The sequence below is a fragment of the Algoriphagus persicinus genome (assembly GCF_035156415.1).
GTDB classification, from domain to species: domain Bacteria; phylum Bacteroidota; class Bacteroidia; order Cytophagales; family Cyclobacteriaceae; genus Algoriphagus; species Algoriphagus persicinus.
In genome coordinates this window covers 1-57,671 of the sequence record NZ_JAYEEY010000011.1, presented here as the reverse complement: position 1 = coordinate 57,671, position 57,671 = coordinate 1, and the positions used below count along the sequence as shown (strand labels likewise).

The following is a 57,671-nucleotide window of genomic DNA, read 5'->3' as shown; positions in this document are numbered from 1 at the left end:
CGAAGATGTTGATTTAGCGATAGATCGCACTTTCCTAGGTTTCGAGGGAGATCTTTCTAAAAAGCAAAGAACTAATCTCAGAAAACAAGCCGGTATTTATACGACTGGGCCATTTTGTGAAGAACTAAAAGCAAGGTTCATCGCAAAAGGTTTTCATGATGTCAGCTTTGAAGTGGTTCCTGCCGAGGATAGCGATCAAGACCCCAGAATTATTCTTATTCACTATCCAAATCTTATTGAAACACCTGATTACGTTTTGCCAAGAGTGCAAATTGAGGTTGGTTGTCGATCTTTACGAGAGCCATACACTGTTAAAAAGTTTGGGTCAATTGTCGATGAAATATATGAGGGGGGTGAATTTACCTCACCATTGATTGCTATTCCTACTGTAAATCCCGAAAGAACTTTCTTAGAAAAATTATTCTTGCTTCATGAGGAATTTCACCGACCTATGGGAAAAATGCGGGTGGATCGCTTAAGTCGCCATTTATACGATGTGCATCAATTGGCAAATTCTGAAGTAGCAGAGAAAGCAATCAATGACAAAGATCTCTATGAAACTATAGTGAACCATAGATTTACTTTTTCAAAAGTGGGCGGGGTAGATTATAATAGTCTTAATCCAAAAACACTGAACTCAACGCCAATACCAGAGGTGATAGAAGCATGGAAAGCGGATTATCAAAAAATGCGTGAACAAATGATTTATGAGGAAAAGCCGCCAACCTTTGATGAACTGCTCGCGAGTATTGAGAAACTGAAAGCTAGGCTCTCAAAGCTAGAATGGTCGTTTTCGTTGGAGTTTCCTAAGGGTTAAATTCATGTAGATGAAATGGCTGTTTCATTAATCCGTTCTGGCTTAATTGCCAATGCATTTCCATGCCCTATTCCGGTTTTGTCCAAATTGTATGCACAAAGGTCGAACTGCCTGTCTGCTTCAAAAAATTGGGGCTTCAAGCAGAATTTTCTAAAAACGAGGTTTCCTACGGACTACCTCCCAGTTTTTAAATTCTAATTTTTTTCCGCTTTCCAAACTGTCCTAAATGACCTGCATAAATTTTAACTAAAACCAAAATAGTATGGCATTCTCAAAAAAGTACATCGGTAAAGGAAAGCAAGTTGAAAACATGGACATCGTGGAAGTAAGCCTAAACATGGCTGAGCTTCAAAACCACACCTTCGAATATGAAGGTGAAACTTACATCAAATTCAACGTAGCGAAGCTGAAAGAACCAGACCAGTTCGGGAAAACTCACACAGTTTATGTTTCTGTCAAAGAGCCTGAATCAGAGGAATCTTAATAAAAATAGCCCTTCGGGGCTTTTTAGTTTTAGCTTTCATAATTCTTTGAAGATTTATTCGAAATAACCGGCTCTCCTAACCATTTCTTCTTTTAAATCTGAGTATTTATTATCAATAAGGGCCTTAGGGATCGGAGTTTTGGAAAAATATCCAGACGCTAGAAACTGTCCTGGAGTTATTCTTTTCCAGAATGGCTTAACTAAGTCTATATTTAAAGTATGTCTAATACAATAAAGTTCTAAGTATCCTGGCCTAAAGTCTGGATCAAACTCCCAGTCAGATTCTAATATATAATCTTCCTCAAGAAATCCTTTTAAGGTACTAATACAAAAGCCGACGCAAGTCATTCTCTGACCAACATCCTTATTTCCAAAATATACTCCTTCTTCGTCGAAATAATCGCCTGAATAGAAAAAGCCATATGAAGGAGGTGCCTGTTTGGCGATTGCCCTGCAGTGTGAGATAAAAGCAGGGACTTCCCCTGCCTGAATTATATTAGTGATCTTATGGTAAAAGTCGTATGAAAGAGGAGAAAGATCAATAGCACTACCTGTAAAATGAAATTGGAAGAGGTTATTGTTGAATTTAATGATAATAGCAGCATGGTGAATTGGATTATCTATTAAATACCCTAAGGCTACAAAAGAATGATCCTTTTCCGAATTATCAAGAGATTTTACCACTTCAAACATTATCCTTTATTAAATCTATTGTTGTACAGGTTTAATAAACTTTTCCTTTCATTGGAAATGGAAGGCTCATCTTTAAGTGATTTTGAGATGATTAATACCGTTTTTAACTCACTTTGATGGAATTTTTCAGAAGTAAAACCTAAAATAATTAGTTTGAGGAATTTTAACAGAATGTTTTTGTTTCCTGAGTTTTTTAGAGAATGATTATGTATGTAATCAAGTTTTGTAATTAAATCAACGTCTTGGTTATAGTCTTTTAGAAAAGGGCGAATGATTTTAATTTCCTCTTCATCTAAAATTGCTCGATGAGTGTAGGTTTCATCTTGATCAATCCTAGATGGTGATTTTGTTTCGACTAGGCTTTTAACATTTTTATATAAGGATTCTCTAATTTCAATTGCTTGGTCACGTTCACAAAAGATTGTAATTTTTTCAATACCTCCATGATCTAAATGATAATTAGGATTGTTGCCTCCAATTTGATTTAACAGACCACTTTTTATTTCTAATTTAAATTCAAACTTATTTCTGGATCTTTTGGATTTTATTTCAGATTTTGTGATAACCTCTTTGAGGTCAATAGGTTGGTTAAGGTTGGAGTATAGTCCGAACTTGAAGTCTAAGCTATCATTTTTGAAGTAAGACTGCATTTTTCTTAAGTTATTAACTGTCACTCGGTCATGACTTCCGTTTTTGACTGTCGATTGTAAACTATGGTAAAAAGTGTGGATTGAGTTTGTCGATGATTCCACTTCCAAGAGAGCACTTCCTTTCTTCAACCTGTAAATGAGCTTACTTTCATCTACTTCTTCTTCAATTACAGCTTTAAGAAAGCCAACAACGGCCAAAAAAGAAGATAAAGCTTCGCCTGAGAGGTTGTCTAGTTCAACCAACTCACCATTTGCTTGTTCAAGAGATAACCGGAGTTTTTCCGACATTTTGCTAAAAAATTTATTAAAAGTAAAAAACGGAGGGTAATAGTCAAGCTTTAGTGCATTAAATGTCGGAATTCGTTGGCTATTTTAGACCCAAACTCAGTTACCTCCTAAATTACCTCCCCACAATCATTTCATTCTCCCCGTCATACCTATACTTCACCACCTCACCGCTAATAATCAACCCAATGACCTGTTCTATCACCTCATAAGGTGCAATAAACCATTCCCTCGGTGTATATCTTTTACCCTTTTCGTCAAAAACGTCAATGTTCAGACAGGAGGAGCCAAAGAAGTTATGGATAAGCTGCTCGAATTTCTGGGTGTTCATATTATAGCATTTCCATCCTGCGATATAATCCACCTCAGCCATTAAGTAGGTTGGCTCTTTTACTGCATTTTTGATACGATGTTCAACTGCAACTTTTGAATAGCCAATCTTATATAAGTTGTCAATGGAAGTGATTCTCGGGTCTTGATTTAATGACTTGAGCACATAGATGAAGCCTGATTCCTTATCTTCATCTGTGATCATTCCAAAGTTCTCTTGAAATGACTGATTTACTTTTTCGAAATTTTCTGTGACCACCTTTCCATTGGCATAAAGAATCTTTTCTACAGAGCGTTTGAGCATGTTGGATTGGGTGCCATTTTCAAAGATGCACCTGGTCCTTCCATCTTCTCTTACTCTGGTGCCATCCTCTCTGTAATGCTCCTTTTGAGAAATGTTTACATGCTCTAATAGGAACAAGACTCCATTGTGAACATAAAATGCCCCCTCCTTCAAATTATCCATTTTAAAGTCTATCAGACTTCGCTTGCCTTCAGCCAAATCCTTTTGTACTTCTTTGAAAAGTGGCTCATAAGTAGCAAAATCTTTGCAGGGCTTCCTTTTAGCTACAAAATCAGCACTTGCCCGTTCCTCTGGTTTTGGTGTATGCTTAAAATCAAAAAGCCCGGCATCATCCCCCAAAATATCCAAATCATCATCTAGAATATCACTAATGGATTTTATCTCTTTCTTTGGTTTCTTACTATAATGCTCGCTGGGTTCATTTACCATATTAGCGTCATTTTCCTGCAAAAGACCGTGAATATCTTCGCTAAGTAGCATTTCTACTTTGTCAGGATCTTCACGAATGCTCCTCAAACGTGAATAGAGCTGGTATTCAGACACGTTGGAAATATTAGCTTCTGGAGGCTTGCCATTTTTAGCATAAAAATCATTGACCTGATGGAATGATGCCAACAAGCGATTATCGGGAGTGCTGGTCGATGAGATCTTCTTTTTCTCCTCGATCAGATGAAATTCCTCATCGTTAAAGATTTCATCCAATGAGGAGTACTTTTTACGATGCTGCATGCTTCCTCCTCTGTTCATTGATATAAATAATCGCCTCAGCCATTCTTCTTTCCAAAGGATCACCAGAACTGATATTCGGCTTTTTGCCATACATGGCTATGAACTCCTTGATTTTAGGATACAAAAGCAAGACTTCTTCTTCACTGATTGATATTCTAGTCGCTTCTATCGTCTCCTGTATTACCTTGAGTACTTTGGTTGTGACCGACTTTGACAGTATTTCAAAAGCTTTCTGGAAAGGATTAACCTGATCGATCAAATCAATATGTAAGTCATCGATATTCACAAAAGTATTTGCCATACGGATAAAGCGCTTATCCCCAGTTTCTTTGATCTCTCCGTTTTTGATCACTGAATCTACTACCACCTGCTGACGAACTTCTTCTACTTCCTCAGCTGATAGATCTGGATATCTGACTTGGATGATCTTGGGAATTAATACTTTATTGATCACCTCAGGATCTACATTCCCAGGCATAGCCTTCAGCATTTGATCATCCTGAAGAATCACCGCCTTCAGGTCGTTAAGATCTGACTCAATGATATCCTTTACTCTTTTGGAGCTTGGCTCTTTTAAACCACGGATATTGAGCTCACCGGGCTTTGCTTTATCGTCATCGGAAAGCTTGGTTTTGAATTTCCAGTTGGGTGCCAAAACCTGCTCCATAAGCAAGGAAGCAGTAATGGCTTTCAGCATATTATTTACGGATAGCTTCACCTGATCATCCGCAGCGTCAGGCTGGGCAATGAGATTGGTAAACTGAGCATGTGTTTTATTGTTACTGTCTCTAGTGCATCGTCCAATAATCTGGATGATCTCAGTCAAAGATCCACGATAGCCCACGGTCAAAGCATGTTCGCAATACGGCCAATCAAAACCCTCCTTGGCCATGCCAAGGGCGATGATCAAATCCATGTCATCTTCGTCTTTACTTTTCCTCAAGTATTCCACGATTTTATCCCGTTCCTTGGAATTATCTTCAACCAGGTCGGCTACTTTGAGGATTTTTCCATCCCCAAAGCGTTTGATGTAAATCACACCTGTTTCAGCATCCTGCTTAATTACTTCGCCAATTGCATCCAATATAAAATCTACCTCGTTATGCTTGTCTTTGGTGGATTCGCCCGAATTGACATTGGGGATATGAAGAATCGTCTTTTTGTCTGTGTCCAAAACCTCCAATATAGCCTCAGTATATCTGCCCTGATAAAAATGATAGCCTATACCCAGAGACTTTAGGTAGTTATAGCCGTTCAGCTGCTCGTAATAGTTGTAAGTAACTTTTTCAAATTTGGCTTCATCCTCAGGGGGCAATACGGGTACACTATCACCACGGAAATAAGATCCCGTCATCGCAATGATATGCGCTGAAGACTTCTGCATGATATTCCGGAGGATGTCGCCCAGACGGTTATTGATATCAGCAGAAACATGGTGAAACTCGTCTATTGCAAGTAGGCAATTATCAAAAGCACTTTCTTCCAATTCGTCAGATGCAAATCTCAGCGTAGCATGTGTGCAGATCATTAATTGCTCATCATTAGCCATGAAATTATGGAATGCTTTCACTTTGCTCATGCTTGCATCACTTCCAGGCATGCAGAGATTGTAGGCATCGTTTGGCTCCCAGTCGGCAAAAAATCCGCTAGACTTTAAATCTGTATGCGCAAACGAACTCCCGATAGAGCGTTCCGGTACAGCAACAATCACTTTTTTGATCCCCTGGTATCGCAACTTATCCAATCCTAAAAACATCAAAGCCCTTGACTTTCCAGAAGCAGGAGGCGCTTTGAGCAATAAATACTGGGCATGTCTTGCTTCATAGGCTCGGGCTTGCATGTCACGCATTCCCATAGGATTGATTTGCGTACTCTGACCAGTTTGGTGATAGTTTACTTCTACTATATTGGGCATTTTAAAAAGGGCTAATCGTCTAAAGTTTATCTAAAACTCGTCTAAGTTTATCTAAATATATTTACTCAATCCGCTATATGTCAAATTGTTATGATTCCTGTTCGTCTAAAGTTTATCTAAATCCCGTCTAACTCGTCTAAACTAAACCATAAATTAGATAAACTTTTGATTCCTCGATGCTCTTTGTTTTTTCGCTTTCTATCACATAACAGTCACATAAAAAATCATCTGATTATCAGTGATTTATACATTTGGCTTGAGTAGCTGTCACATGACCGTCACATAAGAATCTTGATTTATTCTTTCTGTGTTTCTGTTCTATCCTCTGGTTTTTATTTTCATTTATTTTCACAGCAAAAAGAAAAAAAGTGACTTGATCGAATTCTGAGGCACTTTTCATAGAATTTATTTTCAGTTTATTTTTTTTTAGCCATTGATCTGTCGTTTTTCTTCATCTTGATTATCAAATAACCGTCAAATAAGAATCATCTGAATATCAGTGTATTATAATATTAAAGGTGTATTCTGTCAAATGACCATCAAATAAGATTTAGCTCATAAGTCTTCTCAATACTGCGGTGTTGTGGTCATATTTCGTCTAAATCCATCATCCATTCTTCTAAAGTTTATCTTTAAACATGCTTCCTTCCTCAATAAAAAGCCTCTTTAGACGCTTTAAACATCATTTTTCGCCAAAGTTTATCTAAAAGTTTATCTAAATTTTATTTTTAATCAGTTAGTTAGATAAACTTTTTATCCAAACTGGTTTTCTGTTTGTCCCTTTATTTTCAATTTGATTTTCTTTCTTAGAAAGGGAGTTCATTAAATTTCTGATTTTGTTATTTTTTTGCTTCTCATCCAACACATTTGGTAGTAGGTCGAAAAGCAATTTATCGATATCTTCTTTCTCAGCTTCTCCGTATTTCTCCAGATATCCCAGAATAAGATTTTTATAATAATCATCCTTAAAGCCTTTCATCTTAATATAGTCTCCACGTTCATCAGTTGCGCTGGCGACAATAGCAGAAACATGGAGATTGGGCTTTCTTCCCTCAATCAACTTTTTGGCTCTCAACTGCTGAATTTCTTGTTTTTTGAGGGGTTTTCCTTTTGACACTTTATCCAATAACATAATTTCATGAAGTGAAAGGCCAGGCATTTGGGCAAGTTTTCGCGCATAATTCAGATCCGAAATTTTACCTGTAATTTTTACAGTGACCTTCTGGCCTGAAAAATCATAATCTGGCAATGGAAAATACTTATTCTTCTGGATGAGAAACATCTTTCGGATTCCACTGCCAATTGTGTCAATCATCTTAAGATCAACCATAGCATTGGCTAAAAACGGATTACGGTATTTGGTTTCAGGAGAATCGGAGTCGATTACCTTTTCAACTGTTCCTGGTATAAAATTGCCAGAATTGGAAAAAATCAAGATTCCATCTTCACGCTCGACTACATTTATTTTTCCTGCTATAGTATAATCTTGATGGGCTACACAATTATTCAATGCTTCTCTGATTATATAAGGATCAAATTGACTAACCTCCTGAGGGAAAATACTCCCCTCCTGTAAATACCTATAATTAAGGTTTCGGATTTTTGCATAAACTGACTGAACGGAAAGTATCAAAGGACATGTGAAATGTTGATAATCTTTTTCCAGACCGTCCTTATCCTTCAAAATCCACGAAATCGTAGCTGTGGCAGGACTGATAAAATGCTCTGACTCAGGTTTGCCCAAAAGCAAAATTGCTGTATTTGTGATTTTCCCCTGTATAGTAATCCTAGCCTTGTTCAAAAAGGTAAGTGTCTCCCAATTTAAAATCTCATCCTTAATGTGGGGATTCTTCTCAGAATATTTTTGTTTTGCGACTTCGATTGCCACTGGTGATAAATCATCTAACGTAGCCTCCTCAATAATCTGAGTACTCCAATCAAAAGAGTTTGATTGTTCTCTGATCCGATCTATTTCATCAAGGCTTAGAATCCCTAGACTCTCTCCATCTCTACCGAAATATTGTCGTTTCCAAGAAACTGGAATTCCTTTAGGTGCAGCCGGGATCTCACATAGCAATACCGTTTTACCGTCGATTTGTACCTTATGAACCTCACGGAATGTCATATTGGGAGAGGTGTGATCAGATACTTCTTTCTTGTAGTCATTGATTTTCGCCTCAGATATTTCTGTGCCTACTATCTGCTTTTTGTCGTCCACTCCTAAAATGAACCATGCATTTGGCCTATTTTTCAGGTTGGCTTCATTGCTAAGTGCAGAGAAGTACTTACCCAGCTTATCTTTATCGTATTGGGTTTTCGCCTCTTTAAATTCCAATATTTCTGTTTCAGTATCCTGAGTCAAAAATTGTCTAAGTAAACTCTCCATCAGTTCTTGATTTTCTTTCCCTTTTTCTCTTTTTCAAAAAGACTGTCCTTTATTTTCTCTTCAGCTATCATTTTCTCATAGAGCTTAAATAGGTATTCCAAGCGTTCCTCATCCGATTCAAAAGGGCGACTGCGATAGCATCGCTCGATAGCCAGGTCATTCTGTCGATGTGCTTCACGTAAGCCTTCCGGCATCTTATCAGGATCATACAACTGTGCCAGGGTTTTTTCAGAATGCCGTTCCCGTTCTTCAAGAATCCGAAATACACATTGGGTGATTTCCTGCTTACGCTGACCGGAAATGGTAGGAAAAGGGAAGGTATTATAGCATATGGTAACAGAATATAGAATATCCATTTTCATACCTCCTGCGACAGCTTTTACCCAAGTCATGTGCATTTTTGATGAAATCAGCCCAAACAGGAATGGATCCGGATCATAAATAACTTGCATAGTTTCCCCTGCAATATCTGTCGCAGGCTTAAAATCGGCTGGAAGATATTCTCTGAGTTCACTTGAATTTCTCCCGACAGCTATAAAATTGGATTTGCCTTCGTGGGTATACCTAAACCTATATGGAATATTGACTAAAGACCTAGCAACTTCTCCACCGCTTAATCTAAATTCTTTAACCTTTTGAATTCTCTCTTTTATTTCTGGAATCAATAGCGCCTCGTTTAACTGTTCTTCTTTTATCCAAATACACCATCTAGGTATATTTTTAGAAAGATCATTCCAACCATAAAATTTCCGGATAAATCTATCTGAGTTAGGATACGCTTTAATTAAATCTATCTTTTCTTGGTTTGATAAAATAAGGAAACCTCCATCTACTGATTGATTCCCGAATACTAGTGGAGAAATATTAGAAATCGCTGTTTGCCTTTTTTGAATCATCAAATTTGATCCCAAAGTCAAATAAGGGGAAATATTTGACCCCTCTTCTTTAATTCCATTTAGGTACAAAGTCTTTTTTGTGCTTTTAGCAGCATTTTTAACACCAACTATAATAACGGCAACGACAGCTTTATTTTTTGCATTGTTTGACCAATAAAAAGCAGGGTACCCGAATTTTATATCATTTCCTGCATCAAAAATATTTTGCCAAAGCAACGACACCTGTATTCCTTGGCAAATTGAATTCGTCGAAACAAATGCAAACTCAGCCCAGGTTTTTTGTATAAACTCGCTTGCTTTAACAAACCAGCATGATATATAGTCAAGACTATTTCTGCCATTTATAGTTTTTAATGCTACTGAAATATCTTCCTTTTGTGAGTCCGATTGAAACCGAGCTCCCAAGTATGGCGGATTTCCCAAAATATAAATCTCATCTCCTTCTTTCTTCGGACAGACGTCTTCCCAGTCTAAACGGCAAGCATTTCCACAAACGATCTTACCTGCTTCCTTCAGCGGTAGAGTAGGGCTAGTTTTCCCGAATTCTCGCTGAAACTCTACATTCATCTGGTGCTCAGCTAGCCAGAGTGATAGCTGAGCAATCTCATGTGCGAAATCATCGATCTCAATTCCGAAAAACTGATTAAGCTGAATTCTGGAAAACAACTCTACCTGAAAAGATGCAGCGAGGGTAAGTTGAGCCTTAGGAATAAAAGATAGCTGTTCGCTTTTCCCGTTAAATCCAGCAGCAGCTTTTTGTAATTCCTGAAGATGTTGGATAATTGCTATCTCCAGTCGTCTTAGTTCTTTATAGGCGATGATCAGGAAGTTGCCACTTCCACACGCAGGATCGAAGATTTTTATTTTGCTGAGTCTGGCAAGCAACTCTTTCAGTTTTTTAGGATTATGCTTCGATCTCTCAAATTCTGCCTTCAGCTCATCCAGAAATAGCGGTTCGATCACCTTCATGATATTGGGAACAGAGGTATAATGTGCCCCCAAACTTCCTCTTTTGTCAGGATCGATGACACCTTGGAACATGGACCCGAAAATATCCGGATTGATATCTTTCCAGTTCATCTCTCCGGCATCGATAGTCAGCTGTCTTGATTTTCTAGTGAAGACAGGGACTTGATATGGATCTTTGAACAATCCCCCATTGACATAAGGGAATGCACTTAGATAGACAGGCAAATTCTTCCGATCTTTTGAAGCTGTATTAAGCACATCAAATAAATTTTCCAGATAGGTATGGAGATCATTTCCATCTACCGCAGTATGTGAGCTGATAGCATTAGTAAACTGCCCATCCTGAAAAATATGTGTGTCTTCAGCAAAGTAGCAGAACAGGAGTCGGGTCAGAAAGACATTTAGCGCATGTGAATCATCCTCAGAGGTAACAGGATTATCTTTTTTGATTTCGTCAAAAAGCTTCGCCATCCGCTCCGCAGCTTTGACATCTGCTGGATTTTCATTGCGGTGCTGCGCCTTTTCCATTCCTGCCCAGGGCAAGAAAAAATCGAAATGCTTCGGCAATTCTTGCAATTCTATATCAAGCTTTTCACCTGTCTTTGTGTCTGCCCCCAGAAAAAGATTGTAATCGGTGACGATAACAAATCGCTGGTCATGCTTAATAGATTTGACTAGCTCCGATATAGTAAGATGTAAATCAGCGGTGTACTCTTCTTGAAAAAGGAGTTTCTTTTTCCAGGATATTTCCCCTTCTGTTTTGGATAGGTTGAGATTCCCTTTTTGTAATCGGGTGATTGAAGCCTTTGGCAGGCCATACGCCAAGAGCAGATCATAAATGAAAGTTTCTTTGGAAAAGGTCTTGATCAGATTTTGAAGGTTGGATTCAATCTGGGTGATGTTCATTTAACTTCTTTTATTTGGGGCAGTTAAGGCTGGAATAACTGTTTTTGTTGCTTGCGATTCCTAAGATAATAAGGTTTCGCCTGAATGCCACCACGAATAATATAGAGTGAACTATAAAAAGTGGTAGTGATATCCATAATCCAGTAAAAGGTTCTCAAGTCCAGCCTGCAAAGTGGGACCCCAGTCCAAAAGCAATAGGCGTGGTAAACTAGGCTCCGATAGAAGCCTCCGTCCAGGTGGCATTCATCCGTGTACAGAATCTGGTTCATGTAGCTCAATGCGCTGCGATCTCCATCTGTGGGGCGGAAGCTGATCCCGTCTAAATCCATAAAATTGCTTTTCGATTTCAGTAAAACTGATAACTTTAGGAAAAGGAAAGATGATGGATTATACATCAAGCCAAAAATGGCATATAGAAAGGAAAGGCAGAATCCTCAATTTGGAAGGGAGTATGGAATATTGACGAATAATCAAAGCTTTTACACAGACGGATAGAATGATGAAAGAAATTAATAGGATGAGTTTTATTGAAGGTGGTAATGTATGAGTGATTTTTTTAAACGTTTTCTAATAGTTATAGCTATTCCTTTAGCCCTATTGGGAATTTCACCTATGCTCTTTCCAAGAATTCTAACCTTACTTCCACAATGCTTTAAGGATATAGAATATTTAAATTTTGTTGGGAATTACTCCATTGCAGCAGGATCATTTATTGGATTCATTTTACTAACTCTTGCTTATCTTCAGCAGGAAAAAAAACATCGTCAAGAAATTGAAGAAAATGATTTGAGAAAAAAAGAAGAATTGATAGAAAGAGTAATAAATTCTTTTGAAAATGTAAAAAGTAAAATTAAATACAGAGGATTTGTTGGTGAGCCTGGCATTATAGACTTCCATAAAAATGTTAAAGATTACTTAATTAAGCATAGTGGTGATTTAAATGAAAAATCAAAAGTAGTAGAATCACTTCAAAGTGCAGTGAAAGGAAGCACTTTTACAAAAGGAGGAGGGTTAAATCTTTACAGGAGAAGTTTAGACAAAGTAATAAAAAGCTTAACTGATTTTCCTTCAGCTGATCGTATTGCATATTTTGAGGAAGTCTTACTTGATGAAGAGAAGGCATTAATTTTTTATTTGTATAATTTCTATTTCCCAAAGAATCTAGAATTTGAGAGCCTTTTAAAAAATAAATTTTTAGAATCACTTGATCCAAATTTCTTAGCTCATCCAGATCATATAAATTGGTTAAAATCATGAAAATAATTAATTTGAATATAACAATTCCTTCTTTTCTCCATTCTGGCATCAGCCGCCTCGACCGCGACATCGACGCCCTAGTGTATGAGTTGTATGGATTGACTTTGGAAGAGATTAGTATAGTGGAGGGGGTTGAGGGATGAAAGCAAAAAGTAGTGAAATTGTTTTATTGAAGGAATTTAGAAATACGGAAAAGGAAATCCAAGATAACCTAAAAGAGATTCTTGCTGTAAGTTTAGAATCCATTATACCCTCCTTATCCACTTTTTTACTTGGTCAGCCTTTGTTTATACCTCCAATTACTGCAATATTAAATCCATTTATAAAAGGGTATGCTTCGAATAGGGATTTTAGAGAATTTGAAATGGTTGTTTCATTTATTGACTCAGCACACCCCAAAACCGAGGGTGAAAAGGAAAAGTTTACAAACAAAATAGAGGATGATCCTGAAATAATAAAGAAAACGATTTATTATGTTTCTCAACAGAATGACGTTTTTAAATCTAAATTAGTTGGTAATATATTTAAAGAATATATAAATAATGAAATCAATAAGGAGGAATTTATTTCAATTCTCTTAATTATCGATAAAATTGATTGGTTTGTAATTTTAAATTACTCAAACACTGTCGATACAATTTTAAAATCTGATGAGCATTTTAATTATTTTTATTCATCAGAAAAAGAAAAATCCTGGGAATGTTTAGATCTTAAATGGTCATCATTAAAAAGTGAACAATTTGGCAAAAGTAAAAATAAATTCTTGTCTGCTGGTCTATTAAATGAAGAGATTTTAATTCAGCCAATATCAAAAGTTATTGGAAATTATTCTGAAGAAGATCAGGTGAAAAGACTTAGGGGATCTTCTCAAAATGTTCAGGTGTTTTTCAATTTCACATATGAGGGTTCGCTTTTAATAAGATTTGGAGATATCAAGAACATTGATTCAAAGTATTCTTTCAGCTAATTTCCCCGTCTCGACCGCGAAATCGACGCCCTGGAGGAAAGATCAAAAAAAACATAAACCTCCGGCTCATAATAGCCTATAGTCTTCCAGATTTGAGGTTCCGGTGCCGCTTAGCGTAGACTGCATTTACACCATAATATTTTTTGGAATTTGTAATTCCATTTCCCTTAAGTTCAATACCATTCGGGTTGTCTTCCTCGTTCTGAATTCCTTTTTCCCTAGGTTGCACAAAGGGCTATTGAAAGGTGATAGAAAGACTTCTAGTTTGTGATTAATACATTTATTTACCCAACAACTTCTCCAACCTCGCCATCATCTCATCTTTCTCCTTCAACATCCGCTCATAAAGGGCGATTTTCTCTTCGTGAAGTTGAATCAATTTATCGATTGGATGAAATGTTGGATTATGGTTAATACCATTTAAAATAGAGCCATTGTCAAAAGTATTAGCAATAATATTTATTGCCTGCTCGTCATCAAAATTCTGAAAGGCTTCCACCGGAATTCGGAGAATCTCACCGACCTGACGCAGCAGTTCTTCTTCGACTTCTTCCTTTTGCTCAAGTAAGCTGATCTTCTTTTGGGACCATTCCTCTCCGAGTTCGTGGGCCAAGGCATCCTGCTTGATGCCCATCATCTCCCGGAATCGCTTGATATTTCTGCCGTGGTGGATTTTGTCGTTCATAGTCTGTAAGTACAATGGAAAAATAAGAATTTCTCCCGAAAGGGAATAAACTAAATTATTCCATTGGAAGGCATGATCCAAGGAAATATCAAATTTGCTCAGTCTTTTTTATCGGAAAAAGTTATTGATTGGGCTATAGCTAAGATGAACTCTTGAATCCCTTTATTCTCCATGCTGAGGTAGGAGGCAATTTATGGGATGGAGTCCTTTGCTATACATAGTAATTTGACATTCCCCCATCCCAGAATGATTTCTCACCCATCAACAGACTGTAGCTGAATATTTTATTCCCATTTTTCTTCTAATTTATCCCATTCAGGAATAGCCTATCCTGTTGAAAGTCATGAATTTGTCTCAACAACAAATAGCCAATGTCATGTATCATTACCTCAATACCTTTGAAGAAGAAAAAGTATGTGAAGACTTACTGGATTGTCACAGGGGATTGTATCGTTTTTTCTGCGATTATTGCGAGTTGAGCTTTTGGAAAAGTGACCTGTCAGCGATTTTCGAGCAGGTATTGCAGGATAAACCCAATTTTAAGGTTCTTAGTCCCAAATCGATTATAAACCAAGGTGGAGAATTTTTGCAGCTTATTTATATCGGATTTTACCTCTGCCAAAAGACTCAGTTTCCTCCCTGTCCAAATCCAAGCTGGAAAGATCTGATCCTTAAACATAGTAGGAAGCGGACACCTTCATTGGTAGAAAGAATCAGTTTATTACCACACTTCCTGAGTCCTAAGGAGATTCAAGATCCCTATTTATTTCTTAAGGAGTTTTACTATAGCCGACAATGTCCCGACTGGGCCAGGAGATGGAATCAACTGATTGAAGAGTCATTTAGTGGACTTACTTTTCTAGAACCCGAAGACGTAGAGGTATTTCAGGCTGATTTTAGGGATTTCCATAAGCTGATTGAGGCTACTTATTTGATCTATGTCCGTCATTTTGATGCTGAAAAACCGGACGGATATGATTCTTTTAGTTTGAGTTACCCTGTTGTGTTTTAACCAAACCGAGCATAGAATGGAAAATACTTTCAGAACGTTTCGAAAAAAATACCGCTGTCAATCACAGGGACAGGCATTTGAGGTGCTAGACGATATTTTTGGTGCTATAGCAGATCTTCCATATTGGGTCTCAAAGGTTTCGACCATTCAAAATTCAGTTTTTGATTCTCGATTTTCTTCTTACAAAATACTTCCTGATGCAGTTCATTACAATGGACAGGTATTTCTAAAGCTAATTAATGCAAGCACTTTATTGATTGATTTCCCAGCTATTGCAAAGGAGGAGCTAAAGTGGGCACACCTTATCGATGATTTGATTGAAAGCAGAAATTTAAATCAGGACAAACCTGATTCCTTCTACAGTTTACTTGAATATTTTCCAAGACATCTAAGCCCATCTCAGGTTTTGGATCCAAGCAGATTCCTAAGAAAATTTTTTAAACGGAAAAAACTGAAATCATGGATTCGTCGCTGGAATCACTTTCGTGAAACAGCTTTTTACTCCTTTTCTGTAACGGAGGGTGCTGAAGGGGAATATCATAAAGATTTCCAATACTTTCTCAAGCTCACTGAAGCCTGCTACCTGATCTACGTTCGATTCTCTCCCTCTCAAAATTCAACAAGCGATGCTACAATTTGAAACTGACCATGCTCCAGATGACTTATTCAACCTGTTTCCCAAAAATGAATTGCATGAATACCTCTGGGAAATGCTTCAGGGCTGGATGATTTTCCTTACCCAGCGGGAAAAGGATGATATGGATATTGCCACTCGGATGTATTTCTATGAGCTCTTGAGCCATCTGCTGAGCCATCAGTATCAAAAAAGGCAAAAAGAAAAAGAGCAACCAACTATCAGCAGAATGGATGCGCTTTGTTGCGCATTCATCGAACTGCTTCATCCATTGGCAGTCTATGAGCATGAAGTCGCTACCATCCACCATTGGTATTTGCTCCTGCCGCATCTCAGTCCCAATGAACATGACGAATTGGAGAAAGTGGTTGAGTTTCTGGCCTCAGCAAATGAAGGGCACCAAGTTCATTGTATCTCGGGTTCCTATCTGAAAAAAAGCCTGACTGAAGGGAATCCTTACTTATGGAAAGAAGTGTTTCCAAGTCAGGCAAAATATCTCTCTTCGAATTTTGAGGAATTGCCAACCTTAAGTCCCGAAGATCGGAAACAGATTTTCACCAAAGCTGCAGAAAGGCTTAAATCGGGGTTGGACAAAGCAAAGGAATTCCAATCACTCACTGAGCAGGCCAAACGAGAAATGGCTCCATTCCTACTTCACCAATCGGCAGAGATGGCCCTTAGGGCTATTTTGATGGCTTGGGAAAAGCTTGAAAAGAAAACCCATGAAATCAGGGTATTGCTACGTTTTGCATCCAAGTATAACCCCGAATTAGGATCAATTTTTTCTCCAGAGGAGGAAAAACTACTTAAGCTGCTGGACAAGTGTTATGCTAATTCCCGCTATCATGCTGGATTTAAAGTACCTGAAAAGCTTCTTCCCATCTTGGAGTGCAAGGTCAATTCGATAATTGATTTGGCTACCAGTGAGTATACAAAGTTGATTACGCTTGCAGGGTAAGCTTACCCAAATGCCTATCAGTCACATACCCAATACTGAACAAATACGAGGGCAATCGGGTGAATTAGAGTTTTGTAAGGCAGGAAGTGGAATAATCCCCGTTGCATAATGGTACGAAAACCGCAAAATCCGCACATTTTGTAGCGGAGAATCTAACCCTTGCTGTTCTTTTGAGCAAAATTTGTATGACATTTCAAGAACCGGAATATGATCGTTCGTTTATACGTAAAGAAGCATTTATATAAAAATATTAAAATGCATATGGTTTTAATTTCATAAGCTAAATCCACTGTTCCGCTCACTCCTTTCGTTCCTATCCTGCCCACATCCTTTCATTTATTCAGCTTCCAATTGGCATTGATCGCTCAAAAGCTTGGAGGTTTTAAGTAGTTTTTTATGCACCTAGAATTCCTCACAAAGTTAGTCCTTAGAGCTCTGGGCGACCGTGAGCTTCCGGCATAAAGCCGCTTGCTTCGCTGCGCTTTTTATTCCTTTTCCTTTCGGTCTTTGTCGCCCCAGGCCTGATGAAGCTTCATAATTCATTGTTCCACAAAAACGAAAAAGATTATGGAGACTTCCGAAAGAAAAATTGATTTGTTTGAAGTAGCTGAGATTAAGCTGAGCTATAGTACCAAAGTGAAAAACTCCTTACGTCCTAAGGTGAGTTCTTCCAGACAGGTGTATGAAGTATTTGCACAAGCTTGGGATACAGATCGGATTGAGTTTGTTGAGGATTTTAAAGTGATGCTGCTATCTAGGGCGAATAGAGTATTAGGTATAGTAACCATCAGTTCTGGAGGTACAGCTGGAACGGTAGTGGATGTAAAACTGGTCTATGCCGCTGCAATCAAGAGTAACTGCCACTCAATAATCCTGGCACATAACCATCCAAGTGGGAATCTTTTGCCATCTGAGCAGGATAAAAGATTAACCCAGCGAATTAAACAAGTAGGTAATATTCTGGATATTCCAGTACTGGATCATGTGATCATGACGGCAGAAGGGTATTATTCCTTTGCAGATGAAGGAGAGCTTTAGGGCTCTCTTTTTATTTCGTAATTGGGCTGGTTATTAGTTAGCACGTCCTATGGAAGATGCCGGAAATAATCCATCAATCTAACAGACTTGGATCAATGGGCTTTTCCTGATCTGAGACAAGATAGTTTTTTAAAATTTTTTCCATTTCCTTCCTCGGTTTGGTAATGTTGGTGTATTTGGAGACACCGTCCAGACTGAAGATACTGTCGTTTAGGTAGGCGTTAATTTGGGCTAGGCTCCGATAGAACGCTCCGTCCAGATGGCATTCAAGGGTGAACATAATCTGGTTCATGTATCCCAAGGCGCTACGATCCCCATCGGTGGAATGGAATCTGATCTCGTCCAAGAGCCAGTTGACTTGTTCTTGGGTTGAATTGATTCCATCGACCGTTAGCTGTAGATGAAGCTCTTGGCTGATTTTCTCACGAATGTTCGGCAGGTCTTTGGCTGTGATGTTTTCCAAGATCAGGGAATAATGGGTTTTTGGGTTGTAAAGCAGCCAATTTTTCATTCGGTTGACATAAAATACCGTAGCATTCCATTTTCCCAGAATTCCTGTGTTTTCCGTTTCTCCGATAGGGGTGATGTGCTTTTTGATTAATGTTTCCAGCTTTTTGCTGACATGGATAGACGTGGACATGGTAGATTGATTTGAAGCATAAAGATGGTGTTTTTAAGATTTTCCTTTTTCAGATTACTATCTATTTATTGGGGCTTTCTTAGGATCGGGCTATCCACTCCCAATCTTTTTTTTGAAAAAAGGATTTGCATTTCTATCCCTAAGCCATTTCCGCCGTTTCGCCCACTCCTTTCATTCCGATCCATTTGCACCATTTTTCAAATGACAGCTCTTTCCACTCCGATTACGAGAGGGCTTTCACTCCCCACGTCTACCGCTTTACTACACTTAGCCTTGTCCAAGATCCAGGCAAACCTAGGACTTGGAAAGTCCGATCCGTAAAGCCGTAGACCAGACCACCTTTAGGGGGGCAAGCCATTTTCAGATTTTCCTTCCGTACACAAGAGGATTTTAGTCCGTTTTGGTCGGTTGCCGATCCGTTCCATTTTTTTCCTCCGAAATGCCCTGGTATTTGAAGAGATGACACGACAAAGCAAAGGTTGAGTGCGAACCTGCAATGGTCAAAAGTGCGCTCCGCCCTGAGCTAAAAACAGGGTTTCCTACGGACTGCCACCCAGTTTTTAGCCCAGTCTTTTGCCCTATGCAGAACCGAACTCTATGGGTTGCATATCGGTCAGAACCTCAATACCAGTGGATAAAAAAAATGTCACTTCACGCCCACATATCGCCCTTCACTCCCAAAAATCTACCCCTTGTGTTCGGGGGAAATCTTGGGTCTAATGTCGGGTCGAACTTCCTAATATCCTTGGATATACTACAGGGAGAAAGGGTAACTGATCAAATGAGTGAGGTGTCATTTTTCAACACAATTAAATCTATACTACTATGAAAGCTTGGGAAAATTTCAACAAACTAGCAGAAACCGTAACTAACGAAATCATCGAAGGTATTCAAAACGAAAATCTTACATGGGAGAAAGTTTGGAATCCTAAAAACGAACCTAAAAATTATGCTTCAGATCGTCATTATTTGGGCTTCAATTCACTTTGGCTAGCTTGGGTGACTACCTCCAAAAAATTCAGTAGCCCTTATTTTCTAACCTTCAAACAAGCGAAGCAATTAGGCGGTAATGTCAAAAAGAACGAAAAGGGGACTAAGGTTGTATTCTGGAAGATTTCCAAATTTGTCAAAGGAAAGGAGAAAAACGAAGAAGGGGAGAAAGAGGATGTATTTGGAAGGAAGTTTACTCCGTTTATCTGGACGGTTTTTAATATCGATCAAATAGAAGGAATCGATTTTTCTATCAAGGAAACGGAGGAAAGAGTTTTTTCTCCAATCGAAACTTGCGAGGCCATTATTTCAGGTTACACTGATTGCCCAAATATCGTTCACCAGGGCGACGAAGCTTATTACAGCCCAATTAATGATTATATCAATATGCCCGATAAAGAAGCCTTCCAAGGAGATGAGCAATTTTATTCTGTTCTTTTTCATGAAATTATCCATAGCACAGGGCATGCAAGCAGATTGGGCAGATTTTCAGAAAGACCTGCTTTGGTTGGATACAAATCTGCAGAATATTCTAAGGAAGAATTAGTTGCGGAAATGGGAGCCAGTTTTTTAAATGCTTATGCTGGGATCAAGGAAGCCAATTTTAAAAATTCGTTGGCCTACCTCAAAGGATGGCTTAAGCCTCTAAAGGATGATCCAAAAATGCTGATCTATGCATCACAAAAAGCTCACCAAGCAGCCAATTATATTCTTGGAATCAAATCAAAAGGGGAGGAGTAATCCCCTTTTTCTATGGTTGTTGTTTATTAATAACTTAACAATACTTAGTCCAAACCGTTTGATCCAATATGCTGGAACCACTACTGATTGTTATCCTATTTCTTGGTATTGGATTTATACTTTCCTTGATCCAAGACGCACACATAAAAAGGCCCTTTCTTTCCAGAATGGGCTTTACATTGGTTAGCGTTGGTTCGTTTTGTTTTTTTCTTTTGGGATCTTTCGCGTCTTTAAAATTTCTTTTTGGATTCTAAAGCTTATCTAGGATTTCCCTGATAAGTTGTTCTTTGTCAATTTCCTTTTTTCTTTTTGACCGGAGGCTCAGAATATAAATGATCCATATTCCCCAAGCGACAGCAAAAAGAGGAAAAGGATTTTCTGCCCCTAATGCTCCGATCATCGCAATGAAGCTGATGAAAACTGTCCCTAAAAATTTTATTACTGACCACATAATCAGTTGCTTTTGATTAGAATGCAGTATACTAATTTTTGATTTTAATTCAAAGCATAAATGTGTAAAAATATAAATATGTATTTATTTAAAAACCTGTAACTACTCAGGTTGTTATTTTATTAACTCTTGGTCAGGTTTTTTCTTCGTTACCTGCCCTTGAGTTGGATCTGGCTAGGTTTAGTTCGGCGTTTTGTGAAAACAGGTTTTAACCTGAATTATCCACAATTTTTTGAGGGTAAATAAAGTATAAAAGATTGGTTTTTATTGAATTGAGCATCAATATTAGCCAAAACATTCCAACAGGACAGTGGACAAGAGGGATAAGCAGATTCAGGATTTGGTCAACATGAATCTCCGGCTGATGGAGCGGATCAATTTTTTGGAGAGCCGTGTAATGCAACTGGAGAAAGAGCTTGCCAGGTATCGGACTCCCAAGAACAGCAACAACAGTTCGATTCCCCCATCCAAAGATGAGAACCGGCCCAAAAAGACGCAAAGTCTCCGGGAGAACTCGGGCAAAAAGCCAGGCGGACAGCCCGGACATGAAGGCCATACGCTAGAGTTCAGATCAGTTCCTGATGTAATCACCGACCACATCCCGGGGTTCTGCAGTTGCTGTGGTGATGATCTTTCCATGATTGCTGCCGAGCTTTCCTCAAAGAGACAGGTCATCGATCTTCCTGTGATCCGCCCGGTGTGTACCGAACACCGGAGTTACCACAAAATTTGCCGCTGTGGCACCAAAAACAAAGCGGCTTATCCCGGTCATGTCAATGCACCTGTGCAATACGGCAGCGGGGTGGAGACTTTGGTAGGCTACCTGCACGGCAGACAGTACCTTCCCTATAACAGACTGAAAGAACTGCTTAAAGATTGCTACCACATTGATCTGAGCCAAGGGAGCATTGATAACATCATCCGCAGGTTTGCCCTCAAAGCAGCCCCGGTCTATCAGCAGTTAAAAAATGCGGTGTCAGCCAGTGCGGTAATCGGCTGCGATGAGACCGGGGCAAAAGTAAGCGGAAACAAACACTGGGTCTGGACTTACCAAACCGAAGAATACACGCTGTTGGCCATGTCCGAATCACGTGGGCTTAAAGCCATAACAAGCCACTTTGAGTCCGGGTTTGGAAAAGCGATCCTGTGTCATGATGCCTGGAGAACCTACTTCCACTATTCAGGAAATCTGCACCAGCTCTGCTGTGCACATCTTCTTAGAGAACTCAATTACGTAGTGGAAAGACACAAATCCACTTGGGCTGACCAGACCCGCTCTTTGCTCAGGGAAGCCATCACCCTGAAAAAAAAGCTGGGGAAAAACACTTCACCGGAACAGAAATTAAGCATAACAGCTTTGGAAGAGCGGATGGACAGGCTACTGGAAATCCCCCTTGACCCCAACCACAAAGAAGCAGTCACCTTACAGAAAAGACTCAAAAAATACAGGGATTCCCTTCTTACATTTTTGCATTACCATAAAGTACCCCCAGACAACAATGCCTCGGAAAGAGCTGTAAGAAACATCAAGGTAAAACAGAAAATCTCAGGGTAATTCAAGTCCAGTCAGGGAGCTGATGACTTCTGTGTAATCCGTTCCATCATTGATACCCTGATAAAGCGTTCCCAGAACGTATTGGAAAACCTCGCTCATATCGCTAGGTTAGTACCTGAGTAGTTACAAAAACCTTAATTTGTGATTAAGGTTTTTTTAATGGAGGCTTCTTGTATTCCGTCGCATGGGAAAGTGAATTACGGAGACAAAAAGATGAAAAGGGGAGATGGTTGATGAGGTATAAATGGCAAACCAATTCAATTGCTAATTGCTTCAGCAACATTTTGATCTCCTATAACTAATTCCAATACCTGGTCGTTGTCGTGTGAGCCAAGAAAAACGCTAGGAAATAAAATATAGAAAATGTCTTAACAGCAAAAAGAAAAATGATAGCATTAAGATTCGTACCATTCGTAAGCATCGTACCCCTCGTACCGTACGAAAAATGCGAGCCTTCAATTCCAAATGATTCAAATGAATTTTAATTTCAGGACCGAACTTCTCCTGATTTTTCAAGGTTCAGTTTTTAAAGTGCGTTGCTGAAATCTGAGACGTTTTTGGCTCTTAACATCAAAAAGAAAAAAATATCATTCAAAATCCAAATCGCTTATACGACTCTTAAAGCTTGTTTTTGGCTAATTATGTAAGTCTTAAATTTGAAACGATTCAAATAAATTTTAAATATTTCAGTCAAAACAAACCTGTCCCCTTTTTTGTCCCCCTTTTTATATAGGTTACTGTAAATCAGAAGTAATTTGTAGTCCTGTTCCCGCTACTAAACAATTAGTTGACCTTTTTAAGGTCAACTTTTTGTGTTTTATACCCTCTCATGTGCGTTTTGTCAATTCCAATCGATTCCATTTGATTCAATTTGTCCCCAAATCAGTCCAACTATTTGTCCTCTTTTTTTGATTTTAGAGGATGGTTAACTCCTGAATAAAGAAAGCCTTGAATCATCTTCTCTAGTACCGGAGGATTGATTCGCTTTAAATACTTTTGCTGTTTGACACTATTGATCCATTCTTTGATAAAACAATGTGGTTTTATCATTTTAAAATTTCTTTGACAAAGTCACCAAAGTTTTTCTTTTTGAAACAGATTAAAGATTGACCAAAGGCTAGCGGAAATCGGTCGTGCTTTGGATCTTCCAATTGTAGACCATGTCATTTTGAGTCCGGAGGGTTATTTTTCTTTTGTAGATGAAGGGGAGCTTTAGACAGAAAAATAAAAAGGTAAATTTAACAAAAAGGTAGTTTTTGTTTCTGTGTAAAAAACGAAGGTTTTTTACACAACGACTGCTTGTCAATTTAAAGGGTGCCGATCCTTTCGACCCTACAATGGGTACAGAAAGCTAAAAATGAACTTCTGGCACTCACTTAATGCATCCAATTTTTTGGGGAATTATTATTATTCTTCTGCATTCACTGTTACAATCACCCGCTTGTACTGGGTAAGTGCTGGTATGCCATTATCCGTTACTGCAAGTATAATATGCATTGTACCTGGCCTCCCAAATTTTTGGGGAACAACGAAGGAGGCTTTATTTTTGTCGGCATCCTCTATCTTCAGGGGATCACCGGTTCTGGCTGTTGACAAAGTGAACGTGCCAATTTCACCATAATAAAACCATTGGTAAGAAAGCTGGTTGCCATCTGGGTCGCTGGTTCCTTCAGCGTTCAGGTTAACCTTTTCTCCCGGCTTGGCCGTAATTTGCCAATCATGACTAAGTTTAGGTATAGGCGGGTGATTGGCTTCTTCATAAGGCTTGATGGTCCAGTCCATACGGGCTGCAAAATCGTTTTGAAAAGCTTTGCGCCAGCGCCAGACGGTTGCTTTGTTGCTGGTATGCCAAAAACCGTCAGCACCCATTACTTCATCCTGCGCATTGCTCCAGAGCGGACGGTTTTCGGGCTTTAAAAACCATTTTTCTGTTCTGGGCTGGTAAAACTCATAACGGCCACCCCAGCTACCCCAATCAGGATGTTCAGGGTTTCCAAGTCCGTTATTGACAAGGTATAAAAAACTAGGTGTATCGCCTTCCATTAAAAACTTTGTATGCGGATACTCTGCCCCAAGCGCCCCTTTGCTCCGAACATGCTGATCAAGCCAAGGATTGTCTACAACAGTAAAGTTGCCTCCGGCAAAACGCCCATGAAAATGGTCGCCGCTTATGCCTGTCCAGGTGGCGTTGTGGTAGCCACCGTAAGAATGAAAGCCAGGACTAGCAATGTAAAAAAGATCAGGAAATGTTTGTCTAATCCAGGGGCCGCTATCATCCTGATCAGATATGGTATACACCCGCAGCTTAGAAACAAATTTATCCACCTCTTTCGAAGAACGTGTATTTTTCACTTTCCAAAGCGCTTGCGCCAGACAGTTAGGCCCTCCCCAAACCAACACCCATAGAGGCCGCGAATCATTTTTATCAACAGTTTGAATTATTAAATCCGAACCAGGGGAATCCATTCCTTTACCCACTGCCTGCATTCCATAATCCGCACGCCCTTCCCGTACAACAGAGCGTAAGTATTCTGCTGTTGGATAACCCTGCTCATGTTTTAATAGGTTAGGCTGCACTTTAGCATAGGCATCAAGGATTTCGTGAATGCGCCAGGTAGCCAGTTTATTTTTTTGATGCACGGACGTAGTTGCCACCAGCCCTTCTATATCCCACTGATTGGAATAAGTAAGGAAACGCACCATGGATTGTGCATCATCTGGTTCATTCTCTATATCAGTAAGTACCAACACCTTTCGTCTTTCATTTTCTTCAGGTACCTGCGCAATTGCAGGTATTAGGGCTATCAAAAGAAGCAAGGCAGTAATTCTTAAAGATTTCATACAAAGTTTAGTTTCAGATTATCACGTTAAATTATTATGTAAAAAAAAGGAAGTATTAAGACAGCTAAAAAACTGCATATATCATTATACAACCTGGATGATACAAGCTGCATGTAGAAATAAGAGTTTAAAATCCATAGCTGTTTTCATATTTCGTACCTAAAAATTTATACTTGACTGGAATGCAGGTGCTAATTTTTAGCTTGTAAAGGTCCATGTTTTGTAAGTAAAGCATGGTCAGTTTAAATTTAGTTATTTGGCCTTCGACACGCCTCCTACCTTTGTCCCAGACAACCATGACAAGCGCTCTGCCCAATCTCTTAAGTAATCTTTTCGCCATCGGGCTATTGTCTTTGCACCTTGATGCCCTTCGGCATACTGCTCAGTATCCTGGCTGTCACTCCACCAATTTCTCAGTGAAACAATATCATCCTGATTCAATTCTCCCGGCCAAGGATCAGTACTGGTAAACTGACCTTTTCTTCCGCTAAGCTCTGCAATATGACTATGCACCTGATAGCTCCATTTCCCTATTGACTTCGGGACAAACCTCGCCCTGTATTTACCTTCTCCTTCGTAATATCCTTCAAACCTTTGTCCGGAAACCTCCAGCCACAAAGCTGGTTCATCACTAGCGGGTCCTCGGTCCGGCCCCTGCATTACCCACTCGATCATCCCGAACACCGGCACCTCATCGGTTAAAGTAGTTTCCCGATTAAAAATCCTTCTGGAACTGTGTTTTAGTGGGATAAAACTGCCACCCCAACTTTGGCTGCCTGGCTCCTTCGGCGTGCCCTGTAGCAGATAAGCCATTGAGGGAGTGTCTCCCATCTTAATTTCTCCGTCATAGTAATTAATAAAGTCGTCCCCCATGGCGCCTGCACCTTTTATATGATGTTCATAAAAAGTTTCATTATCAAAGCCAACCAGTGAGGCATCGTCAACAAACCATCCTCGATAAGTGGCATTTGCCTCTATCATCCAAAGGTCCGGGAAATTTTGTACCACATAATTATAAGCTTCTGCACTCCATTTTTTATTTGGCCCTCCAATCCAGTATACACGCAGCACATCTGCTATCTCCGGCGCATCGTGCAGGGCCTGGGCCAGGTCTTCTAAACCTCCCCACACCAATACCCATAGAGGCTTTTTCGCCTCTATTCTGGCACACTTAATTATCCATTCTGAGCCTTCAGTAGAAGTAGCCCAACCTTTTCCGGGCGCTCTATTCAGGGCGCCCTGCTTAACCACTTTTCGGAATTCATCTGCTGTAGGAAATAGGTTGGAATGTGCAACCAGCTTTGGATAATCTTTCTCATAGAGATCTAAAATCTTGAAAATATGCTTTGTGCGCCCATTGCCGAAAGGAGAAGATATCAATCCCTCTGTCTCAAACCTGTCAGCATACATCAGATAATGGATAAGTGACTGATAATCGTCATCATCAGTACCACCAATATCAGAGCTAATAATAACCCGTGGGCGATCACTATGGACAGTAGCAGTATCAGGCTCAACATTGGATAGCCTGGCCTTTTGTGAAACTTGTTCTGCACACGACAACAATATGCACATAGTTGTAGATGCCGTCAGGAAGAGCTTCAGAGAAAATGTTCTTTTAATCATAAACTAGAATGACAATGGGTTTCTTTATACGGGTTAACTAAATCTGATAAACATCATAGACGTGTTCCTATTATACATGTTACTGCTGTCTATATTGTATTCCATCCGCAGGTCAAAGCGGTGGTCCATGTTTTTTTGAATGTCCGTGTTTTCTTCCGAATATATCTGGCCCTCGTTGGAAGGCAATACATAGTTCCTGACCAAAGATCCCTCGCCAAAATTTCTGAGGTTTCTATATTGGTAATTTGCTCTAATCTCCACTTTTCACCCCATCCATCACTGAAGTTAATTTCCTAGGGCATTGGTGTTGTTAATTCCATCCTGGGTACTGGTTCACTGGCTGTTAGGATCAATCCAATCATCTCGATGAAAGATTTTGTTTTGACTTCCACTTCGGGTACTCTTCCTCCAATAGGGAGAGAGGCCATGACCCGAACCAGGAATAGCCTACCTGACGCTCATGTTCAATTTCCGAGTAATGGTATTTGATTATGCCGTCACGACCGGAAAAAATGGGAAGATTGGTTTCGATCTCATAAAACCGCGCCCACATTGGAGGGGCATTGGGATCATCCACAATAAAACGCTCGTATCCCCGGTGAACATCCGGATTTTCTTGTTGTACCAGTCTTTTCCCATGAATTGCAGCATCTTCAAACCATTTTACAGCACTTTCAACAGCTTCTATCACAAGTGGTGATGGATTTTCGATTTGCATTAAATACCGAGTGATATTTACACTTTCACTTCCACTTATTGAAGGGTGCTCATAACTTCGAGCTCCGGCAGGTGTGAAATTATCCTTATAATATTGAGTACACCAGGCCCTAAGAGTCCCATTCACTTTGATTTGGGTTTCAAGTATAACATCTAACCCTTTATCTAGTGCTTTTGCAATGTTAGCTTTTCGCTCGTTGTCGATAAACTTATAGGGCGGTTTTTGAACTGAAATGTCTTTTAATAGACTCATCACTCCAATCATTGCATTGTCATTAAAGGTAATATGCTCAGAATATCCCTTTCGTATTGGGTAATATTGAGGCCAGCCGCCGTTGGGATACTGGGCTTCCAATAAATAATCCACCCCCCGAAGAAAAGCCTCCCTGTAACGCTCATATTCGGTCGCATCATATGCACTGGCCAAGTACTGCATTTGGGTATAAGTAGCACCGTTGTCGATGGTGATGTTGCTGAGTGTGGTTCCCCCGGCGGCTTGTTCCTTCCGGATGCTGTCTTTATCCGCCTCACTCAGCACTTGTGCCATGTTTATATTTTTCGGCCATCCACCAGTTGGGTGCTGGTAGAGCAATACATTGTCTGCTATTCGAATCGATTCAGAGCTCCTATACCATTTCACATCTTGCTCAAGAGCTTCATTCCAGTGAATTGGGTCCACTGACTGCCCAAACGACCTGCCACCGGAGAAAAAGAAAATAATCAAAAACAGCGCAATGAACTGTGTTTTTAAATTTTTAACACTATCTATCCTCAAATGTGTAGGGTCGATAAAGAAGAAGTCCCTGAGAAGTTTGTCTTTATTTCTGAAAATATTGACTGATGTAGCGTTCATTGTTTTCTCGTTATTTATATTGTCAATGATTGGGACAAATATGAAGTTTTGTTTTGGAAGGGTCATTTACGGATGTTCCAAAAACAATAACGGAGGTTTCAACCTACTAAAAATCTACTGAAAACGGTAATTATTTTATTCGGATGTGTTTTCCATGAATTCACTTGGCGATACTTTAAAATGCTTTTTGAAAGTATTGCTGAATGAACTTGGTGTAGCAAATCCTGTTTTGTATGCTACTTCTGAAACGGTAAAATTCCCGGATTTCAATAGTTCGGAAGCTCGCTTCAGACGGATGGAATAAATCAGTTCGGAAGGAGACATGCCCACAAGGTATTTGAGTTTTCTAAACAGTTGGGTCCTGCTCATCCCAACTTCCTTTGCGAAGTCTTCCACGCCAAAATGCTCATCTTGAAGATTTTCTTCTATTATTTTGACGCAAGAAGTCAAAAGTACTTTTTCCGGGTCGGGTATGTCGACCTCAGAAGGATTCAATTGGGCCTCCCTGCTGAATCTTTCTTTCAGCAATTTCTGGTTTTTCAGAATACTATCAACTTTTGCCATTAGCACTCTGGGATAAAAGGGTTTTGTGATATAGGCATTTGCCCCCGATCCAAGGCCCTCCAGCTCATCTGAGATGGAACTTTTTGCGGTAAGCAGGAGTACAGGAATATGGCTGGTTTTGAAATTTTTCTTTAGCTCGGCGCATAAATCATATCCGTTCATTCCTGGCATGAGCACATCGCTGACGATCACGTTGGGTTGAGGGTATTCCATGGCTATTGTAAATCCTTCTTCACCATTTTTTGCGATGGATACTTTGTAGTCCAATGAAAACAGTTCCTGGAGCATGGATAATATTTCGATATCATCCTCTACGATCAGAATATGGTCTTCATATGATGATTTAATTTCCTCCTTAAATCCATTTTGGGATTCAAAGGGTTGAGCAAGGTCTGGATTGAAATCATTTGGGTAGGAAATAGGTTCCAGTAAAGAAAGAGTAACCATGAAGTGGCTACCTTTGCCTTTTTGGCTTTTTACTTTAATGGTGCCCTGATGCAGTGCGACCAGATTTTTGACCAAGTCGAGCCCTAAACCCGAACCGCTGGCAAACTCGGATCCTTGTTCGGATCGGTAAAACCGATCAAAGATGTGGTCCTTGTCGGCAGTTGATATTCCGATGCCATCATCAATGACATCAATCCTCAACTTCCCATGCAGCCCGGGATATAAGGCTTTTTCCAAACTGATTCTTACTTTGACACAACCTGATTTTGGAGTATATTTGATGGCATTGAAAATCAGGTTTTTTAGGACCTTTTCGAATATTTTTTTGTCGATCCAAAGCTCCTCCTCTATGCCTTCGGTTATTAACACATAATCAATGTTCTTTTCCGCAGCCGCAGGGTCCAAGTCATTGAATATCTCAGAACAAAGGGCAACCACGTTGGTTTTGGCTGGATTGATCTTCTGGGAACCCTCTTCTATTCGTTTGAACTGCATCAGTTCGTCAACTAGTGAAAACAAAGCATTGGCAGAGCGTTTGATGATGTTTCCGTGCTTTTTCAACTCATTAATGGTCAATGGTTGATCTCCGGAAATCTTTTCAGCAGATGGGATCATAACCGTAAGAGGAGTCCTAAGTTCATGTGAGATATTGGTGAAAAACCTCAGTTTGTGCTGAGTTAGGAGTTCAGACTGCTCTTTTTCATATTTTAATTCCTTGAGCTCACGTCTTTTATTAGATCTAAAAGATAAGACTTGGTAGGTTATGTAGCCAAAGGCTATGGCTAACAGTAAATAACCAATTTTGGCCCAGATCGTGAGCCACCAGGGTGGAAATACGGTGAAATCAATGGACGCTACATTTTCTGACCAAGTGCCTGAGGCCCCTGCTCCTTTTACCATGAAAGTGTAATTGCCCGGGTCGAGGTTGGCATACGATACCCTATGGTTATGGCCTGGCTGAACCCATTCTTCATCTACTCCCGTCAGCTTGTAGGTGTAAATGTTTTCTGCGGGTGAAGAATAATCATCAATAAAGAATTCAAAAGTCAAAGGAGTTCGAAATGGAAACTGATAATTGCTTTCCTGTACCCTTTTTCCTGAACTTAAAGGCTGAGTTATCGATTTGATGCTGACTTTTGATGGAGGCCTTTTCCCCAATCGGTCGTTGGGGTCATAGGATAGGACGCTATGGTCTCCCCCGAAAAGCAACATGCCGTTTCTGGTTTTCAATACAGTGTGTATCCCGTAAAGCCCATATTCATTTCCGAACTTTGACAGCTCTCCGTTATTTGGGGAGAACCTGTAAATATTTCTGTGTGTCACCAACCAAAGGTTGTTCAAGTTATCCTCAGTAATACTGTAGATACTTCCTTCAATCATTTCGAAAGGATACTGTTCAAAATCATTTACTCCGTTTTTGAATCTGAATAAGCCACTTTCCAAAGTACCGATCCAAATATTTCCTTTTGAATCTTCTGTGATGGATCTTATGTATTTTTCTGAAAACCGAGTTTTGTTTTTCACAACCAAATCGTTGATCCATTCAGTATGGTTATTCCTTAAATTATGCTTAAATAGGCCGTGTTCCTCGGTTCCGATCCATAAATTTTGCTTTTTATCTATATAGAGAACCGATATCGGCTCAACGAATGGATATGCTTGATTTTCGATCTTGAATGGCTTAGCAACACTCGTGATGTTCTCCAGAAAAAACACGCCTTCTGAAGTACCAGCCCAAATTCCCCCGTTCTTGTCCGACTCCACGGACCTTACCGGAGGCATGTGATTATTTGTAAATGTGCCGGTAGTCGGGCTAAATAAAGTAACGCCATGTGTAGTTCCTATCAAGATTTCCTTGTTGGAATTCACTTTAATGGATTGTATACGATTGGTACTGAGGGATAATCTTTCTTGCGGATCTTCTCTATAGTTTTTAAAGCTCCTAGTCTTAGAATTATACATTGCCAGTCCCGAGGATCTAGATCCGAAATAGATATTGCCATCTTCGTCTTCCGCTATGGTATTTATTCTGTTGTCACTAGACTGGGGCGGAGGTGTGTCAAATGGGGCAACAAGGTCGATATTTTCATTTTTACCGTCATATATATTCAATCCCTTGCTTTTCATGGCAATCCAAATGAACCCCATACGATCTTCAAAAATGGTGCGTACCTGGTCGCCCTGAAAACCGCCCTTCAATAAATCCCGAGCATCTAAAAACTCATATTCTGACCCTTTCGCTGTGTATATAAAGGCTCCCGAAGATACAGTGCCTATCCAGATTCTTCCTTGGCTGTCGGTCAACAACGTGTTAATGTTGTTTGACGGAAAGTGCTCCTTCGGATCCAGATTAGCATTAAATGATGTGAATATTTGAGTTGACGGATTAAAAAGGTAAAGTTCTCCACTGCTTAACCAGATTTGACCGTCAGGACCCTCTGTGATGGCAGAAACATTCAATGCTTGGTTTTTAGAGATTTGGCTCAAGTGTGAAAGAAAACGGTAACTTGAGTCCAATAGAAATAGTCCCTGATTGGTGCCAACATAAATGTTTCCGGATCGGGCTTGGCAGATCGCCTGTACCTCCATCTCCTCAAAGAGCCCTAGAGTAATACGTTCAAAAATCCGATTTCCACGATATATGCAGAGCCCTTTGGCAGTACCGATCAAAAGGTCTGAATTATTGGCGAGGAAAAGATTGGTTATCCTGTTGTCCGGCAGATCAGTGGCTTGGGATGATGCAAAGAACTGCTCGAAACGATTGTTTTTATAATTCGCAGGGTCAATTTTTTTTTTGTTAAGACCATGATCTGTTCCTATCCAAAGGTTATTTTGGGTATCCGCCTGAATGGACCAAATTCGATTACTGGATAGTGAGGTTGAATCTTCTATATCCTGGCTAAAAACCTCATAGTTTCGGCCGTCATAGGAAACCAGTCCTTCTCCTTCATTGCCAAACCACATCAGACCGTTTTGATCCTGAGAGATAGCCATAACAAAGCCACCGGGCAACCCGCTGTTCATGTTATGATTTTTAAACCTTAGCGTACTTGGTAAAGTATGTCTGGATGACACAGTATCCCCTACATAGAAGTTTGCCCCCTGGCTTGTTCGGGATTGGAAAATAAAACAGGGCATGATAAAAACCATGACCAATAATTGTTTTAAAACTGAATTAGTTACACTGAGCCTTCTCATTTATCGCTAATTTGTCAATAAAGATTGCAAAAAGGAATTTATAATGAGAAAGATGGCCTCAGGCGATGAATTCTACTATCTCTTAAAATGAATTTATGTGACTGAGACAAAGGTCATTGTGATGATTTTAGGTGCTTATGTCCATTAAGGTGATAAGTAAAGCCCCCTTCAATCTGGATAGAACAAGTGATGCGGTCTAAAATTTTCAAGCTGGGTTTATTTTTAAACTAATAGCCGAAGAAAATCTTTGACACAGCAAAAAGAAAAAATGGTGAATATAATTTGTATGGGTCAGGCAAAGTTTGACGAGGATACAGTCTGGCTGAATCAAAGGCAAATGGCAGCTTTGTTTGAAAAAGATTCAGACACCATTAGTTTGCATCTGAGGAATATTTACAAAGGAAAAGGAGTTGGAAGAAGGTTGGCGAATGTTTAGGTGGAAGGTGAAATTCTATAACCTGGATGCGATTATTTCGGTCGGTTATAGAGTGAATTCCAAGCGAGGGATTCAATTCCGCCTATGGGCAACTAAGCGACTTAAGGACTATCTCATACAAGGCTATTCCATCAGAAAAAAAAAACTTGTTTAAAAGCAACAGAAAATTCAGACACTTAAAGATGGGATAAGATTCCTAGGTAGAGTCATCGAGCGAAAAGCCGGGGATCAAAATCAGTTTTTCTAGCCGTTTTTCATGAATCATACCTGGGATTTAACTTTAGAAGTTACTTTGTGAACACACTGTGTGCATAAAGTGATTGATGAAGTGCAAAACATTCAGTTGGTGGTTTTGCACTTAAGAAAGATTGTCAGGCAGCAAAAAGAAAAAGGCGGGATGCTTCGATCGTACGATTCGTACGTCTCGCACACTTCGTGCCGTACGAATTGTTCGAGGTTGAAATGAGAAACGATTCATATGAATTTAAATTTCGAAAGCTGAGAAAAATGATGGTTCGATTTCTGAATTGCGCAGCTGAAATTCTAGAGATTTTTGGTGCTAAACATCAAAAAGAAAAAAATTTCATTCAAAATTCAAACCTCTCATACAGCTCATAAACTTTGATTTTATCCGAAAAATCCAAGACTGAATTAAAATCAATTCAAATAAATTTAAAATTTTTCATGCAAAATGAACCTGTCCCCCTTTTTGTCCCACTTTGGCCATAAAACCCTATAAATCAAGCGTTTTTAGTAGTCCTGTTCCCGCTACAAGAAACCCCTTATACGTAAAGTATTTGGGGTTTTCTTTTTTTTGGTAGCCATTTTATTCTCTGAAATTGGCATTTCAAATTTACCCTCAATTTTTCTATAAGATGCTCTTGTTCGCTAAAGAAGAACTTCACTTTAGTTTTGAAGATCTTAGCTTTTTGTAGGATAAATTCCAGGGATGCAGAAGTTAAAGTGTTTTAGAGGTATTTCATAGCCTTTGTATTGAGTTACAAATCCATAAAAAGATTCTTTTGTGATTACTAATGATATTTATCACCGTATACGTTTTTTAATACTCCTATTTTTAAATTCTTATTAAGACGGGATAAAATTGGATTTAACACAAAAAATTATAGCTCTCAAGAAGGAGAAGAATGCTGTCATACTCGCGCATTATTATCAACGGCCAGAAATACAAGAGTTGGCAGATTATGTGGGAGATAGCCTTGGATTGTCTCAAAAGGCTAAAGAGATTAATGCTGAGATTATCGTTTTTGCCGGAGTGCATTTTATGGCGGAAACGGCAAAAATTCTTAATCCTATCAAAAAAGTGGTTTTACCGGATTTGAATGCGGGATGTTCTTTGGCAGATTCTTGTCCTCCGGGAAAATTTGCTGATTTTATTTCCTCATATCCCGATCATACTGTAATCACATATATCAACTGTTCCGCGGAGATAAAAGCGATGAGTGATTTGGTCTGTACTTCCTCCAATGCTTTAAAAATAGTGAATTCTGTACCAGCAGGAAGGCCTATCATTTTTGCCCCTGATAAAAACTTAGGTAAATATGTCATAAAACAAACAGGAAGGGAGATGATTCTTTGGGATGGTAGCTGCATTGTGCATGAGGCATTTTGCATAGATAAGTTATTAGACCTCTATCAAAAAAATCCAGGTGCTGTAATTATAGCACATCCTGAGTCCGAGGAACACATATTGAAAACGGCGGCTTATATCGGCTCTACGGCAGGGATGATAAATTATGTAAAGGATCATCCAGACAGTAAATTTATTGTAGCTACTGAGGTAGGAATTCTGCACGAAATGAGAAAAAAGGTACCGGTATCAATATTAATTCCTGCACCAATAAAAGATGATAATACTTGTGCTTGTAGCGAATGCGCTTTTATGAAGGTTAATACCCTTCAAAAATTGTATGACTGCCTTCTGCATGAAAGCCCAGAAATAAAAATTTCTGAAGATATCAGGAAAAAGGCATTGGTGCCTATAGAACGAATGTTAGAACTTTCAATTTAGAACCTATGATCGTTGCAGATTATCTCGTGGTAGGTTCAGGAATAGCCGGGTTAACGTTTGCTGTGAAAATAGCATCAAAATTTGATGATAAGACAGTTTGCATTGTTACGAAGTCAGATGAGGATGAGTCGAACACTAAATATGCTCAAGGCGGAGTGGCGGTAGTTCTGGATTTGAAAGAAGATACTTTCCAAAAACACATAGAAGATACTTTAAAAGCTGGAGATGGTCTTTGCGATTTGGAAGTTGTAAGAATGGTTGTCGAAGAGGGGCCAAAAAGAGTAAAAGATTTACAAAATTTGGGGGCTCAATTTGATCAGAATAACAAAGGGGTATTGGATCTGGGTAAAGAGGGAGGCCATTCACAGAATCGTATTGTTCATCATAAAGACATAACAGGGTTTGAAATCGAAACTTCTCTATTGAAGCGCATCCATCAGTTGACCAATGTAACCTTACTTAATCACCACTTTGCAATTGACTTAATCACAGAACATCATTTAGAGACAGATATCCCAGATAATATTTCTTGCTATGGAGCCTATGTGCTAAATCAAAAAACAGGAACTGTTGAAACCATCACAGCTAGTGCGACCCTATTAGCAACAGGAGGAATTGGAAAAGTATATGGGCATACCACAAACCCAAGCATAGCTACAGGTGACGGTATTGCAATGGCTTATAGGGCAAAGGCAAATATCTCTGACATGGAATTTATTCAATTTCATCCTACCGTTTTATATGATGCCGGCAGTGGACAATCATTTCTTATTTCTGAAGCAGTAAGAGGATTTGGGGCATATTTGAGAAATGAACGGGGTCGACGATTTATGTTGGATTATGATGAAAGAGGAGAGCTCGCATCACGTGATATAGTTGCTCGAAGTATTGATAATGAGTTGAAAATAAGCGGAGAACCTTGTGTATATATAGATTGTACGCATCTCTCTATAGAGAGATTTAAAATTCATTTTCCAAATATTTATAATGAATGTATTTCCAGAAATATTAATGTTGAAAAAGATTGGATTCCAGTAGTACCTGCATCGCATTATGTATGCGGTGGGATTGTGGTAGATAAAAGTGGCAGAACTTCCATCCGCAATTTATTTGCTTGTGGAGAATGTTCAAGAACAGGATTGCACGGTGCTAATAGACTTGCCTCAAACTCTTTACTAGAAGCACTGGTATATGCCCATAATTGTTATAAATATTTAGGTACTCATCCTTCGGTATTGACTTCGATGGATGTCCCTGATTGGAATACTAAAGTCACTAGTGATAATAAGGAGCATATTCTTATAGAACATAGTATAAAGGAATTACAACTCTTAATGAGGGACTATGCAGGGATTGCAAGAAGTAATGATCGCCTCCTGGTTGCCTCAAGTCACTTAAATAAAATTTACAAAGAAATAGAGACTCTTTATAAAACCTCAACATTGAATACACAGGTCTGTGAATTAAGGAATATGATTAATGTGGCCTATTTGATAATTAATCAATCGTTAGAAAGAAAGGAAAATAGGGGAGGGTATTTTAATATTGATATTAATGAAGCTTATAAGGTCAGGAAACAATATATCTAAATATATTTCTTAAATAATGACCTTTCTAAAGCCGTCATTACCTTAATGAATGTAATTACAATTTTAGTACCTCTCATCGGTACCATATTTGGGATAATGTATTATTATAATTCTAAAGAGTTTACAGAATTATTGCTTGCACAGCCTATTAGGCGCTCATCTATTTTTATAGGGCAATACCTAGGAGTCGCTTTGTCCCTTTCTATGAGTTTGATTATTGGTTTGGGTATTCCTTTTTCACTTTATGGGCTATTTCAATCTAACGAAATATGGGACTTTATACTATTACTCGTAACAGGAACATTTCTTACCTTGATTTTTACTGCACTGGCCTTTAATATTGCCTTGTACAATGAAAATAAAATAAAAGGATTTAGTTATGCTATTTTGCTTTGGTTATTTATGGCTGTTATTTATGATGGTCTTTTTTTAATGTCACTTATCCTTTTAGAGTCTTATCCACTCGATGTCTTATCAATAGGAGCTACAATGTTTAACCCAATCGATCTATCACGCATTCTAATTTTGTTGAAGTTAGATATTTCCGCATTATTAGGTTATACGGGGGCTGTTTTTCAAAAATTTTTCGGTACAGCTTTTGGTCTTTTAACATCACTTTTGGCTTTATCAATTTGGGTAATTATTCCTTTACTTAATATATATAATAAATCTAGAAAAAAAGATTTCTAGGATCTCCATTTTTTTATTATATGTCATTGCTGGCATGTTAACTAGCATGAGCAACATATATTTTCTAGGCATGCTGTTCTTTTGATATAGTATTCTTTTAGTTTTGTGAGTTTTCATTCATAATGTTTCTTTATTGATGAAATCAAGCATGTCGCAGGTGACACACGCTGGGATGATTATCAACTCTGCTAGATTCCATCTGACGATTAAAAACAAATTATAAACATATGGATGGGTGTGAAAATTAATTTTGAAGATCTGAATTTGGATTAAACGGAATAGTATTAAAAGAACATTCTATCCTGATGATGAAAAGCTAATATCCTAGGCTCTTGTGATATTTCTTATCCTTTTTTTTTGTGAAGGCTTATACTTCACTTACATTTATAGAAGTTATATGATTTTCTTCAATGCTGTCAGTTGCTGATAAATAGCAGTTCGAAAGGTGTAAAATCGTCCTTAGACCACTTTTGGAGGTGACATTGAATTTCCGCTTATTCCTACATTTTAATTTGATTTGGGTGGAAGGCACAAATACAGTTAAATAGACATTTATGGGATATCACAGCAATAATAGATGTGAGAATTGTATTATAAAACAGCTCAATTCATTGAAAGCTCTGAGTACTGAGGAATTAAAAAATATTTCTGATAGTAAAGTTACCAAAAATATCAAAAAAGGCGAGGCGCTCTTTAAAGAAGGTGAACGGTTAAATGGTGTTTTTTGTGTTCGAAGTGGTGTTTCTAAATTATTCAAAATGAGTGATAATGGTAAAGATCAAATTGTAAAAATTGCGGGAAAAGGTGAAATTTTGGGGCAACGTTCTGTAATTACGGAAGAGAAGACTAATTTGAGTGCAGTGGCAATCAATGACATGGAGGTATGCTTCATTCCAAAAAACCATTTATTGGATAATATCAATAACAATGTAAAATTTACAAAGGCAGTTCTAGTTCAAATTGCAGATGATTTAAAATTTGCGGCTGATATTATTGTGAATATGGCACAAAAGACCGTAAAACAGCGTATTGCAGTGACACTTCGTTACCTCGAGGGAAATTTTGGTACTGACACTGAGGGATACATTACCATGACTCTTACACGTGAAGACATAGCGAACGTGGTGGGAACAGCCAAAGAGGCTTGTATTCGCACCTTAGCAGTTTTTAAAAAAGAAGGCTTGATAAGTACTGATGGCAAACGGATTAAAATTGAAGATGATAAAGCACTTCATAGATTAAGTGAGGGGCTATGAATTTGGGAGCTTATGCTTTTCAACTCTTTTGTACTTTAATCTAATCTTTTGAAATGCGATTAAATATCCCAGTATCTGCCTCATCAATATTCTCCCTAACTGTGGTAATAGTATTATTAGCTTTGTTGCGTGTTTCAATTTTTTAAAAAACCTACCTCACTTTTTTGTTAATCTGTCATATTATTCTTAGTTGAGGTTCATCGCTGCTTTAGTCTATATTTCATTATTTAAAATGTCTGCCTAAATGGCGGATAAAGATGATATATATCATCTCATATTATCTCTTGTTTATCTAGGTTTACCTTAGAGATTTATTATTAATAATGAGAGCAACAGTAATTATAGAGAATTTGAAATGTGATGGTTGTAAAAATGCCTTGCAAATCAAGCTGTCTAAGATAAAAGGTGTCTCAAATGTTGATATAAATGTTTCCAAAAGCAGAGTAAGTTTTGATTATATGACTCACAATGTAATGGAAGGGCTAAGAGCTGAGTTGAGAGATATGGGATATCCTATTACTGAAGATCCTGCAATAGTTTCGAACGACAAGAATTCTAACCATTGAACTTTTACGCTGAGGGTGCTGATTCTGACCCGTCATAGCTTTCGTGCCTATTCCCGCTACTACGGATCTTGTTAGAAAGTCATTCACTGCTGAGAAACAATACTGTGGATTGGCAATCACCTGCAAAACAGAGCACTCCGGAACTAGGATAGCGATATTTTTCATAACTTGGATTTAGCATTTCCTGTCGCAAGCTACCCCACATTAGTCTGAATTGAGCAGGATAAATCGAAGTGGAACTTAATATATTTGTCAAGAAAATTTTTATAATCAAATCCGAAAACCATGACCACAACTCAAAAAACCAAAATCACAGTTAAAACGACTGTAAATGCACCATTAGAAACAGTTTGGGATTATTTCACGCAGCCAAAACACATCATGCATTGGAACAACGCCTCACCCGATTGGCATACGCCAAGAGCAGAAAATGACCTTCTGCCTGGCGGAAGCTTCACTTTCAGAATGGAAGCTAAAGATGGTAGTATGGGCTTTGATTTTGCGGGTGTTTACCAGGAAGTGGAGCAGCATTCTTTGTATTCATACATTCTGGAAGATGGTCGTCATGTGAAAGTCACCTTTGAAAAAGTGCCAGGCGGAGTTGAATTGACAGAAATTTTCGATGCTGAGACGAGCAATCCCGTGGAAATGCAGAAAAATGGCTGGAAGGCAATCCTAGACAATTTCAAAACCTATACTGAATCTGAAGCGAAATTGGTCAGGTTACATTTTGAGATTTTGATCGAAAAGTCTCCCGCTGAGGTCTATAGAATCATGTTGGAAAAGCCATCTTATGAGGAATGGACGGATGTATTTTCTCCAGGATCTACCTATATAGGTACTTGGGAGAAAGGAAGTAAAATCCTCTTTGTGTCTTTAGGTGAAGAAGGCAATCAAAATGGTCTTGTGAGCAAAGTTATTAAAAACATACCTAACAAACATGTGGATGTAGAGCATCTTGGGGAGTTGAAAGAGGGCGTCGAAATTATGGAGGGGAAGGAAGTAGAAATGTGGAAGGGGGCTCATGAGAAATATACCTTTGAGCCAAAAGGTGGCGATACCTTACTCTTGATTGACTTGGACTCCACAATGGAATTCGATGAATATTTTACTGGCATGTGGCCAAAAGCACTTGATAAGCTCAAAGAAATCTGTGAAAGAAATGGAGAGTAATCCCACTAGCATTCTTAGTAGTCCCATCCATCCCTGCTTGTGGTTTGATGGCAATGCGAAAGAGGCCGCTGAGTTTTACTGCTCCGTGTTTTCGGACTCAGCGATCCATCAGGAAAATCCAATGGTGGTGACCTTCGAGGCTGCGGGTCAAAAATTTATGTGCCTCAATGGTGGCCCCGAATATATGTTTACTCCGGCTATTTCATTTTACACCATTGCCCAGAGTGAAGGAGAAATTCAACTGCTGTGGGATAAATTGATTGAAAACGGCAGAGCGCTAATGCCTTTGGGCACTTACCCTTGGAGTGAAAAGTATGGTTGGCTGCAGGATAAATTTGGCATTACTTGGCAACTGACTATCGATAAGCCCGAGTATTCCGATCAAAAATTCATTCCTGCCCTGTTGTTTTCTGGGACTAATTTTGGCCAAGCCGAGGAAGCAATCGACTTCTACTCTAGCGTATTTCATAGTTCGACTACCAAGTTAATTTCAAGGTATGGGCCCGATGATCCCAATGGGCAAGACGGGACTGTCAATCATGCCCAATTTGAACTTAATGGACAATTGTTTGTGGCTATGGACAGTGCAATTGTGCATAATTTTGAATTCAGCGAAGCGTTTTCCTTTGTGCTAGAATGTAAGGACCAAGCGCAGATAGACTATTACTGGGAGAAGCTTTTAGAAGGAGGAAAAGAAAGTCAGTGTGGCTGGCTCAAGGATAAGTTTGGAGTTTCTTGGCAGGTCGTACCTGAAATCCTTTCTGAATTAATGTCTGATCCAGCCCGATCCGGGCGCGTAATTCAGGCTTTTATGAAAATGAAAAAGTTTGATATTGAACAGTTAAAAAACGCTTAAAATGGCGTTTTTTAACTTTTTGAAGTTTGTATCATTTCTTAATCAGGTTACTTCTATAAAGCGTAAAATCTTCCTGTTCTTCTTCTCCACTATACTTTTTCATCCAATAGATATTATCTCCAATTACTATAAAGCTATCAGAGTCCATTGCTGGTAACTCAAGTGGAATGATAGTTCCCTTCTGAGTCAGCACTACTGTTTTTGTTCTTGTTTGGTTGTATAGGTTCGCTCTTAATTCTTTGGAAGCTTCACCTGCCATCACCAAAGCCAGGTCACCTTTATCGGACGGACTTGGTTTGTAGCTGATCAGTAGGTAGTTTCCATATTTTTCCAAATTGATAATATGAGAGGGGTAGGGATTGATCTTGTAATCTGAAATTTTCGGAAAGCTCACGATTCCTTTCTCAAATCCTTTGCCCGCTACAAATCCGGCTAGATCCAAGGTTATCTTCTCTTTCAAAACTGGCTCCGTTCCTGACCAGTCATAAATATATAGTATTGGCTCATTCTGAAAAACGAGATAAAGTACCTGGGATTTTTCATCATAGGAGAACACAGGTCTGAAGTCTTCGAATAAAAATACATTACCATTTAAGAATTGAGAGCCTTCCGGGAATGGCAAGAATGTTTTGGTTTCCTCTGTTTCTAAGTCAGTCAGTAGTATATTTTTTCTGCTCTGCAAAAATTCTGGCCCATAATCTCCAGTCGGATCCTCGATTACGTCAAGAGTGTAAAGCAAGTATTCTTTCCCGTCTTTTTCGATGACTTGGTAAGATTTGAAATGAGAAAATAATCCTCCTAAACTCCATTGGCTTTGATAAATGCCAAAATTCTGGACTACATCACCGTTTTTCTTAAGCACTTTCAGGCCATTCATGATGTCTAGCATAACCAAATTTCCTGCCTTGTCCTGAGTTATATTTCCACTAGTCATGCCAAATACGCCTGGGACATCACCAGTTTTGCTCCATTTGTCAATTTGCTCACCTTCCTGATCAAAGACATAGACTTCAGAAGAAACCACATCTTTGAATATCAGGTGATCTTCATCAACAGTCTGAAACATGAATTTTTTCGCAAGGATACCACGGACAGTCACAGAATCTAAGGTCTGCAGTTTAATACAGGGTGGCTCATTCGTGCTGTTTCCTGTTTGGCTTTCCTTGGTTTGGCACGAAAGAAAAATAGGGGCTAGAAAAATAAAAAGGATTTGAATCTTCATATTAGTAGTTTAGGGCCACTAGTATAAGAATAAACTTTATGAGTTTACCTCAAATCAATCACTTCTATTCCAGGATATTGTTTTGTGTCAAACACAAAATAGGAGGCTGGAAGATTGGCTTCAAGTTTTAGATTTTTGAAGGTATAAGAAAACACGCCTCCCTGTCCATCAAACATTTCCCAGCCCATTAGATTGGAGCTGTTTTTGTCAATCATCAATTTTACCTGCTCGAAAGGCGCATTGTTCTTCTCTGCGAGCAGTTCCACCACCAAAGCTGTTTTGCCCTGAAACTGTTTTTCTCCAATCAATTTATAGCTGTAGCCTGATTCGTAGAGTCGGTAGATATTGGATGGAGTCAGCTCGCCTTCCATCTGGTCAGCATCGTTGATGGTCACTTCTTTGTAATTATCAGATTGGATATAAGTCCACACTGTTTTACCGTCGTTATAAATTTCCTGATCGGGGAGCTTGAGTCGGTACCTCTCGCCTTTGACTGCGATGTCACCGGACTGGCGATCTCCAGTGCCTGCTCCATCCTGGAAGGTGAAGTCGAAATTTGCCGTATAACCGTTCATTGCCTGAAACTTTTGACTCATGGCATCTAAAACAGTTTTTGCTTTTGGATCCTTTTGAGCGGAGGCTTCGAACGAGAATAATAGGGTAAGAAAAAGAGTATAAACTAGGGCGAATTTTTTCATGAAAAGAGGCTGTTTGAACTTGTTGAACAGCTTTTACAAACTATTCAATAACCGTTCCAAACTGGCTTCATCTTGAATAAGCACCTCGCGGGCTTTCGATCCTTCGAAGGCACCTACTATACCAGCAGCTTCTAATTGATCGATTATTCTTCCGGCACGGTTGTAGCCCAATTTCAGTTTTCGTTGAATTAAAGATGTACTTCCCTGCTGATGCATTACCAGCAGCCTAGCGGCATCATTGAAAAGCGGATCCAAGTCGGAGAAATCAACATCTCCTATGGAATTGTCTGAGTCTTCTCCTTCAAACTCAGGAAGCAAATAAGCGTCTGAATAGCCTTTTTGCCCTCCTATCCAATCACAGATAGAATCGACTTCAGGTGTATCCAAGAATGCGCATTGAATCCGTGTAATTTCGGATCCATGTGATAAGAGCATATCTCCCATGCCTATCAATTGATCTGCTCCGCCGGTATCCAGGATGGTACGGCTATCGATCTTGGAGGTCACTCGGAAGGAAAGACGAGCTGGGAAATTGGCTTTAATAATGCCTGTAATCACATTCACGGATGGTCTTTGCGTAGCGACGACCAAGTGAATACCAATTGCTCTGGCAAGTTGTGCAAGACGTGCAATCGGACCTTCGATTTCCTTACCTGCGGTCATCATCAAATCTGCTAACTCATCAATCACCAAGACAATATAAGGCATGAATTTATGTCCATTATCTGGGTTGAGCTTGCGTGCGACGAATTTTGCGTTGTATTCCTTTAGATTTCTGGTGCCAGCGTCCTTTAATAAATTGTATCGATTATCCATTTCGATACAAAGTGAGTTTAGCGTGTATATCACCTTTTTGGTATCGGTGATTATAGCTTCTTCCGATCCCGGAAGTTTGGCTAAAAAGTGTCTCTCGATCTTATTGAACAGGGTTAATTCCACCTTTTTAGGATCCACCAGGACAAACTTCAATTGAGAAGGATGCTTCTTGTAAATCAAAGAAGCCAAAATCATATTCAAGCCCACGGACTTACCTTGACCAGTTGCCCCAGCCATGAGTAAGTGGGGCATTTTTGCCAAATCAACCACAAAAACTTCGTTGGAAATAGTCTTACCCAGAGCAATAGGAAGGTCTTTATCTGAGCGCATGAATTTCTCCGTGCCCAACACCGCTCGTGCCGGTACCAACTCTCTGTTTTTATTGGGAACTTCTATACCGATGGTGCCTTTCCCCGGAATTGGGGCAATAATTCTAATGCCCAGAGCCGCCAAACTCAAGGCGATATCATCTTCCAAATTCTTGATTTTGGAGATTTTTACCCCTGGCTCAGGGACGATTTCATATAGGGTCACTGTCGGGCCTATGGTCGCTTTGATCTCCTGAATTCCTATTTTGAAGTTTTCCAGTGTTTCGACAATCTTGTTCTTATTGTCTTCAAGTTCCTGACGGCTTACAGTGACTTTCTGCAGGTCATATTCATTCAGCAGATCTAAGGTAGGATACTTGTAATGCGGCAGGTCCAAAGTCGGGTCATAAGCATCCAAATTCTCAACTTCCTCAGCAGTTTTTTCTTCACCTAAAGGTTTTATAACCGAGAAGTTTTTTTCCTCAGACTTCTTTTCTGCCTCACGATTGACCACTGGATCCAGAATATTCAGTTGAGGTACATCGAAGGCTATTTCCTCTTTCTTTGGCTTTTGTTTTGACTCAGGATTGAGTTCGATTTGATCCCCGGGTTTATCTTCTTTGATGATCCAAGAGCTTCCGTCGTCATCGATTTCTTCATCTTCTTCATCCTCTTTGAAAGGATTTTTTACAGGAGAATCCAAAGCAGTTTCTAGCTCATCCTCAGCCTGCTCAAAATCGGAAGCTTTGTTGCTAAACCAGTCTAATTTGTCAATATCAAAGAAGAAAATCACAAAGATTAGCATGGATCCACCCAGTAAAATGAATGTCCCCCAACTTAAGAAATCAGCAGAGAGCTTTGCCAGTTCATAGCCAAAGCCGCCTGAAAGGAAACTCCAATAAGAATATCCTTGGATCAAAATCACCACGTATCCAGTAAGTAAGCCTATCCAGAAGGTAAAGAAAAGAGCGAATGTGGTGTATCGAGTGAGTGAAACAAGTGAGATTTTGAATGCCCACTTGAATCCCAATAAAAATAAAAAGGGCGGAAATAAGAATGCTGCAATTCCAAACCAGCGATAAATCATCCAGTTGCCAGCCTGTGCACCCAGATACCCGAGCCAGTTGGTGGATTCACGGGCTGTTTCTCGAATCGCTTCGCTAGGATTGTTCATGACCAAACTCTGATCCGCAGGGCCATTCAGTAGGTAACTGATGAAGGCGATGAAAAGGAAAATAGAGACGGACATCAGCAAAATCCCGAATGTCAAACTGATTTTGGCGGTATTGATCTTTCCAACTGAAAAGCTCGGAGCTTTGAAGCCTGCTCCTTTCTTTTTGGTGGGTTCTCCTTTTTTTCTAAAAGTATTGGTCCTTGGTGAATTGGTGGCCATGTATGCGATTCAAATCCGATTTAAGATAAGATGAATGAATTTAGATTGACAAATTACTGCGAAAAATGAGCCAATAATCCTTTTTTAATCTTTTTGATCAACCCAGGCCCCTCATAAATCATGCCCGAGTACACTTGTATCAGGCTCGCTCCAGCTTCCAGTTTTTCTATGGCATCTTCGGCAGAAAAGATTCCACCAACGCCGATGATAGGGAAAGCATTATTCGACTTTTGGGATAGATAGCGGATGATTTCTGTACTTCTTTTCCCTAAAACTTTCCCACTCACTCCTCCAGCCCCGATCGCCTCAACTTCAGTTTTTGAAGTGCTCAATTGTGAACGGTCGATGGTAGTATTGGTAGCTATTACGCCATCAATTTTGGTGACCTGTACTATTTCGATGATGTCATCCAATTGCCCGTCTGTCAGGTCTGGAGCAATTTTTAAGAGAATAGGCTTAGGGTTTGGTTTGAGATCATTGGCATTTTTCACAGCCTGGAGCAATACCTTAAGTGGCTCCTTTTCCTGCAAATCCCGAAGATTTGGCGTGTTTGGCGAACTCACATTTACTACAAAATAATCCACATGATCATGCAGAGCTTCTAGGCAGATCAAGTAATCGTCTACCGCATTCTCGTTCGGAGTGACCTTGTTTTTGCCAATGTTTCCTCCCACTAGCACCGTAGATTTCCGCTTCTTCAGCCTCGCCACTGCTTCCTGCACTCCGCCATTATTGAATCCCATACGATTAATCAGTGATTCGTCTTGTGGAAGTCTAAATAACCTAGGTCGTGGATTTCCTTCTTGCGGTAGCGGGGTCAAGGTACCGATTTCTATAAAGCCGAATCCGAGCATAGCCATTTCATCGATGACCTTGGCATCCTTGTCAAAGCCAGCTGCCAGTCCCACCGGATTCTTAAATTTTAATCCAAAAACTTCCCGTTCCAACTTTTTGTCTTCCAGATGAAACACAGATTCTACAATCGAACCAATTACAGGAAGATTGAAAGTAAAGCGGGTTAGATCAACTGTAAAGTGGTGGGCAGCTTCAGGCTTTTTTAAGAAAAAGAGGGGTTTCAGTAAAGATTTGTACACGTAGGGTTGGGTTGCGTTCGTGAGGTAAAGATACCGTTTTATAAAATTTGAAGATTGGAAAATGCCAATCAATTTATTTTACCGCAAAGTTCGCGGAGGTTTACGCAGAGGTCGCGATTTGTGTTTGTACAACCCGTTCGTGACAAATGAACGGTGGTGTCTGCTTAGTTTGTGTGAAGCAAAGCCTTCTAGTAGCTAACTGTTTTCGACTTGATGATTGTCTGACTGAGCGAAGTCGTATAAGATCAAATTTGTTTTTCGTCGTGTCCAAATTTTAATTCTTGCTATTTTCCCTAAACCGTAAAAAAAGGCTACTGGATTGCTCCAATAGCCTTTCAAAATAGTGAAATCCAGATAATTACCTAGCAGGTCTGTTGTTTGTTCCATCGACACGAAGCCTATTTTCTCTGTTGGCTACATCCCAAACGGTGTGGAAAATCAGTCTAGCTCGCTTTTCCATTAGCGGGAATTCGATTTTGTCCACCGTATCAGTGACTTGATGATAATCGTCATGTACACCGTTGAAAAAGAACGCAACCGGGATGTTGTGCTTTGCAAAGTTGTAATGATCTGATCTGTAGTAGAATCTGTTTGGATCATCCTCGGCATCATATCTGTAATCCAATATCAGATCAGAGTAGGTGATGTTGTTATACTCCAGGATTTTTTTCAGATCTGTAGAAAGCATTTCCGAACCGATCACATAGACGAAATCCGTATTTGCAGCATCTTGGTATTCATAATCAATTCTACCCACCATATCGATGTTGAAATTCACTACGGTGTTCTCCAAAGGGAATATTGGGTTTTCTGAGTAATATTCAGATCCCAAAAGACCTTTTTCCTCACCGGTCACATTTAGAAAGAGTATGGATCTTCTTGGTTTGATTCCATCTTTTGCTGCGGCTGCAAAAGCCTCGGCAATTTCAGTGACAGAAACAGTTCCGGAGCCATCATCATCGGCGCCGTTGAACACTTCACCTGTGCTGCTCACACCTACGTGATCGTAGTGAGAAGAAATCACTAACAATTCGTCCTTTTTGTCTGTTCCTTCCAAGTAGCCCATTACGTTTGAGCTTTCCACTTCTTCGATTTTCTTTTCAATCTTATAGGTAGTTTTTTGAGACTTGATAGACTCAGGATTTGTTTTTGCAGCTTCTTTCAAGTCTTCCACAGGAGTATCGAACAGTTCAGCCATTTTATCAGAGCTTACCATGAATACTGGCTTTTGCTCGACCGGCTTTGGGATACCGACTCTTCCTTTTCCAGCTAGGCTTTTGTAGCGATTAGCTATACGGTCAAAGTTTGCCTGACCTTCCATGCTCACGATCACGATACCTGCAGCACCCGCATCCATTACTTGAGTCAAAAGGTCATTGGATCTTACGCCCACAGCCCAGATTCCTACCAATTTGTCTTTCACGTCAACCTTAACCAGATTTTCATCGGAAACTAAGCCTAGGAAAACAAGGTCAGTCTTTGCCGCTTTCTTCATGTTTCCTTCACCGATAAACACAAAATCCTCGTTGTTCACCAGTTTGTGCTTGCCTACTTTCAGCGAAACTTCTCCAAAAGAGGAGCTGACCAATTCTACTGCCTGCAAATAACTGCCGCCTACCGGGCCAGTCAATCCAATTTTCTTATAGAAGTCAGCCAGGTAATTAGCAGCTACTTTTTGTTCTTCTGAACCTGTGTCTCTGCCCTTCATTTCGTCAGAAGCAAGGTAAGTAAGACGCTCTTTCAGATCTCCAGCGGTAATGGTGTTGGCATACTTCACCTGTACAGGTTGCTGCGCCAAGGACGGCAGTGCAAGGCCCAAAGCCATTGCGCCCGTCAATAACAGACTTTTATTCATATGTTTATAGTTAGGTTTTTTTGATTTCAGATGAAAATTTCCTCGAGTTCACTGAGTGATACTGGGTAGTGAATAAAGGCCTGATTTCAATCTGTTTGTATTTAAGGCGCTAAACTAGAGAATTTTTCTAGCGGTAATAAACCATTTATATATTTTGATTTAACAAAAAGGAAATAATGGAGTTCATGAAAGCTTTATCTTTCAATAAATTGTACCTTTGCACCTTGAAAAATCAGCGGATTTCAAACCCAAATAGTTCATCGTCTTTAATATTCTTATATGAAGATCAATCTTTCTAATGCTGTCAAATTTGAGAGCAGACACAATGGCTCGACAGACTTAGAGATCACAGCAATGCTGGAGAAAATCGGAGCTTCAACTTTAGAGGAATTAATCAACCAAACTGTACCGAAGTCTATCCAACTGGAGCGCCCGTTGGATCTTCCGTCAGCGAAGTTGGAATCTGATTTTTTGAAGGATTTCAAAAAACTTGCTTCTAAAAACAAAGTATTCAAGTCTTTCATTGGCTTGGGATATTACGACACCTTGGTGCCGGGGGTGATCTTGAGGAATGTATTAGAAAACCCAGGATGGTACACCGCCTATACGCCATATCAAGCCGAAATCGCTCAAGGGAGACTGGAAGCTTTGATTAATTTCCAAACTGTCGTGATGGAGCTGACGGGAATGGAGCTAGCAAATGCCTCTCTTCTAGACGAAGGCACGGCTGCAGCAGAAGCGATGAATTTACTTTTTGCGGTAAAACCAAGAGAGAAAAAGAACGCAACAAAATTTTTTATAGACGAAAAAGTATTCCCTCAGACTAAAGCGGTATTGGAGACTAGAGCTGAGCCAGTAGGAATTGAGTTGGTTTTCGGATCAATTGCTTCCTTGGATTTGACCGATGAGAAGCTATTCGGTGTATTGTTCCAGTATCCAGATGCAGACGGTGAAGCACGTGACTATACTGCTATTGTGGCTGCCGCCAAAGAAAATAATGTGGCAACTGCTTTTGCTGCTGACTTACTTGCTTTGACACTTTTGACTGCGCCAGGTGAAATGGGAGCTGATGTGGTAGTTGGTTCTTCTCAGCGATTTGGAGTACCAATGGGCTACGGTGGACCACATGCAGGTTTCTTCGCTACGAAAGAAGCGTATAAGCGTCAGATTCCAGGCAGAATAATTGGTGTTTCTCAGGATCGAGAAGGGAACAAAGCGTATAGAATGGCTTTGCAGACGCGTGAGCAACATATCAAAAGAGAAAAAGCAACTTCAAATATTTGTACAGCACAGGTTCTCTTGGCAGTGATGGCAAGCTTTTACGCAGTCTATCACGGACCAAAAGGTCTGAAGAATATTGCGTTGAGAACGCATGGACTCGCGAAACTTACCGCCAAAGCTCTTGAGCAATTAGAATATAAGGTTTCCTCAAAGGATTATTTTGATACCATCAAAATAGCAATTGAAACCAAGTCACTTAATGCTATTCAATCTTTGGCACTATCAGCGAAAATGAATTTCCGATATGATTACGACACGGTGTTCTTGACTTTTGATGAGGCTAAGACATTGGAAGATATAGCCGCGGTTGTTGAGGTCTTTGCAAAGGCAAAAGGAGTAGAAGCCCCAGATCTGTCGACTTTATCAGATGAGATTGAACTGGAATTGCCAGAAAGCTTGGTAAGAAAGTCGGAATACCTGACACATCCAGTTTTCAATGATTTCCAGAGTGAGCATGAGATGCTTCGTTACATCAAGCGTCTTGAGAATAAAGATTTGTCTTTGGTGCACTCCATGATTTCGCTTGGATCTTGTACCATGAAGCTAAATGCAACAGCGGAAATGATCCCTGTTACCTGGCCTGAGTTTGGTCAAATGCACCCTTTTGCTCCAACCGATCAGACTGCTGGATATCAGGAGCTGTTCGCAAACTTGAGACATTGGCTGAATGAAATCACCGGTTTTGCAGATACTTCTCTCCAGCCAAACTCTGGAGCGCAGGGTGAGTTTGCAGGATTGATGGTGATCCGTGCCTATCACCAGAGCAGAGGTGATCATCATAGAAATGTGGCATTGATCCCGACTTCCGCTCACGGTACCAATCCTGCCTCCGCTGTGATGGCTGGAATGAAAGTGGTTTTGGTGAAATGTGACGAAAAAGGGAATATCGATATTGAAGACTTGAGAGCTAAAGCAACAGCTCATTCAAAGGATTTATCAGCACTTTTAGTGACTTATCCATCCACACACGGAGTATTTGAGATAGCGATCCAGGAAATCTGCCAAATCATCCACGAAAATGGGGGACAGGTTTACATGGATGGAGCAAACATGAACGCTCAGGTTGGCTTGACTAGTCCCGGAAGAATCGGGGCTGACGTTTGTCATTTGAATCTTCACAAAACATTCTGTATTCCTCACGGTGGTGGTGGACCAGGCATGGGGCCGATCTGTGTTGCAAGTCATTTGGCACCCTTCTTACCCGGTAATCCAATAGTGAAAGCGGGTGGAGAGCAGGCTGTATCGTCCATCTCGGCAGCACCTTATGGCAGCGCGAGTATTTTGCCTATCTCTTACGCTTACATCGCAATGATGGGCGGAGATGGATTGAAGAATGCTACGATAATGGCAATTCTAAACGCAAACTACATCAAGGAACGATTGAAAGATCATTTCCCTATTTTATATACTGGTACGCAAGGAAGAGCAGCACATGAGATGATCGTTGATTGTCGAGCGTTCAAAGAAGTCGGAGTGGAAGTAGAAGATATCGCCAAGCGATTGATGGATTATGGCTACCATGCGCCTACAGTTTCTTTCCCGGTAGCAGGCACCTTGATGATCGAGCCCACTGAGTCTGAGACTAAGGCAGAATTGGATAAGTTCTGTGATGCGCTACTTTCTATCCGTGCAGAGATCCAGGAAATCGAGGATGGAACTGCTGACAGGGTGGAAAACGTATTGAAAAATGCACCACATACTGCGATGATGGCTCTTTCTGACAATTGGGATTTGCCATATTCAAGAGAAAAAGCAGTTTATCCACTGAGCTATGTGAAAGAAAATAAATTCTGGCCAACTGTGCGTAGAATTGATTCTGCTTATGGAGACAGAAATCTGATTTGTAGCTGTATTCCTGTGGAAGATTACGCTAGTGAAGAGGCTTGAATAGCTTTTAAATAAATAGAAAAAGGGCTGCCGAAATTGGTAGCCCTTTTTTGGTTTTTAACCGCGGAGTGTGCGAAGGTAGCGCAAAGGTCGCAGCTGTCCTGCTTCTCCAGAAGCTGGACTTATTTGAATTTAAAGAATCGGAATTTCATCATCCTTCGAAAGCTGGATTTCTAAGCCTCCTGTTTTTGAAGCTACGAAATTATACACTACTGCGCCGAGCGCTCCAAATATAAACCCCATAATTCCATATATAATTGGAAATACAATAACCATAATAATTCCTATTCCTCCTGCTCCAGAAATAGGAAAATCATCAAGAAGTCCTGAAAAAGCAGATAGGAATAATGCATAGAATAAGCCGATAACAAAGCCAAGTGCACCCAAAGTCAAGCCATAGATTTTAGCAGCGGAGGAAACTCCAATTTTTTCAATTTTTACCATTAGTTTAAAAGTTAGTGTGAGAAGTATTGCTTTAAACTATTAAAAAAATAGACATAAAAAAAGCACACCCGAAAGTGTGCTGAATTTTTATTCGAGTAATACCTAGACGTTTACATGTCTTTCAGCGTGATAGGATGATCGCACCAAGGGGCCTGACTCCACGTATTTTAATCCTCTTGCCAATCCTTCTTCTCTGTACTCTGCAAAAAGATCTGGATGGATAAATTCGGCAACTTCAATATGCATTTTAGTAGGCTGAAGGTATTGTCCTAGGGTAAGGATATCACAGCCATGCGCTACCAGATCATCCATTGCTTTTAATACCTCTTCTTTTTTCTCTCCCAAACCTAGCATAATGCCTGTCTTGGTTCTTTTGCCATACTCCTTGGTCAATTTAGTTTGCTCTAATGAGCGGGCATATTTAGCCTGTGGGCGAACTCTTCTATAGAGACTTTCTACTGTTTCCATGTTGTGAGAAACGACTTCCTGCCCTGCGCTGATCATTCGATATAATGCATCCCAATTTGATTTCACATCTGGAATTAGAGTTTCTATAGTGGTCTCAGGAGAAAGTTCTTTGGTCTGAATCACAGTTTGATACCAGATTTCAGCGCCTTTATCTTTCAGCTCATCTCTATTCACAGAAGTCAATACCGCATGCTTTACTCCCATGAGTTTGATTGCTTCTGCCACGCGCCGTGGCTCATCAGTATCGTACTCCGGCGGACGGCCAGTTGCTACAGCACAAAATGAACAGGAGCGAGTACATACGTTTCCTAAAATCATAAAGGTAGCTGTGCCAGCTCCCCAGCATTCACCCATATTCGGGCAATTGCCACTTTCGCAGATAGTATGGAGCTTGTGCTCATCTACCAGCTTGCGGACTTTGGCATATTCTTTTCCTACAGGGAGTTTTACTCTAAGCCAGTCTGGCTTTTTTCTACGAGTAGCTTCTTCGGAAATTACAGGTAATTCGATCATTGATTTCTGATTTGATGCAAAGGTAACTCAGCAAAGGGCAAAACCCAAGTTGACTTACTGTCTGAACCCGTAGAAAAAGGTGAAGTACACGGACTGGAACAACTGACGGTTTTCCGTAGTAGGGATCAGCGGGATTTCTTTGGTAAAACCTTCCAGCATGTATCCAAGTTCCAATCCAGTTGCATTGGAACGAAAGACACCAAATTCGAAGTTAACAGCAGCTTTCAAATTTCCTCCAAAAGCAAATTCTGATTGCCCTAGGCCTTCCAAAAGTCTGCCGGTTCCTAAGATATTAAATCTACTTTGGTGCACTACTGGATCGTATTGCTCGCGTACAGTCTCTACACGATTCAGTGCATATTCTATGTAGTAAGGAGCGATTAATCCAAATGATGGACCCACCGCGGCCAAGGCTGACACTTGGACGCCTTGATTTGGAGCTTTTTTGAAAAGAACTATTTCGCGACCGTATTGAGGTCTTATCGAATAGAGGTAATTAGACTTCCCAAAAATATAGCTATTACCGAGTACGGTAGAATATCGGCTTTCCTTTGGGTTTTTCACATTGGAAAATTCCACAGCCCAAAAGCTAAACTGCGTATCGTCAATTCGTGTTCCTGCTTTGAATATAAAGCCACCAATCAATCCTCCGTTTGTGTTTTTGTTGACACCGAACATGTATTCCTTATCGTAATCGTAGTTGCCTATGTCTTCTCGTTGGGCAAAAGATTCAATCGAAACGGTGAGTAATAGAAGTGGTAAAATGAATTTCAGCTTGTTCATTCGAGTTGGTCGAAAATATAGCCCTATTTTTGGCTGTTAGTTGTTTAACTGATTTTAAAAATAAGAGTTTATGCCCACTATAAAAAGTTCATATTTGGGGAATTTGAGAACTGAATCTGAGCATGTGCACTCAGGAGTGAAAATTCTGTCAGATGCTCCCGTAGATAATAATGGAAAAGGAGAAGCTTTTTCTCCGACCGATTTGGTAGCTAGCGCGTTAGGGAGTTGTATGGTGACTATTATGGGAATTGTCGCTAATCGTGATTCAGTTTCATTGGAGGGGATGACCTGGGAAGTAACCAAAATAATGCAAGCATCGCCGCGCAAAATAAGTGAGATCATCGTTGACTTTCATTGGGCAAATCCTGTAAATGATGCTGCAATGATCCAAAAATTGAAAAATGCAGCCATAACTTGTCCTGTTGCATTAAGCTTGGATCCAGAGATCAAGCAGACATTGAATTTCGATTTCTGAGCATCCAACTTATTGCTCAGAATTTTAAAAGTATATAAACCCATCGAAAATGAGCTATTTATTTGAATCCTTCAAAGGCTGGAAAAGCTATTGCGAAGAGAAGAATATATCCTTACCAGCATCTGTGATTGAGTATGAAGTAGATCAGAAAAATGGTGCAAGTGTTTCTATCAAGGCTGGTCTTCTTCAGGCTTATGGCGTAATGAAAGATGCTGTGAAAACTGGTTTAGAAGAAGAAATGACTTCACGCTCCGGAATGATTAATAACGGCGCAAAGAAAGTTTACAACCATCCTTTATCTGTGCTTTCTCCAGAGTTTCAAAAGTTGATTTCACGTGCTTTAGCAGCAAAAGAAGTCAATTCTTGCATGGGTAGAGTGGTGGCAGCACCTACGGCGGGTGCCAGTGGGATTCTCCCAGGAACGTTGGTGACGCTTCAAGAAATCCATGGATTGAGCGACGATCAAATAGTAGAGGGGCTTTTAGTCGGAGCAGGCATTGCGTTGATTGTTGAGGAAAAGGCGAGTTTGGCAGGAGCGGTTGGCGGTTGTCAGGCAGAAACTGGCTCAGCCGCCGCAATGGCTTCCGGTGCGATTGTATATTGCTTAGGTGGCAATACAGATCAGATTTTCAATGCTGTAGCCGTGACTATTCAATGCATGCTGGGATTGGTTTGTGATCCTGTGGCAGGATTGGTAGAAGTGCCTTGTGTGGTTCGAAATGCCAGTGCAGCAGCCATTGCATTCAGTTCTGCTCAGATAGCTTTAGCAAATGTCAGTGGCGTAATCCCTGTAGATGAATGTGTGGAGGCAATGGGAGAAGTGGGGGCTTCAATGGAAAGCAGGTATAAGGAGACTGCCATGGGAGGATTAGCTGCTACTTTGACAGGCCAGGCTATTGCCGAGCGGGTATTGATCAAGGATATTGAAATCTTACCTGATGAAGAATTAGAGGAATAAGCCGTTGACAAAAGGAATTGCCAGAAGCTGATCAATACTTAAGCTGAGCACCACCGCCCAAAGGCTGGCACTCCAAAGCATGTGGAAATAAATGTGTCTTTTTCTAACTCCAAATGAAACCATTATTAGTGTTCCTCCAATAGGAGTAAGGAAAATTGGAGTAAAGAAAGCGATTCCTATTTCACCATATTTTCTCCAAAGTTGAACTATTCGTCTATTTTTTTTGGAGAATACAAGTTTTGGTTTGGAAATAAATTTCCTTTTAAAAAGCATTTTGATCTTTGACCCTATTAGCGTGAAAATGACCACGCTGGTCATCATTCCCGCGATAGTTATTAGCACATTCTCCACTACGCTATAGCCAGCTGCTGAACCTAATACTGGTCCAGCCAGAAATTTGAACCAACACAGAAAGTAGATTCCAAGAAGAGTAAGAATATTTTCTATCATATCAGGAAGAACAAATAAGCAAAATAGCTGAGTAAGAGCAGTGAACCTTCAACTTTTGAAACTCGCATCTTTGTACGCATCAACACGAATAATAAGAGAGTAATTCCAAGCATCCACAAGAAATCCGAATCGATAAATTCCTGTGATACGCCAATTGGCTTGATGATCGCTGTAAGGCCAATTATAGATAGAATATTCATGATATTACTACCTAGAATATTGCCTAATGCCAGATCCGTTCTTTTGGACAAAGCGGCTATAATTGAGGTGATTAGCTCCGGTAAGCTAGTGCCAATGGCAATGATAGTCACTCCGATTATTCGTTCTGAAACGCCAAACTCTCTGGAGATCTTCACGGCATTGTTGACTAATAGTTCAGATCCAAAGTATAATCCTAAAACACCTCCTATAAACAGGCCTATGGAGGTGGGCCATGAGTAATTTTTGACTTGCTCTAACTCCTCTTCCACTTCAGTATTCTCCACTAAATCTGAATTGGGGCTTTTGAAAAGATAGATGTTAAATCCAATAAATAATCCGAAAAGCAAAATTCCTTCCCAAAATCCTATGAGCCCATTGTAGCCTAAGCCATAGAAAAGTATGGTCACCAGTAAGGTGACCAAATAGTCAAAGCGGATATGACTTTTTTTAATCAGGATTGGGTAAAATATCCCGCTTATTCCAAGCACCAAGGCAATATTGGCAATATTGGATCCTATCACATTGCCAATTGAAATGTCGCTATTTCCCTTGAGTGCGGCATTTATGCTCACTAATAGCTCCGGCGCTGAAGTGCCAAATGCAACTACAGTCATGCCAATTAGTCCTGCACTCATGCCCAGCTTTACTGCCATGGCAGAGGCGCCGTCAACTAAGATTTTTCCTCCATATAGAAGAATGACCAAACCAAGAAATAAGAGGAAGTAGGGGAGCATGTAGTAATTAAAGTTTTGGCCCAAAAGCAAGATCGCCCGCATCGCCTAGTCCAGGGACAATGTAGGATTGGTGATTTAATTTCTCATCGATAGCCCCGATCCAAAGTGAATAATTGCTAGTGGTATTTTCTTTGAGGTATTGGATGCCTTCAGGAGCAGCAATGACTGAGGCTATGTGAATATGCTTTGGTGTACCATGGGAAAGAATCGTGTTGATCGATTCTACTAGCGATTTACCTGTAGCCAGCATAGGATCAGCAAGAATGATTACCCTTCCTTCTAGGCTTGGACTAGCGTGATAGCCCAACTGAACCGTGATTTCTCCAGGCTGACTTTCATCTCGAAAAGCACCTATAAATCCGCTGTCTGCTTGGTCGAAATAATTTAAGAAACCATTGTAAAACGGTAATGAAGCTCTCATTACAGAGATGATAACCGGTTGTTCTATTGGTTTTAATGCGGAAGTCGAGGTAAGCGGCGTGTCAATTTCCTCAGAAACGTACTCAAAGGATTTTGAGATTTCATAGGCCAGTATTTCACCAATCCGTTTTAGATTTCGTCTAAAACGCATTCTATCATTTTGAATACGTATGTCTCTCATTTCACGCAGAAAATGATTTGCTATAGATGGCGTATCAGATAGAATAAACATGCTGCGAATATAAAATAAAAACCCGGCTCTTCGGAACCGGGTTTTTATAATAGCCGAGTTAGAATAATAGTTATTTCACTTCGAAGCTCGCTCTTCTAGCCAGTTGTCTTGCATCAGTAGAAGATTTATCCACGCTAGTGTCTTCACCATAACCTTTATAAGAAAGTCTAGAAGCATTTACTCCTGAAGCTACTAAGATGTCATAAACTGACTTAGCTCTTCTTTCAGAAAGTTTCATGTTGTAGTCTTCAGGGCCTAATTCATCTGCATATCCTTTGATCTCGACACTTACGCCAGGATTCTTTT

At 39.8% G+C, this 57,671-nt stretch carries 49 protein-coding genes (1 of these 49 running past the window's edge); 23 read left to right on the top strand and 26 right to left on the bottom strand.

The genetic code is table 11. The features are described from left to right. Together U3A58_RS10215 and U3A58_RS10210 are read left to right on the top strand one after the other, a co-directional pair. A protein-coding gene (locus tag U3A58_RS10215) for a nucleotidyl transferase AbiEii/AbiGii toxin family protein (protein WP_323823323.1) crosses the window boundary here: on the top strand, positions 1 to 817 show its 3' portion. Its footprint begins 218 nt before the window's first position; the window shows 817 of its 1,035 coding nt (coding positions 219-1,035); its start codon lies beyond the left edge, outside the window; the stop codon is at positions 815 to 817. 262 nt (positions 818 to 1,079) lie between these two features. Continuing rightward, the gene (locus tag U3A58_RS10210; RefSeq protein ID WP_323823322.1) at positions 1,080 to 1,301 is read left to right on the top strand and encodes a hypothetical protein; all 222 of its coding nucleotides are present in this window, start codon (positions 1,080 to 1,082) and stop codon (positions 1,299 to 1,301) included. Positions 1,302 to 1,355: 54 nt separating this feature from the next. Here U3A58_RS10210 and U3A58_RS10205 read toward each other — a convergent pair whose 3' ends face one another. The 7 genes from U3A58_RS10205 to U3A58_RS10175 form a co-directional block, all read right to left on the bottom strand. After that, on the bottom strand, positions 1,356 to 1,994 hold the full coding sequence (locus U3A58_RS10205; RefSeq protein WP_323823321.1) for a hypothetical protein: 639 nt from the start codon (positions 1,992 to 1,994) through the stop codon (positions 1,356 to 1,358). Continuing rightward, positions 1,994 to 2,932, bottom strand: a complete 939-nt coding sequence (locus U3A58_RS10200; RefSeq protein ID WP_323823320.1) for a hypothetical protein — start codon at positions 2,930 to 2,932, stop codon at positions 1,994 to 1,996. Before U3A58_RS10200 ends, U3A58_RS10205 begins: the two co-directional genes overlap by 1 nt. Positions 2,933 to 3,044: 112 nt before the next feature. Next, positions 3,045 to 4,310: a GIY-YIG nuclease family protein gene (locus tag U3A58_RS10195; protein WP_323823319.1), complete on the bottom strand. Its 1,266-nt coding sequence runs from the start codon at positions 4,308 to 4,310 to the stop codon at positions 3,045 to 3,047. Next, complete coding sequence (locus tag U3A58_RS10190; protein ID WP_323823318.1) at positions 4,279 to 6,207, bottom strand: DEAD/DEAH box helicase; 1,929 nt, start codon at positions 6,205 to 6,207, stop codon at positions 4,279 to 4,281. Before U3A58_RS10190 ends, U3A58_RS10195 begins: the two co-directional genes overlap by 32 nt. A gap of 736 nt (positions 6,208 to 6,943) precedes the next feature. Then, positions 6,944 to 8,593, bottom strand: coding sequence for an RNA-binding domain-containing protein (locus U3A58_RS10185; protein ID WP_323823317.1), 1,650 nt, complete (start codon positions 8,591 to 8,593; stop codon positions 6,944 to 6,946). Then, complete coding sequence (locus U3A58_RS10180) at positions 8,593 to 11,364, bottom strand: class I SAM-dependent DNA methyltransferase (protein ID WP_323823316.1); 2,772 nt, start codon at positions 11,362 to 11,364, stop codon at positions 8,593 to 8,595. Before U3A58_RS10180 ends, U3A58_RS10185 begins: the two co-directional genes overlap by 1 nt. 23 nt (positions 11,365 to 11,387) lie before the next feature. Then, positions 11,388 to 11,693, bottom strand: a complete 306-nt coding sequence (locus U3A58_RS10175) for a hypothetical protein (protein WP_323823315.1) — start codon at positions 11,691 to 11,693, stop codon at positions 11,388 to 11,390. 214 nt (positions 11,694 to 11,907) lie between these two features. Here U3A58_RS10175 and U3A58_RS10170 point away from each other — a divergent pair, with 214 nt between their 5' ends. Genes U3A58_RS10170 through U3A58_RS10160 form a run of 3 tightly spaced genes read left to right on the top strand, consistent with a single transcriptional unit; the run spans position 11,908 to position 13,588 of the window. Continuing rightward, positions 11,908 to 12,621: a hypothetical protein gene (locus U3A58_RS10170; RefSeq protein ID WP_323823314.1), complete on the top strand. Its 714-nt coding sequence runs from the start codon at positions 11,908 to 11,910 to the stop codon at positions 12,619 to 12,621. Next, positions 12,618 to 12,764 (top strand): hypothetical protein, encoded by a 147-nt coding sequence (locus tag U3A58_RS10165; RefSeq protein ID WP_323823313.1) that lies wholly within the window; start codon positions 12,618 to 12,620, stop codon positions 12,762 to 12,764. Before U3A58_RS10170 ends, U3A58_RS10165 begins: the two co-directional genes overlap by 4 nt. Continuing rightward, the gene (locus U3A58_RS10160) at positions 12,761 to 13,588 is read left to right on the top strand and encodes a hypothetical protein (protein WP_323823312.1); all 828 of its coding nucleotides are present in this window, start codon (positions 12,761 to 12,763) and stop codon (positions 13,586 to 13,588) included. The genes U3A58_RS10165 and U3A58_RS10160 overlap by 4 nt, the downstream gene beginning before the upstream one ends. 280 nt (positions 13,589 to 13,868) lie before the next feature. Here U3A58_RS10160 and U3A58_RS10155 read toward each other — a convergent pair whose 3' ends face one another. After that, positions 13,869 to 14,273: an XRE family transcriptional regulator gene (locus tag U3A58_RS10155; protein WP_323823311.1), complete on the bottom strand. Its 405-nt coding sequence runs from the start codon at positions 14,271 to 14,273 to the stop codon at positions 13,869 to 13,871. Positions 14,274 to 14,616: 343 nt separating this feature from the next. On the opposite strand from U3A58_RS10155, the gene U3A58_RS10150 reads away from it, so the two are divergent. The 4 genes from U3A58_RS10150 (at position 14,617) to U3A58_RS10135 (ending at position 17,915) form a co-directional block, all read left to right on the top strand. Next, positions 14,617 to 15,285, top strand: coding sequence for a hypothetical protein (locus tag U3A58_RS10150; protein WP_323823310.1), 669 nt, complete (start codon positions 14,617 to 14,619; stop codon positions 15,283 to 15,285). A gap of 16 nt (positions 15,286 to 15,301) precedes the next feature. After that, on the top strand, positions 15,302 to 15,925 hold the full coding sequence (locus U3A58_RS10145; protein ID WP_323823309.1) for a hypothetical protein: 624 nt from the start codon (positions 15,302 to 15,304) through the stop codon (positions 15,923 to 15,925). Continuing rightward, positions 15,912 to 16,877 (top strand): HEPN domain-containing protein, encoded by a 966-nt coding sequence (locus tag U3A58_RS10140; protein WP_323823308.1) that lies wholly within the window; start codon positions 15,912 to 15,914, stop codon positions 16,875 to 16,877. Before U3A58_RS10145 ends, U3A58_RS10140 begins: the two co-directional genes overlap by 14 nt. Positions 16,878 to 17,444: 567 nt before the next feature. Further along, positions 17,445 to 17,915 (top strand): JAB domain-containing protein, encoded by a 471-nt coding sequence (locus tag U3A58_RS10135; protein WP_323823307.1) that lies wholly within the window; start codon positions 17,445 to 17,447, stop codon positions 17,913 to 17,915. A gap of 73 nt (positions 17,916 to 17,988) precedes the next feature. On the opposite strand, the gene U3A58_RS10130 is transcribed toward U3A58_RS10135, so the two are convergent. After that, positions 17,989 to 18,555, bottom strand: a complete 567-nt coding sequence (locus tag U3A58_RS10130; RefSeq protein ID WP_323823306.1) for a DUF6933 domain-containing protein — start codon at positions 18,553 to 18,555, stop codon at positions 17,989 to 17,991. Positions 18,556 to 19,380: 825 nt separating this feature from the next. Between U3A58_RS10130 and U3A58_RS10125 the strand changes: the two genes are divergently transcribed. Further along, a complete protein-coding gene (locus U3A58_RS10125; RefSeq protein WP_323823305.1) occupies positions 19,381 to 20,286 on the top strand; it encodes an ArdC family protein in 906 nt (301 codons plus the stop codon). Between the two features lie 250 nt (positions 20,287 to 20,536). Here the strand turns inward: U3A58_RS10125 and U3A58_RS10120 are convergent, their stop codons facing one another. Continuing rightward, the gene (locus U3A58_RS10120) at positions 20,537 to 20,737 is read right to left on the bottom strand and encodes a hypothetical protein (RefSeq protein WP_323823304.1); all 201 of its coding nucleotides are present in this window, start codon (positions 20,735 to 20,737) and stop codon (positions 20,537 to 20,539) included. Positions 20,738 to 21,047: 310 nt separating this feature from the next. Between U3A58_RS10120 and tnpC the strand changes: the two genes are divergently transcribed. Together tnpC and U3A58_RS21830 are read left to right on the top strand one after the other, a co-directional pair. Further along, complete coding sequence (tnpC, locus tag U3A58_RS10115) at positions 21,048 to 22,292, top strand: IS66 family transposase (protein ID WP_323823303.1); 1,245 nt, start codon at positions 21,048 to 21,050, stop codon at positions 22,290 to 22,292. 1,105 nt (positions 22,293 to 23,397) lie between these two features. Next, positions 23,398 to 23,508: a JAB domain-containing protein gene (locus U3A58_RS21830; RefSeq protein WP_416377297.1), complete on the top strand. Its 111-nt coding sequence runs from the start codon at positions 23,398 to 23,400 to the stop codon at positions 23,506 to 23,508. 191 nt (positions 23,509 to 23,699) lie between these two features. Here the strand turns inward: U3A58_RS21830 and U3A58_RS10110 are convergent, their stop codons facing one another. The 4 genes from U3A58_RS10110 to U3A58_RS10095 form a co-directional block, all read right to left on the bottom strand. Beyond that, positions 23,700 to 25,133 carry a DUF1593 domain-containing protein gene (locus U3A58_RS10110; protein WP_323823302.1) on the bottom strand — a complete coding sequence of 478 codons (1,434 nt, stop codon included), beginning with the start codon at positions 25,131 to 25,133 and terminating at the stop codon, positions 23,700 to 23,702. A gap of 252 nt (positions 25,134 to 25,385) precedes the next feature. Next, entirely contained in the window at positions 25,386 to 26,759 is a 1,374-nt protein-coding gene (locus U3A58_RS10105) for a nucleoside hydrolase-like domain-containing protein (protein WP_323823301.1), read from the bottom strand. 358 nt (positions 26,760 to 27,117) lie between these two features. Further along, on the bottom strand, positions 27,118 to 28,329 hold the full coding sequence (gene pelA / locus U3A58_RS10100; RefSeq protein WP_323823300.1) for a pectate lyase: 1,212 nt from the start codon (positions 28,327 to 28,329) through the stop codon (positions 27,118 to 27,120). A 135-nt stretch (positions 28,330 to 28,464) separates the two neighbouring features. Further along, a complete protein-coding gene (locus U3A58_RS10095) occupies positions 28,465 to 32,364 on the bottom strand; it encodes a hybrid sensor histidine kinase/response regulator transcription factor (RefSeq protein WP_323823299.1) in 3,900 nt (1,299 codons plus the stop codon). A 602-nt stretch (positions 32,365 to 32,966) separates the two neighbouring features. On the opposite strand from U3A58_RS10095, the gene rhuM reads away from it, so the two are divergent. The 8 genes from rhuM to U3A58_RS10055 all read left to right on the top strand — a co-directional run bounded on the left by rhuM (position 32,967) and on the right by U3A58_RS10055 (position 41,133). Further along, positions 32,967 to 33,128 (top strand): RhuM family protein, encoded by a 162-nt coding sequence (gene rhuM / locus U3A58_RS10090; protein ID WP_323823298.1) that lies wholly within the window; start codon positions 32,967 to 32,969, stop codon positions 33,126 to 33,128. Between the two features lie 948 nt (positions 33,129 to 34,076). Further along, entirely contained in the window at positions 34,077 to 35,003 is a 927-nt protein-coding gene (gene nadA / locus U3A58_RS10085) for a quinolinate synthase NadA (RefSeq protein ID WP_323823297.1), read from the top strand. Positions 35,004 to 35,008: 5 nt separating this feature from the next. Then, positions 35,009 to 36,592 carry an L-aspartate oxidase gene (nadB, locus tag U3A58_RS10080; protein WP_323823296.1) on the top strand — a complete coding sequence of 528 codons (1,584 nt, stop codon included), beginning with the start codon at positions 35,009 to 35,011 and terminating at the stop codon, positions 36,590 to 36,592. Between the two features lie 45 nt (positions 36,593 to 36,637). Then, the gene (locus U3A58_RS10075; RefSeq protein WP_323823295.1) at positions 36,638 to 37,282 is read left to right on the top strand and encodes an ABC transporter permease; all 645 of its coding nucleotides are present in this window, start codon (positions 36,638 to 36,640) and stop codon (positions 37,280 to 37,282) included. Positions 37,283 to 37,836: 554 nt separating this feature from the next. Further along, on the top strand, positions 37,837 to 38,538 hold the full coding sequence (locus tag U3A58_RS10070) for a Crp/Fnr family transcriptional regulator (RefSeq protein ID WP_323823294.1): 702 nt from the start codon (positions 37,837 to 37,839) through the stop codon (positions 38,536 to 38,538). A gap of 323 nt (positions 38,539 to 38,861) precedes the next feature. Next, positions 38,862 to 39,104, top strand: a complete 243-nt coding sequence (locus U3A58_RS10065; protein WP_323823293.1) for a heavy-metal-associated domain-containing protein — start codon at positions 38,862 to 38,864, stop codon at positions 39,102 to 39,104. A gap of 285 nt (positions 39,105 to 39,389) precedes the next feature. Next, complete coding sequence (locus tag U3A58_RS10060; protein ID WP_323823292.1) at positions 39,390 to 40,277, top strand: SRPBCC domain-containing protein; 888 nt, start codon at positions 39,390 to 39,392, stop codon at positions 40,275 to 40,277. After that, complete coding sequence (locus U3A58_RS10055; RefSeq protein WP_323823291.1) at positions 40,267 to 41,133, top strand: VOC family protein; 867 nt, start codon at positions 40,267 to 40,269, stop codon at positions 41,131 to 41,133. Before U3A58_RS10060 ends, U3A58_RS10055 begins: the two co-directional genes overlap by 11 nt. A 31-nt stretch (positions 41,134 to 41,164) precedes the next feature. Here U3A58_RS10055 and U3A58_RS10050 read toward each other — a convergent pair whose 3' ends face one another. The 5 genes from U3A58_RS10050 to U3A58_RS10030 form a co-directional block, all read right to left on the bottom strand. Continuing rightward, complete coding sequence (locus tag U3A58_RS10050; RefSeq protein ID WP_323823290.1) at positions 41,165 to 42,355, bottom strand: NHL repeat-containing protein; 1,191 nt, start codon at positions 42,353 to 42,355, stop codon at positions 41,165 to 41,167. A 44-nt stretch (positions 42,356 to 42,399) separates the two neighbouring features. Next, positions 42,400 to 43,053, bottom strand: coding sequence for an outer membrane lipoprotein periplasmic chaperone LolA1 (gene lolA1 / locus U3A58_RS10045; protein ID WP_323823289.1), 654 nt, complete (start codon positions 43,051 to 43,053; stop codon positions 42,400 to 42,402). A 33-nt stretch (positions 43,054 to 43,086) separates the two neighbouring features. Beyond that, positions 43,087 to 45,570, bottom strand: a complete 2,484-nt coding sequence (locus U3A58_RS10040) for an FtsK/SpoIIIE family DNA translocase (RefSeq protein WP_323823288.1) — start codon at positions 45,568 to 45,570, stop codon at positions 43,087 to 43,089. 53 nt (positions 45,571 to 45,623) lie between these two features. Next, positions 45,624 to 46,664 (bottom strand): quinone-dependent dihydroorotate dehydrogenase, encoded by a 1,041-nt coding sequence (locus U3A58_RS10035; RefSeq protein WP_323823287.1) that lies wholly within the window; start codon positions 46,662 to 46,664, stop codon positions 45,624 to 45,626. A gap of 358 nt (positions 46,665 to 47,022) precedes the next feature. Further along, positions 47,023 to 48,519 (bottom strand): M28 family peptidase, encoded by a 1,497-nt coding sequence (locus U3A58_RS10030; RefSeq protein WP_323823286.1) that lies wholly within the window; start codon positions 48,517 to 48,519, stop codon positions 47,023 to 47,025. Positions 48,520 to 48,798: 279 nt separating this feature from the next. Here U3A58_RS10030 and gcvP point away from each other — a divergent pair, with 279 nt between their 5' ends. Next, positions 48,799 to 51,687, top strand: coding sequence for an aminomethyl-transferring glycine dehydrogenase (gcvP, locus tag U3A58_RS10025; RefSeq protein WP_323823285.1), 2,889 nt, complete (start codon positions 48,799 to 48,801; stop codon positions 51,685 to 51,687). A gap of 132 nt (positions 51,688 to 51,819) precedes the next feature. Here gcvP and U3A58_RS10020 read toward each other — a convergent pair whose 3' ends face one another. From U3A58_RS10020 to U3A58_RS10010, 3 genes are all read right to left on the bottom strand, one after another. Continuing rightward, positions 51,820 to 52,131, bottom strand: a complete 312-nt coding sequence (locus U3A58_RS10020) for a hypothetical protein (protein WP_323823284.1) — start codon at positions 52,129 to 52,131, stop codon at positions 51,820 to 51,822. A gap of 102 nt (positions 52,132 to 52,233) precedes the next feature. Then, positions 52,234 to 53,112, bottom strand: coding sequence for a lipoyl synthase (gene lipA / locus U3A58_RS10015; protein ID WP_323823283.1), 879 nt, complete (start codon positions 53,110 to 53,112; stop codon positions 52,234 to 52,236). Between the two features lie 54 nt (positions 53,113 to 53,166). Continuing rightward, a complete protein-coding gene (locus tag U3A58_RS10010) occupies positions 53,167 to 53,895 on the bottom strand; it encodes a hypothetical protein (protein WP_323823282.1) in 729 nt (242 codons plus the stop codon). A 70-nt stretch (positions 53,896 to 53,965) separates the two neighbouring features. Here U3A58_RS10010 and U3A58_RS10005 point away from each other — a divergent pair, with 70 nt between their 5' ends. Both U3A58_RS10005 and sdaAA read left to right on the top strand, forming a co-directional pair. Then, positions 53,966 to 54,370: an OsmC family protein gene (locus tag U3A58_RS10005; RefSeq protein ID WP_323823281.1), complete on the top strand. Its 405-nt coding sequence runs from the start codon at positions 53,966 to 53,968 to the stop codon at positions 54,368 to 54,370. 49 nt (positions 54,371 to 54,419) lie between these two features. Continuing rightward, complete coding sequence (sdaAA, locus tag U3A58_RS10000) at positions 54,420 to 55,328, top strand: L-serine ammonia-lyase, iron-sulfur-dependent, subunit alpha (protein ID WP_323823280.1); 909 nt, start codon at positions 54,420 to 54,422, stop codon at positions 55,326 to 55,328. Here sdaAA and U3A58_RS09995 read toward each other — a convergent pair. The 4 genes from U3A58_RS09995 to U3A58_RS09980 all read right to left on the bottom strand — a co-directional run. Beyond that, positions 55,317 to 55,778, bottom strand: a complete 462-nt coding sequence (locus U3A58_RS09995) for a hypothetical protein (RefSeq protein ID WP_323823279.1) — start codon at positions 55,776 to 55,778, stop codon at positions 55,317 to 55,319. The genes sdaAA and U3A58_RS09995 overlap by 12 nt on opposite strands. Next, a complete protein-coding gene (locus U3A58_RS09990) occupies positions 55,775 to 56,713 on the bottom strand; it encodes a calcium/sodium antiporter (protein WP_323823278.1) in 939 nt (312 codons plus the stop codon). Before U3A58_RS09990 ends, U3A58_RS09995 begins: the two co-directional genes overlap by 4 nt. Before the next feature lie 7 nt (positions 56,714 to 56,720). Next, on the bottom strand, positions 56,721 to 57,365 hold the full coding sequence (gene upp / locus U3A58_RS09985; protein ID WP_323823277.1) for a uracil phosphoribosyltransferase: 645 nt from the start codon (positions 57,363 to 57,365) through the stop codon (positions 56,721 to 56,723). 70 nt (positions 57,366 to 57,435) lie between these two features. Then, the coding region (locus tag U3A58_RS09980; RefSeq protein WP_323823276.1) for an OmpA family protein at positions 57,436 to 57,671 on the bottom strand (236 nt) is incomplete at its 5' end.

Excerpts from the sequence above, each read along its gene's own strand:
- U3A58_RS10210 (WP_323823322.1), top strand. The coding sequence starts at position 1,080 with ATGGCATTCTCAAAAAAGTACATCGGTAAAGGAAAGCAAGTTGAAAAC.
- U3A58_RS10205 (WP_323823321.1), bottom strand. The coding sequence starts at position 1,994 with ATGTTTGAAGTGGTAAAATCTCTTGATAATTCGGAAAAGGATCATTCT.
- U3A58_RS10200 (WP_323823320.1), bottom strand. The coding sequence starts at position 2,932 with ATGTCGGAAAAACTCCGGTTATCTCTTGAACAAGCAAATGGTGAGTTG.
- U3A58_RS10195 (WP_323823319.1), bottom strand. The coding sequence starts at position 4,310 with ATGAACAGAGGAGGAAGCATGCAGCATCGTAAAAAGTACTCCTCATTG.
- U3A58_RS10190 (WP_323823318.1), bottom strand. The coding sequence starts at position 6,207 with ATGCCCAATATAGTAGAAGTAAACTATCACCAAACTGGTCAGAGTACG.
- U3A58_RS10185 (WP_323823317.1), bottom strand. The coding sequence starts at position 8,593 with ATGGAGAGTTTACTTAGACAATTTTTGACTCAGGATACTGAAACAGAA.
- U3A58_RS10180 (WP_323823316.1), bottom strand. The coding sequence starts at position 11,364 with ATGAACATCACCCAGATTGAATCCAACCTTCAAAATCTGATCAAGACC.
- U3A58_RS10175 (WP_323823315.1), bottom strand. The coding sequence starts at position 11,693 with ATGGATTTAGACGGGATCAGCTTCCGCCCCACAGATGGAGATCGCAGC.
- U3A58_RS10170 (WP_323823314.1), top strand. The coding sequence starts at position 11,908 with ATGAGTGATTTTTTTAAACGTTTTCTAATAGTTATAGCTATTCCTTTA.
- U3A58_RS10165 (WP_323823313.1), top strand. The coding sequence starts at position 12,618 with ATGAAAATAATTAATTTGAATATAACAATTCCTTCTTTTCTCCATTCT.
- U3A58_RS10160 (WP_323823312.1), top strand. The coding sequence starts at position 12,761 with ATGAAAGCAAAAAGTAGTGAAATTGTTTTATTGAAGGAATTTAGAAAT.
- U3A58_RS10155 (WP_323823311.1), bottom strand. The coding sequence starts at position 14,273 with ATGAACGACAAAATCCACCACGGCAGAAATATCAAGCGATTCCGGGAG.
- U3A58_RS10150 (WP_323823310.1), top strand. The coding sequence starts at position 14,617 with ATGAATTTGTCTCAACAACAAATAGCCAATGTCATGTATCATTACCTC.
- U3A58_RS10145 (WP_323823309.1), top strand. The coding sequence starts at position 15,302 with ATGGAAAATACTTTCAGAACGTTTCGAAAAAAATACCGCTGTCAATCA.
- U3A58_RS10140 (WP_323823308.1), top strand. The coding sequence starts at position 15,912 with ATGCTACAATTTGAAACTGACCATGCTCCAGATGACTTATTCAACCTG.
- U3A58_RS10135 (WP_323823307.1), top strand. The coding sequence starts at position 17,445 with ATGGAGACTTCCGAAAGAAAAATTGATTTGTTTGAAGTAGCTGAGATT.
- U3A58_RS10130 (WP_323823306.1), bottom strand. The coding sequence starts at position 18,555 with ATGTCCACGTCTATCCATGTCAGCAAAAAGCTGGAAACATTAATCAAA.
- U3A58_RS10125 (WP_323823305.1), top strand. The coding sequence starts at position 19,381 with ATGAAAGCTTGGGAAAATTTCAACAAACTAGCAGAAACCGTAACTAAC.
- U3A58_RS10120 (WP_323823304.1), bottom strand. The coding sequence starts at position 20,737 with ATGTGGTCAGTAATAAAATTTTTAGGGACAGTTTTCATCAGCTTCATT.
- U3A58_RS10110 (WP_323823302.1), bottom strand. The coding sequence starts at position 25,133 with ATGAAATCTTTAAGAATTACTGCCTTGCTTCTTTTGATAGCCCTAATA.
- U3A58_RS10105 (WP_323823301.1), bottom strand. The coding sequence starts at position 26,759 with ATGATTAAAAGAACATTTTCTCTGAAGCTCTTCCTGACGGCATCTACA.
- pelA (WP_323823300.1), bottom strand. The coding sequence starts at position 28,329 with ATGAACGCTACATCAGTCAATATTTTCAGAAATAAAGACAAACTTCTC.
- U3A58_RS10095 (WP_323823299.1), bottom strand. The coding sequence starts at position 32,364 with ATGAACAGCGGGTTGCCCGGTGGCTTTGTTATGGCTATCTCTCAGGAT.
- rhuM (WP_323823298.1), top strand. The coding sequence starts at position 32,967 with ATGTTTAGGTGGAAGGTGAAATTCTATAACCTGGATGCGATTATTTCG.
- nadB (WP_323823296.1), top strand. The coding sequence starts at position 35,009 with ATGATCGTTGCAGATTATCTCGTGGTAGGTTCAGGAATAGCCGGGTTA.
- U3A58_RS10075 (WP_323823295.1), top strand. The coding sequence starts at position 36,638 with ATGAATGTAATTACAATTTTAGTACCTCTCATCGGTACCATATTTGGG.
- U3A58_RS10070 (WP_323823294.1), top strand. The coding sequence starts at position 37,837 with ATGGGATATCACAGCAATAATAGATGTGAGAATTGTATTATAAAACAG.
- U3A58_RS10065 (WP_323823293.1), top strand. The coding sequence starts at position 38,862 with ATGAGAGCAACAGTAATTATAGAGAATTTGAAATGTGATGGTTGTAAA.
- U3A58_RS10060 (WP_323823292.1), top strand. The coding sequence starts at position 39,390 with ATGACCACAACTCAAAAAACCAAAATCACAGTTAAAACGACTGTAAAT.
- U3A58_RS10055 (WP_323823291.1), top strand. The coding sequence starts at position 40,267 with ATGGAGAGTAATCCCACTAGCATTCTTAGTAGTCCCATCCATCCCTGC.
- U3A58_RS10050 (WP_323823290.1), bottom strand. The coding sequence starts at position 42,355 with ATGAAGATTCAAATCCTTTTTATTTTTCTAGCCCCTATTTTTCTTTCG.
- lolA1 (WP_323823289.1), bottom strand. The coding sequence starts at position 43,053 with ATGAAAAAATTCGCCCTAGTTTATACTCTTTTTCTTACCCTATTATTC.
- U3A58_RS10040 (WP_323823288.1), bottom strand. The coding sequence starts at position 45,570 with ATGGCCACCAATTCACCAAGGACCAATACTTTTAGAAAAAAAGGAGAA.
- U3A58_RS10030 (WP_323823286.1), bottom strand. The coding sequence starts at position 48,519 with ATGAATAAAAGTCTGTTATTGACGGGCGCAATGGCTTTGGGCCTTGCA.
- gcvP (WP_323823285.1), top strand. The coding sequence starts at position 48,799 with ATGAAGATCAATCTTTCTAATGCTGTCAAATTTGAGAGCAGACACAAT.
- U3A58_RS10020 (WP_323823284.1), bottom strand. The coding sequence starts at position 52,131 with ATGGTAAAAATTGAAAAAATTGGAGTTTCCTCCGCTGCTAAAATCTAT.
- lipA (WP_323823283.1), bottom strand. The coding sequence starts at position 53,112 with ATGATCGAATTACCTGTAATTTCCGAAGAAGCTACTCGTAGAAAAAAG.
- U3A58_RS10010 (WP_323823282.1), bottom strand. The coding sequence starts at position 53,895 with ATGAACAAGCTGAAATTCATTTTACCACTTCTATTACTCACCGTTTCG.
- U3A58_RS10005 (WP_323823281.1), top strand. The coding sequence starts at position 53,966 with ATGCCCACTATAAAAAGTTCATATTTGGGGAATTTGAGAACTGAATCT.
- sdaAA (WP_323823280.1), top strand. The coding sequence starts at position 54,420 with ATGAGCTATTTATTTGAATCCTTCAAAGGCTGGAAAAGCTATTGCGAA.
- U3A58_RS09995 (WP_323823279.1), bottom strand. The coding sequence starts at position 55,778 with ATGATAGAAAATATTCTTACTCTTCTTGGAATCTACTTTCTGTGTTGG.
- U3A58_RS09990 (WP_323823278.1), bottom strand. The coding sequence starts at position 56,713 with ATGCTCCCCTACTTCCTCTTATTTCTTGGTTTGGTCATTCTTCTATAT.
- upp (WP_323823277.1), bottom strand. The coding sequence starts at position 57,365 with ATGTTTATTCTATCTGATACGCCATCTATAGCAAATCATTTTCTGCGT.